General features: G+C 70.0%; 50 protein-coding genes and 2 pseudogenes. 15 read left to right on the top strand and 37 right to left on the bottom strand.

What is annotated here, in order from left to right:
• Positions 1-54: 54 nt before the first annotated feature.
• Entirely contained in the window at positions 55-1,059 is a 1,005-nt protein-coding gene (locus IEZ19_RS38005; RefSeq protein ID WP_229841293.1) for a helix-turn-helix domain-containing protein, read from the bottom strand.
• Positions 1,060-1,353: 294 nt separating this feature from the next.
• Here IEZ19_RS38005 and IEZ19_RS38000 point away from each other — a divergent pair.
• Positions 1,354-1,632: pseudogene (locus tag IEZ19_RS38000) on the top strand (MFS transporter); the annotation flags it as partial.
• A 320-nt stretch (positions 1,633-1,952) separates the two neighbouring features.
• Here IEZ19_RS38000 and IEZ19_RS37995 read toward each other — a convergent pair.
• The 6 genes from IEZ19_RS37995 to IEZ19_RS37970 all read right to left on the bottom strand — a co-directional run bounded on the left by IEZ19_RS37995 (position 1,953) and on the right by IEZ19_RS37970 (position 7,732).
• A complete protein-coding gene (locus IEZ19_RS37995; RefSeq protein WP_189315946.1) occupies positions 1,953-3,407 on the bottom strand; it encodes an alkaline phosphatase PhoX in 1,455 nt (484 codons plus the stop codon).
• A gap of 319 nt (positions 3,408-3,726) precedes the next feature.
• Complete coding sequence (locus IEZ19_RS37990; RefSeq protein WP_189315945.1) at positions 3,727-5,154, bottom strand: hypothetical protein; 1,428 nt, start codon at positions 5,152-5,154, stop codon at positions 3,727-3,729.
• Positions 5,155-5,432: 278 nt separating this feature from the next.
• Positions 5,433-6,173, bottom strand: a complete 741-nt coding sequence (locus tag IEZ19_RS37985) for an SRPBCC family protein (RefSeq protein ID WP_189315944.1) — start codon at positions 6,171-6,173, stop codon at positions 5,433-5,435.
• Positions 6,174-6,186: 13 nt separating this feature from the next.
• Positions 6,187-6,831: a helix-turn-helix domain-containing protein gene (locus IEZ19_RS37980; protein ID WP_189315943.1), complete on the bottom strand. Its 645-nt coding sequence runs from the start codon at positions 6,829-6,831 to the stop codon at positions 6,187-6,189.
• A 92-nt stretch (positions 6,832-6,923) separates the two neighbouring features.
• Complete coding sequence (locus tag IEZ19_RS37975; protein ID WP_189315942.1) at positions 6,924-7,589, bottom strand: hypothetical protein; 666 nt, start codon at positions 7,587-7,589, stop codon at positions 6,924-6,926.
• Entirely contained in the window at positions 7,586-7,732 is a 147-nt protein-coding gene (locus IEZ19_RS37970) for a hypothetical protein (RefSeq protein WP_189315951.1), read from the bottom strand. The genes IEZ19_RS37975 and IEZ19_RS37970 overlap by 4 nt, the downstream gene beginning before the upstream one ends.
• A 184-nt stretch (positions 7,733-7,916) precedes the next feature.
• Between IEZ19_RS37970 and dapA the strand changes: the two genes are divergently transcribed.
• Entirely contained in the window at positions 7,917-8,819 is a 903-nt protein-coding gene (gene dapA / locus IEZ19_RS37965; protein WP_189315941.1) for a 4-hydroxy-tetrahydrodipicolinate synthase, read from the top strand.
• Here the strand turns inward: dapA and IEZ19_RS37960 are convergent, their stop codons facing one another.
• Together IEZ19_RS37960 and IEZ19_RS37955 are read right to left on the bottom strand one after the other, a co-directional pair.
• Entirely contained in the window at positions 8,820-10,052 is a 1,233-nt protein-coding gene (locus IEZ19_RS37960) for a WD40 repeat domain-containing protein (protein ID WP_189315940.1), read from the bottom strand.
• Positions 10,049-10,606 carry a SigE family RNA polymerase sigma factor gene (locus IEZ19_RS37955; RefSeq protein ID WP_189315939.1) on the bottom strand — a complete coding sequence of 186 codons (558 nt, stop codon included), beginning with the start codon at positions 10,604-10,606 and terminating at the stop codon, positions 10,049-10,051. The genes IEZ19_RS37960 and IEZ19_RS37955 overlap by 4 nt, the downstream gene beginning before the upstream one ends.
• A gap of 166 nt (positions 10,607-10,772) precedes the next feature.
• Between IEZ19_RS37955 and IEZ19_RS37950 the strand changes: the two genes are divergently transcribed.
• Both IEZ19_RS37950 and IEZ19_RS37945 read left to right on the top strand, forming a co-directional pair.
• Positions 10,773-11,270: an HAD domain-containing protein gene (locus tag IEZ19_RS37950; protein ID WP_189315938.1), complete on the top strand. Its 498-nt coding sequence runs from the start codon at positions 10,773-10,775 to the stop codon at positions 11,268-11,270.
• Complete coding sequence (locus IEZ19_RS37945; RefSeq protein ID WP_189315937.1) at positions 11,267-11,725, top strand: hypothetical protein; 459 nt, start codon at positions 11,267-11,269, stop codon at positions 11,723-11,725. The genes IEZ19_RS37950 and IEZ19_RS37945 overlap by 4 nt, the downstream gene beginning before the upstream one ends.
• 51 nt (positions 11,726-11,776) lie before the next feature.
• On the opposite strand, the gene IEZ19_RS37940 is transcribed toward IEZ19_RS37945, so the two are convergent.
• The 12 genes from IEZ19_RS37940 to IEZ19_RS37885 form a co-directional block, all read right to left on the bottom strand.
• Positions 11,777-12,583, bottom strand: a complete 807-nt coding sequence (locus tag IEZ19_RS37940) for a DUF1963 domain-containing protein (RefSeq protein ID WP_189315936.1) — start codon at positions 12,581-12,583, stop codon at positions 11,777-11,779.
• A gap of 484 nt (positions 12,584-13,067) precedes the next feature.
• On the bottom strand, positions 13,068-14,057 hold the full coding sequence (gene dapD / locus IEZ19_RS37935; RefSeq protein ID WP_189315935.1) for a 2,3,4,5-tetrahydropyridine-2,6-dicarboxylate N-succinyltransferase: 990 nt from the start codon (positions 14,055-14,057) through the stop codon (positions 13,068-13,070).
• Positions 14,058-14,146: 89 nt separating this feature from the next.
• The gene (locus tag IEZ19_RS37930) at positions 14,147-14,683 is read right to left on the bottom strand and encodes a TetR/AcrR family transcriptional regulator (protein WP_189315934.1); all 537 of its coding nucleotides are present in this window, start codon (positions 14,681-14,683) and stop codon (positions 14,147-14,149) included.
• Positions 14,683-15,003 (bottom strand): DMT family transporter, encoded by a 321-nt coding sequence (locus tag IEZ19_RS37925; RefSeq protein WP_189315933.1) that lies wholly within the window; start codon positions 15,001-15,003, stop codon positions 14,683-14,685. The genes IEZ19_RS37930 and IEZ19_RS37925 overlap by 1 nt, the downstream gene beginning before the upstream one ends.
• Before the next feature lie 293 nt (positions 15,004-15,296).
• Positions 15,297-15,632, bottom strand: a complete 336-nt coding sequence (locus IEZ19_RS37920; RefSeq protein ID WP_189315932.1) for a metal-sulfur cluster assembly factor — start codon at positions 15,630-15,632, stop codon at positions 15,297-15,299.
• Positions 15,629-16,096: a Fe-S cluster assembly sulfur transfer protein SufU gene (gene sufU, locus IEZ19_RS37915; RefSeq protein ID WP_189315931.1), complete on the bottom strand. Its 468-nt coding sequence runs from the start codon at positions 16,094-16,096 to the stop codon at positions 15,629-15,631. Before sufU ends, IEZ19_RS37920 begins: the two co-directional genes overlap by 4 nt.
• 16 nt (positions 16,097-16,112) lie before the next feature.
• Positions 16,113-17,369 (bottom strand): cysteine desulfurase, encoded by a 1,257-nt coding sequence (locus tag IEZ19_RS37910; protein WP_189315930.1) that lies wholly within the window; start codon positions 17,367-17,369, stop codon positions 16,113-16,115.
• Complete coding sequence (gene sufC / locus IEZ19_RS37905) at positions 17,366-18,130, bottom strand: Fe-S cluster assembly ATPase SufC (RefSeq protein ID WP_189315929.1); 765 nt, start codon at positions 18,128-18,130, stop codon at positions 17,366-17,368. Before sufC ends, IEZ19_RS37910 begins: the two co-directional genes overlap by 4 nt.
• A 7-nt stretch (positions 18,131-18,137) precedes the next feature.
• Positions 18,138-18,458 carry a non-heme iron oxygenase ferredoxin subunit gene (locus IEZ19_RS37900; protein WP_189315928.1) on the bottom strand — a complete coding sequence of 107 codons (321 nt, stop codon included), beginning with the start codon at positions 18,456-18,458 and terminating at the stop codon, positions 18,138-18,140.
• Positions 18,455-19,639, bottom strand: coding sequence for a Fe-S cluster assembly protein SufD (gene sufD / locus IEZ19_RS37895; protein WP_189315927.1), 1,185 nt, complete (start codon positions 19,637-19,639; stop codon positions 18,455-18,457). The genes IEZ19_RS37900 and sufD overlap by 4 nt, the downstream gene beginning before the upstream one ends.
• A gap of 58 nt (positions 19,640-19,697) precedes the next feature.
• Positions 19,698-21,119, bottom strand: coding sequence for a Fe-S cluster assembly protein SufB (gene sufB / locus IEZ19_RS37890; protein WP_189315926.1), 1,422 nt, complete (start codon positions 21,117-21,119; stop codon positions 19,698-19,700).
• On the bottom strand, positions 21,116-21,859 hold the full coding sequence (locus IEZ19_RS37885) for a helix-turn-helix transcriptional regulator (RefSeq protein ID WP_189315925.1): 744 nt from the start codon (positions 21,857-21,859) through the stop codon (positions 21,116-21,118). The genes sufB and IEZ19_RS37885 overlap by 4 nt, the downstream gene beginning before the upstream one ends.
• 251 nt (positions 21,860-22,110) lie before the next feature.
• On the opposite strand from IEZ19_RS37885, the gene IEZ19_RS37880 reads away from it, so the two are divergent.
• The 3 genes from IEZ19_RS37880 to IEZ19_RS37870 all read left to right on the top strand — a co-directional run bounded on the left by IEZ19_RS37880 (position 22,111) and on the right by IEZ19_RS37870 (position 24,905).
• Entirely contained in the window at positions 22,111-23,034 is a 924-nt protein-coding gene (locus IEZ19_RS37880; protein ID WP_189315924.1) for an ABC transporter ATP-binding protein, read from the top strand.
• Positions 23,035-23,105: 71 nt separating this feature from the next.
• Positions 23,106-23,822 (top strand): ABC transporter permease, encoded by a 717-nt coding sequence (locus IEZ19_RS37875; protein ID WP_189315950.1) that lies wholly within the window; start codon positions 23,106-23,108, stop codon positions 23,820-23,822.
• A gap of 72 nt (positions 23,823-23,894) precedes the next feature.
• Entirely contained in the window at positions 23,895-24,905 is a 1,011-nt protein-coding gene (locus IEZ19_RS37870; protein WP_189315923.1) for a COX15/CtaA family protein, read from the top strand.
• Positions 24,906-24,948: 43 nt separating this feature from the next.
• On the opposite strand, the gene IEZ19_RS37865 is transcribed toward IEZ19_RS37870, so the two are convergent.
• The 3 genes from IEZ19_RS37865 to IEZ19_RS37855 form a co-directional block, all read right to left on the bottom strand.
• On the bottom strand, positions 24,949-26,055 hold the full coding sequence (locus IEZ19_RS37865) for an amidohydrolase family protein (RefSeq protein ID WP_189315922.1): 1,107 nt from the start codon (positions 26,053-26,055) through the stop codon (positions 24,949-24,951).
• 190 nt (positions 26,056-26,245) lie between these two features.
• A complete protein-coding gene (locus IEZ19_RS37860; protein WP_189315921.1) occupies positions 26,246-26,566 on the bottom strand; it encodes a hypothetical protein in 321 nt (106 codons plus the stop codon).
• Between the two features lie 69 nt (positions 26,567-26,635).
• Positions 26,636-27,589 (bottom strand): heme o synthase, encoded by a 954-nt coding sequence (locus tag IEZ19_RS37855; RefSeq protein WP_189315949.1) that lies wholly within the window; start codon positions 27,587-27,589, stop codon positions 26,636-26,638.
• Between the two features lie 348 nt (positions 27,590-27,937).
• On the opposite strand from IEZ19_RS37855, the gene tkt reads away from it, so the two are divergent.
• From tkt to pgl, 5 genes are read left to right on the top strand one after another with little or no spacing between them, the layout of a single operon-like run.
• Positions 27,938-30,025, top strand: coding sequence for a transketolase (gene tkt, locus IEZ19_RS37850; protein WP_189315920.1), 2,088 nt, complete (start codon positions 27,938-27,940; stop codon positions 30,023-30,025).
• A gap of 33 nt (positions 30,026-30,058) precedes the next feature.
• Positions 30,059-31,177 (top strand): transaldolase, encoded by a 1,119-nt coding sequence (tal, locus tag IEZ19_RS37845; RefSeq protein WP_189315919.1) that lies wholly within the window; start codon positions 30,059-30,061, stop codon positions 31,175-31,177.
• Between the two features lie 4 nt (positions 31,178-31,181).
• Positions 31,182-32,705 (top strand): glucose-6-phosphate dehydrogenase, encoded by a 1,524-nt coding sequence (gene zwf / locus IEZ19_RS37840; RefSeq protein WP_189315918.1) that lies wholly within the window; start codon positions 31,182-31,184, stop codon positions 32,703-32,705.
• A complete protein-coding gene (gene opcA / locus IEZ19_RS37835) occupies positions 32,702-33,727 on the top strand; it encodes a glucose-6-phosphate dehydrogenase assembly protein OpcA (RefSeq protein WP_189315917.1) in 1,026 nt (341 codons plus the stop codon). Before zwf ends, opcA begins: the two co-directional genes overlap by 4 nt.
• A complete protein-coding gene (pgl, locus tag IEZ19_RS37830; protein WP_189315916.1) occupies positions 33,724-34,506 on the top strand; it encodes a 6-phosphogluconolactonase in 783 nt (260 codons plus the stop codon). Before opcA ends, pgl begins: the two co-directional genes overlap by 4 nt.
• A 97-nt stretch (positions 34,507-34,603) precedes the next feature.
• Here pgl and pgi read toward each other — a convergent pair whose 3' ends face one another.
• The 12 genes and pseudogenes from pgi to uvrC form a co-directional block, all read right to left on the bottom strand.
• A complete protein-coding gene (pgi, locus tag IEZ19_RS37825; protein WP_189315915.1) occupies positions 34,604-36,259 on the bottom strand; it encodes a glucose-6-phosphate isomerase in 1,656 nt (551 codons plus the stop codon).
• 73 nt (positions 36,260-36,332) lie between these two features.
• The gene (locus IEZ19_RS37820) at positions 36,333-37,601 is read right to left on the bottom strand and encodes an MFS transporter (protein WP_189315914.1); all 1,269 of its coding nucleotides are present in this window, start codon (positions 37,599-37,601) and stop codon (positions 36,333-36,335) included.
• A 120-nt stretch (positions 37,602-37,721) separates the two neighbouring features.
• Positions 37,722-38,057, bottom strand: a complete 336-nt coding sequence (locus IEZ19_RS37815) for an RNA polymerase-binding protein RbpA (protein WP_078066843.1) — start codon at positions 38,055-38,057, stop codon at positions 37,722-37,724.
• Positions 38,058-38,287: 230 nt separating this feature from the next.
• Positions 38,288-38,518, bottom strand: a complete 231-nt coding sequence (gene secG / locus IEZ19_RS37810) for a preprotein translocase subunit SecG (protein ID WP_189315948.1) — start codon at positions 38,516-38,518, stop codon at positions 38,288-38,290.
• A 113-nt stretch (positions 38,519-38,631) separates the two neighbouring features.
• The gene (tpiA, locus tag IEZ19_RS37805) at positions 38,632-39,387 is read right to left on the bottom strand and encodes a triose-phosphate isomerase (RefSeq protein ID WP_189315947.1); all 756 of its coding nucleotides are present in this window, start codon (positions 39,385-39,387) and stop codon (positions 38,632-38,634) included.
• A 39-nt stretch (positions 39,388-39,426) separates the two neighbouring features.
• The gene (locus IEZ19_RS37800) at positions 39,427-40,638 is read right to left on the bottom strand and encodes a phosphoglycerate kinase (protein WP_189315913.1); all 1,212 of its coding nucleotides are present in this window, start codon (positions 40,636-40,638) and stop codon (positions 39,427-39,429) included.
• Positions 40,639-40,779: 141 nt separating this feature from the next.
• Positions 40,780-41,787, bottom strand: a complete 1,008-nt coding sequence (gene gap, locus IEZ19_RS37795) for a type I glyceraldehyde-3-phosphate dehydrogenase (protein ID WP_189315912.1) — start codon at positions 41,785-41,787, stop codon at positions 40,780-40,782.
• 429 nt (positions 41,788-42,216) lie between these two features.
• Positions 42,217-42,824, bottom strand: a pseudogene (locus IEZ19_RS37790) (M14 family zinc carboxypeptidase); the annotation flags it as partial.
• A gap of 468 nt (positions 42,825-43,292) precedes the next feature.
• Positions 43,293-44,282 carry a DNA-binding protein WhiA gene (gene whiA / locus IEZ19_RS37785; RefSeq protein ID WP_030642347.1) on the bottom strand — a complete coding sequence of 330 codons (990 nt, stop codon included), beginning with the start codon at positions 44,280-44,282 and terminating at the stop codon, positions 43,293-43,295.
• A complete protein-coding gene (locus IEZ19_RS37780) occupies positions 44,273-45,364 on the bottom strand; it encodes a gluconeogenesis factor YvcK family protein (RefSeq protein ID WP_189315911.1) in 1,092 nt (363 codons plus the stop codon). The genes whiA and IEZ19_RS37780 overlap by 10 nt, the downstream gene beginning before the upstream one ends.
• Positions 45,361-46,356, bottom strand: coding sequence for an RNase adapter RapZ (rapZ, locus tag IEZ19_RS37775; protein WP_189315910.1), 996 nt, complete (start codon positions 46,354-46,356; stop codon positions 45,361-45,363). Before rapZ ends, IEZ19_RS37780 begins: the two co-directional genes overlap by 4 nt.
• Positions 46,353-48,392 (bottom strand): excinuclease ABC subunit UvrC, encoded by a 2,040-nt coding sequence (gene uvrC, locus IEZ19_RS37770; protein ID WP_189315909.1) that lies wholly within the window; start codon positions 48,390-48,392, stop codon positions 46,353-46,355. The genes rapZ and uvrC overlap by 4 nt, the downstream gene beginning before the upstream one ends.
• A gap of 451 nt (positions 48,393-48,843) precedes the next feature.
• Between uvrC and IEZ19_RS37765 the strand changes: the two genes are divergently transcribed.
• The gene (locus IEZ19_RS37765; protein ID WP_189315908.1) at positions 48,844-49,794 is read left to right on the top strand and encodes a hypothetical protein; all 951 of its coding nucleotides are present in this window, start codon (positions 48,844-48,846) and stop codon (positions 49,792-49,794) included.
• A gap of 23 nt (positions 49,795-49,817) precedes the next feature.
• Here the strand turns inward: IEZ19_RS37765 and IEZ19_RS37760 are convergent, their stop codons facing one another.
• A complete protein-coding gene (locus IEZ19_RS37760) occupies positions 49,818-50,249 on the bottom strand; it encodes a Rieske (2Fe-2S) protein (RefSeq protein ID WP_189315907.1) in 432 nt (143 codons plus the stop codon).
• A 314-nt stretch (positions 50,250-50,563) separates the two neighbouring features.
• Between IEZ19_RS37760 and IEZ19_RS37755 the strand changes: the two genes are divergently transcribed.
• Both IEZ19_RS37755 and IEZ19_RS37750 read left to right on the top strand, forming a co-directional pair.
• A complete protein-coding gene (locus IEZ19_RS37755; RefSeq protein WP_189315906.1) occupies positions 50,564-51,766 on the top strand; it encodes a LacI family DNA-binding transcriptional regulator in 1,203 nt (400 codons plus the stop codon).
• The gene (locus IEZ19_RS37750) at positions 51,763-52,689 is read left to right on the top strand and encodes a carbohydrate kinase family protein (protein ID WP_189315905.1); all 927 of its coding nucleotides are present in this window, start codon (positions 51,763-51,765) and stop codon (positions 52,687-52,689) included. Before IEZ19_RS37755 ends, IEZ19_RS37750 begins: the two co-directional genes overlap by 4 nt.
• The last annotated feature ends 160 nt before the right edge of the window (positions 52,690-52,849 follow it).

Genomic DNA, 52,849 nt, shown 5'->3' with positions numbered 1-52,849 from the left:
CGAACCACAGCAACACAGTTCATAGCCGCACATTCGTTTCATTTGACTTGACAGCTACCGTCCGAGCTTCTTGAGTGCCTTACCGCCCACAGGGCCATCATCGGCCCGACTGAGTACACCCCGCGCGTCACCGATAAGCGCCAGGTCCTCAACCACCTTCGTCTCGGCAGTCACCGGCCCGAACGTAGCCCAGTGCTCCCGGAAGTCCATGTGTTCCCGTCCCAGCGCACTCGCGGCTGTCGTCGCCATACGGCGGGCCTCCCTGGCCACGTCCGGACGGTTGTTGCGGAGCGACGCAGACGCCACACGCTGAAGTAGCTCGCCCCAGACAGCCAGTTCGCCAGGCGTGGCCTTGGACATACGCGGCTCGACACTGTCAGCCGTTCGCGTGGCCAGTTGCTCGGCCTCATCGAAGCGGTCCTGCCGCAGAAGCAGCCAGCCCATGCCGACGACACCGTTCGTGGCCAGCTGGACCTGTCCGGTCTCCCGTGCGTCCTGGATGCCGCGCGAGAGGGCGTGATACGCCATGTCGTAGCGCCTCACCTGGGTCAAGTACTTGCCCGCGAGCAGGAAGGCCATGGCGCGCACGATGATGGCGCGTTGACGGTCCTCTCCCTCGTCGCTGGTGGCTACCGCAGTCTCGGCGGCGCGCATGATGCCCGGCAGCTTCTTCGCCACGCTGTCGTAGCGGTCCGTGCGGTAGAGGGCGTGTTGGTCCTCGATGTCCCGCTGGATCGTGGCCACGTCGACAGGTAGGTCCGGCTCCATGATGGTCTCGGACAGGCCGACCGGCGGCATGAGCGCGCGGCGGAGCTCCATGAGCCTGGGGCCTTCGCTGGAGTCCACCTCGATGGGTGACGGCACCTCGGTTGCGAAGAGACTCGATGTCGTGGTGTCCAGCGCACGGGCGAAGGAGTTCAGCATCTCGACGGAGGCGTTCCCGCCCTGCTCGACGATGCGGACTGTGCCAACTGAGGCGCCCGCAGCTTCGGCAAGCTGCTCTTGCGTCCAGCCCTTCAGACGGCGGTAGTTCTTGACGTTCTCTCCGAGCGACGACATCGAATCACCTCCAGTTCAGCGTACGCCGCTTGGCCTACTGGAAGTTGTTCCTCCAGTAAGGGGCACCCGAACATGAATGAGCCCCACCCTTTGGGGTGGGAGCTTGCGGGAAAGCGGCGCAACGCGCGATTCACCAGGTCGGCGATACGGGGCGGTATTGCCGTCTGATCGGGCCCAGACCGCAAAAGCCCCCTCCCGGATCAAGGAGGGGGCTTCTCCCTGTATGTAAGCGTGCCGGAAACCGCAGGTCAGCCCGCGAGCTGAACTCGGAACCTCAGAACACACGAGCCGACGGCGACGATCCTGGCGGCCGTCGCACCCCGCGACGCGGGCGCCGCATCCGGCCTGCTGCAGACCCTGCAATGGCTCGGCGGCACCCTGGGACTCTCCGTCCTGGTCACGGTGTTCGGCACCGTGACCAGGCACACGAGCGGCACCCCGGCCGAGATCCTCACCCACGGCGCGTCGCGCGCGTTCGGCGTCGGCGCGCTGATCGCGCTGGCCGCGCTCCTGGTGTCGGCGTTCGTGATCAGGGGCCGCAGGCCGAAGGCCGGCCAACCCGCCGCACCGTGACGGAGTGTGGGCCGCACCCCTGTGGAGGTGCGGCCCACCGCCGGTTCTCGCGGCCCAGGGCCAGTCCACGTCCCGGGCCGGCTCCAGCAGCTGTTCAGTGAGCAGTACGGCCCTTCACACCGGGGGCGCCGCACCGTTGATCCACGGCAGAGGCACGGCGCGGGTTCACCACGCCGTGCTTCCGCCTCCTGCCGTCGGGGCGCCCCTCCCGCACGGAGCCCCGCACTGTTCGCACAACCTGTACATGTGTGAACGCTATGTACAGCGTCGGTGATCGTCCGGACAATCGGACAGCTTCCCCGTTCGAAGGAACCGGCGTTCTAGCGCCGCTGCCGCTTCCACGGACCCGTGATGGCGAGCATGATGCCCGGGGTCTGGATGTTGGCGTACAGGGTCCTGCCGTCGGGCGAGAAGGTGACGCCGGTGAACTCGCTGTACTCCGGCTCCTCCGCGGTGCCGATGTTCAGCTCGTTGCGGGCGATCGGGTAGGTGCGGCCGCTGTCGGTCGCGCCGAACAGGTGCTGGATGCCCTCGCCGTCCTCGGCGATGACGAGACCGCCGTACGGCGAGACGGTGATGTTGTCCGGGCCGTCGAAGGCGCCGTCGACCGACGGGTCCGGGTTGACGCCGATCAGGACCTTCAGCGTCAGGGTGCGGCGCTTGGGGTCGTAGAACCAGACGGCACCGTCGTGCGCCTGGCCGGGGCTCTCCGTGCGGGCGTACGAGGAGACGATGTAGACGCCGCCGTCGCCCCACCACATGCCCTCGAGCTTGCGGGCGCGGGTGATCTGGCCGTCGGTGAACTGCTTGCGCGTCGACGTCGTCTTCGCGTCACGGTCCGGAACGTCCGCCCAGTCCACGCCGTACACCGTGCCGATCTTCGTGGCGCGCGAGAGGTCGTCGACGAACTGGCCACCGGAGTCGAAGCACTTGAAGGCCTGGAGGGTCCCCGCGTCCTCGGCGAGGGTGCGCAGCTTGCCGTGGCCGTGGTGGAAGCCGTGCGGAGGGGTCCAGCGGTACAGCAGACCGTTGGGGTTGGACGCGTCCTCGGTCAGGTACAGGTGGCCGCGCTTGGGGTCGACGACGACGGCCTCGTGGGCGTACCGGCCCAGCGCCTTGATCGGCTTGGGGTCCCGGTTGGCCCGGCGGTCCTCGGGGTCGACCTCGAAGACGTAGCCGTGGTCCTTGGTGAAGCCGAACTTGCCGGCCTTGTCCTCGGTCTCTTCACAGGTGAGCCAGGTGCCCCAAGGGGTGTTGCCGCCCGCGCAGTTGGTGGCGGTGCCGGCGATGCCGACCCACTCGGCGACGTGGTCGCGGCGGACCTCGACGACCGTGCAGCCGCCGGCGGCACCCGGGTCGTAGACGAGACCCTCGGTGAGCGGCACCGGGTACTCCCAGTCGGCGCGGGCACCGGCCAGCTCGTGGTTGTTGACGAGGAGGGTGGCGCCGCGCGGGCCTTCGAAGGTGGAGGTGCCGTCGTGGTTGGACGGCGTGAACTCACCGGACTCCAGCTTGGTCTTGCCGCTGTAGGTGATGATCTCGTACTTGAAGCCGGCGGGCAGCGCGAGGATGCCGTCCGGGTCGGGGAGCAGCGGGCCGTAGCCGACGCCGCTGTGGCCGTGGCCGCGCTCGGCCGCGTCCTCGCCGGTGCTCTCGGTGTCCGTGGACGCAAGGGCGTTGGGTGCGGTGGCGAGGGCGCCGACGCTGCCCGCCAGTGCGACACCGGCACCGGTGATCGCGGATTTCCTGGCGAAGTCCCTGCGGGTGAGCGACATGGTGTCTCCTGTGACGGTGGGAGTGCCGTGGAGGGTGGCGGATGTCGGTTCGGGCGAAACATTCCCGCCCGTCCCTGAACGAGAGTTGAACGGCGGGCGACTTCACCGGACCCTCTTCCATGAATCCGTATGCGCTTCCCCAGGCGCCGCAAAAGTCACTCAGGGTCGGGTAGTGCTCAGACGGTTCCCAGCCGCTCGCCCATTTGCTCCCTTGTTCCACCGCGACGGCGCTCAGCCGCAAAGGCGCAGACCAGCGGTGCCGGACCGGCTCAACCCGCGACCGCCTCACCCCAAGCCGCACCCAACCTACGCGCCGCCCTCAACTACCGTTCTGCGACCGCGCCTTGAATGCGGCCTTCCGCGCCTCCTTGGCCACCCTCTTGTCCGGATGCAACCGCCCCATCACCTCCAGCACGTCCGCCGCGGCCGGATGCTCCACCCGCCAGGCCGCCGCGAAGAACCCGCTGTGCTGGGCCGCCAGCCCCTCCACGAGAGCCTGCAGTTCCTCCGAGTTGCCTTCTGCCGCCAGCTGCGCGGCAACCGTGTCGACGGTCAGCCAGAACACCAGGTCCTGCGACGGCGCCGGCACGTCGGACGCCCCCCGCTCGCTCAGCCACACCCGGGCCAGCCCACCCAGCTCCGGATCGTCCAGCACCTCACGCAGCGCGGGTTCCGCCGACGCCCCGACCAGGGACAGCGCCTGCTGGCAGCGCAGCCGCCGCAGCGGTCCCCCGCCGTCGCCGCCGCGCGCCGCGGCGAGCAACTCCCGTGCGGCGGCGAGGGTTTCGCGACGCGCCAGCCACTGCTCGGTCTCGGCCTGGGCCGCCGCCGGCGGGAACGCGGACGTGCCGTCGAGGAGCGCGTCCGCGCCCTTGTCCGCGAGTTCGCCGACCGCGGGCGCCGTGAACCCGGCCTCCTGCAGCCGCACCCGCAGCCCGTAGGCGCCGAGCGGGGTGAGCCGGACCATGCCGTAGCGGGAGACGTCGGTGTCGTCGACCGACGCGGCGGACTCCTCCTCGGGGTCGGTCATCAGCGCCTCGTCGAGGGGCCGGTACTCCACGAGCCCGACCGGTTCGAGCATCCGGAACTGCTCGTCGAGGCGCATCATCGCGTCGGAGACCTGCTCCAGGACGTCATTGGTGGGCTCGCCCATGTCGCCGGGCACGATCACCGAGGCGGCGAGGGCGGGCAGCGGCACGGGGCCGTCGGCGGGGGTGTCTTCGCTGACGGTGAGCAGATAGAGGTTGCCGAGGACACCGTCGAGGAAGTCCGCCTCGGCCTCCGGGTCCCAGTCGAGTGACGAGAGATCGACCTGCCCGCCCTCCTCCATGGCGTCCACGATTCCGTCCAGATCGGGCACGCTCGCGTCGGCGAGTACGGTGTCCAGGACGCTCAGCCACACCGCGAGCGCGTCGTGCGGCGAGCCGCCGGTCAGCCGGGCCAGCTCCTCGCCGACCGCCACGGTCCCGGCCTCCTCGTCGGCGATCTCGACCAGCCCGGTGTCCACGGCGACGCGCCAGGCCCCGCTCGCGTCCGCGGCGGCGTCGTCGCCGGTCAGCCCCAGTGCGTCGGCCGCGGCGGGCAGCTGTTCCTCGACCAGTCCGCCGCCGGCGTCGACCCTGGTGCCGGGCCCGGCCCAGCGGGCGAGGCGGGCAGCGCGGGAGAGCAGCGGTGTGGACAGCGCGGCGCGGGCCAGCTCCGCTTCGGAGTGCAGCCGCACCGGCGGCAGGGGGGAGCTGTCTGACATCGGCTGGTTCTCCTCGGACCTTGAAAGGACTCAGCCGCTCAGCCTAGACGGGTTTCCACCCATGCCGCCCGGTCCATCTCACCGTCGGTCGCCGTACATGGCCAAAACCTTGACAACTCCCTTGACGAGGATGGAGATTGACACGCGTAGAAATCGAGGGTACAAGTGTTCACTCGGTTTTCTACGCGCGTCACCCCGTCAGCACGCGCCGACGCTCCCGGACCAGCGACCACGACCCGCAGGTGCTGCGGTTCCGCCCGTAACACCCTCCGCCGGGGTCAGGGGCGGCTGAACACCCCGTTCAGCCAGCCCTGCCAGGCCGTCTCGTTGGCCTTGGCGTCGGCGTCGGGCGCGAAGTCGTGCACGGAGATGCCGACCGGCGCGCCCCAGTGGTTGCGGCCGAAGAAGCGGATGAGGGCGTGGTCGGTGCGCAGCCCGATGAAGTACGGGTTGCGGTAGTCGAGCACCGCGTCGACGGCCCGGCCGTCGGGACCGTTCGCCGACACCCGCGCGCCGACGGCGGTGTCGTCCGCGAGGCCGAGCGCGCGGCCCACGGCGGTGAAGGCGTCGGCGGCCTTCGACGCCTCGGGCCCGTCGAAGGTGGCGAAGGCGACCGGCCGGGGCGCGAAGTGAACCAGGTACTCGCCGAGGGTGTGCAGGTAGAAGTCGTTGTGCTTGGCGGCTCCGTCGTACTGGTTGTCCCAGTCGTCGACGAAGATGCCGCTGTGCACGTAGCGCACCCAGGCGCGGCGGCCCTCGTCGCGCGGCTCGATGGTGTAGTCGAGCTGGTTGAGGGTCTGCTGCGAGATGCCCTCGACGTTCGTGACACGGTTGGTGTAGCGGTGCGGCGGGTCCCAGGCGACGACCTTGGAACCGAAGGGTCCGCTGCCGCCCACCCGGGGCTCCGGGGGCTCCATCGGCCACAGATAGCCGCCGGTGCCGGTGGTGATCGCCTCCCACACCTCCCCGGGCGTGGCGTCGACCTCGAACTCGCGGGCGATCTCGAATTCCTTGGACATTACGGGCTCCTGCTCACTCGTTCTCGAGTTCGGGGGTGGGGGACTGGTCAGCGACCGCGGCATCTTCGACCGCGGGGTCCTTGACCGTGGGATGGACGGCGACGACGATCCGGTGGTCCCGGCCGTTCTCCGCGTCGTGGGCGTCGTACTTGCGGATCAGGGCGCTCACGCCCGCCGTCAGTTCCTGGACGAAGGCGGCCCGGTCGGCGGCGGAGGCGAAGCGGACCTCGCCGTCCAGCGCGTATGTCGCGAGCCGTTTGCGGGCCTTCGTCGCGCCGGTGATCAGCGTGCCGACGTCCCGGACGAGCCGGGCGCCGAGCGCGAGCAGATAGCGGGCGGACAGCTGGTCCCGGAAGCGGTCCGGGTCCGGCTGCACGGCGGCGAGCGCGAGCGGCGAGATGACGTACGACGCGGCGGTCGCGCGCATCAGCCGTTCGGTGACGTTGCCCTTGCGCCGCTCACCGGCCAGTTCGACCAGGCCGTGCCGCTCCAGCGCCTTCAGGTGGTAGTTCACCTTCTGCCGGGGCAGCCCCACCTTGCCGGCCAGCATCGCGGCCGACGCGGGTGCGGCGGCCAGCTCGGCGAGCAGCCGGGCCCGTATGGGGTCCAGCGACACGGCGGCGGCCTCGGGGTCCTCGATCACGGTCACGTCCAGCATGCGTCCACACTCTCACCGAAAACTTTTTTTGTCCAGGAGACTGAAGTTTTCGGTGAGAGGACATGCCGAACCACACCGCGGCCGTTGGCTCGCTACCCCTTGCCCCCGCCCTCCCCCAGCCGGGCCAGCTGGGCCTGGAACCAGTCGAGGCGGGCCTGCAACAGGGCGGCCTCCGCGACGAGTTCGGGCACCCCGAGCCCCTCCGGCGCTGCGAGCGCGCGCCCGCCGCCGGCCACCACCCGCAGCCCGTCCCCGGCCAGCCGGGCGAACCCGGCGAGCGAGACGGACGTACGACCGCGCACACACCCCGCGCAGGCGGGCGCAAGAGCACGCCAGCCGGGGCGCCCCCAGCCCGCGTCGGCGAGAGCACCCGCAACCGCCCCGCAGGCGCACGGCCCGACGACGGCGGTACGCACGCGCTGCCGGGCATACCGGAAGCCGCGCTCGAACCTGATATAGGCACCGAGGACGGAGACCTCGAGCAGGACCGCCGCCCGGTGTTCAGCCGTACACAGGAACGCCTCGGCGGCCGTACGGTCGTGCACGCAGTGGAAGCCGCAGTCGCACAGCCGCGCCGGCGGACGGTGCCCTCGCCCGTAGACACAGGACGCGTCGTCGAGGACGCCGTACGGCAGTGCGCCGCCCAGCGACACACCGGTGAACCCGGCCCGGGTGCCGTCCTGGGACAGCACCGGGTGGGCGATCTTGTATCCGGTCGGCGGCTCCGCCGGTCGTTCCGCCGGGAGCCGCAGCCTCATCGGGCGACCGGGACCTCTTCGGCGGCGGGAACCTCGAACTCCCGGGTCTCCTCGGGGACTTCGAGCATTTCCTCGTGGTCCACGGGCCGCTCCTCCGCGACCCCGGTGGCCAGTGCCTTGCCGAGCTTCATGGTGCCTCCCATGCCCTGCAGTCGATGACCGTCCCGGCCCATAGTGACCCATGAGGGGCCGAGTTGGACATAGGGCCTGGACGCATGCGCGCACCTCGGCCACGGCTCCGCACCCCTCGTCTCTGAAGTATTGCTTATTCATATCTCGTAGAAGATTTAAGTGGAGCTTCACTGTCGCCGTGGCGAGACTACCGTCATGACGAACCCAGCCGGCACCGCCCCGCCCTTCGGCCGCGCTCTCTGCGCGATGGTCACGCCTTTCACCGCCGAGGGCGCCCTCGACCTCGAAGGAGGCCGCGCGCTGGCCGCCCGGCTGGTGGCGGAGGGCTGTGACGGCCTGGTACTGAACGGGACGACCGGTGAGTCCCCGACCACCACGGACACCGAGAAGGCGGAGCTGGTCCGAGCCGTCCGGGAAGCCGTCGGCGACCGGGTCCCGCTCGTCGCGGGCGTCGGCACCTTCGACACGCGGCACACCACCGAACTCGCTCTCGCGGCCGAAAAGGCAGGCGCGGACGGGGTGTTGGTGGTGACGCCGTACTACAGCAAGCCGCCGCAGGACGCCCTGGAGGCGCACTTCCGGGCGGTCGCGGACGCGAGCGGGCTGCCGGTGATGCTGTACGACATCCCGGGCCGCACCGGCACCCGCATCGCCCCGGAGACGATGATCCGGCTCGCGGAGCATCCGCGGATCGTGGCGGTGAAGGACTGCTCCTATGACTTCCTCGGCACACAGAAGGTGCTGGCGCGTACGGAGTTGGCGTACTACGCGGGCTGTGACGAACACGTCCTCGCCCTGCGCGCGGTCGGCGCGGCGGGCTGCGTGAGCACCGTCGCGAACGTCGTCCCGCGCCAAGTCGCCGACATCCTGGCCGCGTTCGAGGCGGGCGACACGGCCCGCGCGGCCCGCCTCCAGCAGCGGGCCACTCCTCTCATCGAGGCGATGACGGACGCGGGCCTGCCGGGCACGGTCACCGCGAAGACCCTGCTGGGCCGGCTCGGCCTGCCCGGCGGCCCGGTACGGCCACCGCTGCTGCCCGCCGGCCGGGAGGCGACCGACGGGCTGCTGGCGGCGTACGAAGAGTGCGTGGCCGACTGATCAGCGCTGGGCGAGGACGGGCTCCCAGACGTTCTCCCGATCGGGGGAGACGTCCTGTTCACGCGTGCCGCTGAGCTGGACGACCTTGTCGCTGCCGATGGTGACCAGCACGAGCCGGGGCCGGTACTCGGCCGAGTCGGGCGTCCGCTCCCAGGCGACGAGCCGTCGGTCGTCCACCCAGGCGAGCAGACGGGCCCCGCGCACCCTGGTGACCTCCTGGCCACTGACCGGGTCGACGATCTTGGACCACGACTTGTCCTTGGCTTCGGCAGTCAGCCCGACCGCGCCGAGCCGGCCGTCCGGCGAGAGCCGCGCGTCGACATCCGACCGCAGATACCGCTCGTTGGCGGGCGCGGCGATCTCGTGGCCCTCGAGATCATGGAACCGCTGCATCCCGTCCCGGCTGCCGACGATGGGCGCGAACACCAGCGCGGCGTCGTGCGTGAAGGAGAAGTCCGCGCGGCCGAAGGTGTCCCCGTCCGTCGCCACCTTGCTCCACGGACTTTCATGGCCGGTGGCCACGTCGACGACGGAGAAGCCGGTGCGGCTCGTCTCGTTGGGCCGCGCCAGCCACTCCTCGTGCTTCTTGCCCTTTGCGTCGTAGACCGTCTCCCTGTGGCGTAGATCGGGCTGTTCGGCGTAGGTCGTCGCAAGGAGTCTGCTCCCGTCGCGCGAGAAGGCGAGTCCTCCGGCCCCGTGGGCGGCCGGGATCCATCGGTCGATCTTCCCCGTGGCCAGATCGAGCAGCCCGATGCGGCGCGCGGGCAGGGTCCGCTCCAGGACGGCGGCGGTCCGCATCCCCGGAGCGACGGCGACGAAGCCCCATCGCGCGTCCTTCTTGTAGGTCGCGGTCGTTGGGTCCAGGAGCCAGTAGGTGCGGGCGTAGACGGCCCGGTCGGCGGTCAGTTTCACGATGTCCTGGGTGTAGTACGCGGCCAGCGCCACGTTCCCGGCGGCGATCAGGTCGCGGGGCGGCGACTGGTCCGGGTGGGCCGTGGTGCCGGTGCCGTCGAGCACTCCGGAGGGGCGTGTGTCGTGCCGGCCCGGATCCAGCAGGGGGACGGCCACCGCTACGGCGACCACGGCGGCCACGGCGGCGGCGATGGACGCGAGCCTGCGGGTACGGCGGCGCCGGCGGGCGGACAGCACGCGGTCGGCGAACCCCGGTCCCGCCGGCGGCTGTTCCGCGGCCTGTTCCCGCAGGGTGTCGCGCACGAGTTCCTCGACGTTCACGGACGCACCTCCACGGGCGAGAAGTCACGGGACGGCGGCTGCTCGGCGCCGTCGGGACCGAGCGCGGCCAGTTCCGGCGCGAGCGTGCGCAGCCGGGCCAGGGAACGGTGGGTGGTGGACCGTACGGTGCCGACGGAGCAGCCGAGGAGCCGGGCGACGTCGGCCTCCGGCAGGTCCTCGAAGTAGCGCAGCACCAGGACAGTGCGCTGGCGGGCGGTGAGCCGGGACAGGGCGGCGCGCAGGACGAGGCGCAGTTCGGCGGCGGACGAGGCGTCGGGGGCCGCGGCGTGTTCGGGCGGTTCGGCGACGCTGAGTTCGCGCCGCCGCCCTTTCAGGCGCCAGCGGCTGATCTGCTGCCGGTACAGGATCTGTCGTACATAGGCCTCGGGCTCGTCGATCCGCTGCCAGCGCCCGGCCGCCTTGATGAGGGCGTTCTGGAGCAGGTCCTCGGCGGCGTGCCGGTCACCGCCGGCGAGCAGTACGGCGGTCTTCAGCAGCGCGGACGACCGGTTCGCCACGAACTCACGGAAGTTCTCCTGCGCTTCGACATCCATCGTCACCTTCTACTCGCCCGGGCGGACCCGGTGCCCGCTCCCTCCACCCCTGGTGACGCGCGTGGAGAGGCACCACTATGCCTGTCCGGGCGAGAAAGTCCGCGCGAGAAAGTCCGGGCCGGAAATTCGATCCGGCCGGGGCCAGGGGGTGCCGTACGTTGTCCCCGTGAGCCGCCCCCTGTTGTTCCTGGACGTCGACGGCCCCCTCAACCCGTACGCCGCGCAGCCCGAGCGGCGTCCCGAGGGCTATACGACGATCAGGGTGCCCCTGCACCCCGGTCGCGCCCTGCGTGTCTGGCTGAACCCGGACCACGGCCCGGCGCTGCTGGACCTCGATTACGACCTGTGCTGGGCGACCACCTGGATGGCCGAGGCCAACCGCTGGATCGCCCCGGTCCTCGGCCTCCCCGCCCTGCCGTACGTCGACTTCGGCACGTCCCTGCTCGCCCTGCGCCCCGACGGGGTCCACTGGAAGACGGAGGCGATCGTGAGGTACGCGGCGGGCCGCCCGTTCGCCTGGATCGACGACGAACAGAGCCCGTCAGACGCCCTCTACGTCACCACCCACCACCCCGCCCCGTCCCTGCTCCACCACGTCGACCCACGCATCGGCCTGCGCGACCCGGACTTCGCCGCGCTGGCGGACTTCGCGGCGTCCCTATGACAAAGGCCCTCCCACGAACAGCGGAAGGACACTTCGACACCTGGGTCAGTGGTGGCTGTTCTGGCGAGCAGAAGCTGTCCGAAGCAAGCGCATCGACGTACCTGATCTCGACTCTCACGACGCTCGCCGCAGATGCCAGGGATCAGATCGCGTGGCTCGACAGGTACCGACTCGAAACGGACGACCTGGCCCTGGACTACGAAAACGCAGGGGGCACGATCCTGGTCCTTGCCGAAACTGGTCGTATCGATGCCGTAGTGGAGTCGCGCCTCTCACGCATTGACGCGACCATCGACGCGATGAACGGGCCGGCACACGCCGCCAGGTGGACCTATGAGGCGCTGACGACGGACGCGGGGTGGCTCACAGTCCGCCGACTGGGACGCGAGGCACAGAATTGGCCGGTACGGTGGCAGCAGCCGATGCCCGCCCTCAGGGCTTACAGCGGCCCCTGACGGCACTCGACAGCGCTGACCCGCGCAGTGACACTCCACCGGCCTCAGTTGTCAGTGGCAGTCGAAGCGCCAGTCCCACGGGAGGCCGGGACACTGGCGGCAATGGAAGAAGTAGACGCCGCCGCAGTCGCCCAACTGTATGTCGCCGGTGATGGTCAGAAGGTGCTCCATGCGGTGTCCTCTCTCGCAGTCCGGCCAGTCGGCAGGCTGCGTCCAGGCGGGCCAGCCGCCGACCTTCGTCCCGATGATGTTGGAGTCGGATGGCCACATGGAGCCGCCCGTCGGCAACCGGAGACGAGGTTCCCAGGTCTCCCACATGTCCTTGGGCAGATCGAGCCACCTCGGACAGTCCTCCGCGGTAGTCGGGGACAACGTGGACGGTTCCGGCATGTGGTCCTCGTCGTACTCCCCCTCGCTCACCCGGGGGATCTCGGACAGCAGCCCTCCGGCCACGACCTCCGCCTCGTTGCGCCAGTACAGCCGCGGCAGCACCGGCCCGGGATCCTGCTCATGGGTCAGCGCGCACCAAACCAGCTGCAGCAGATCCTTGCCCTCCGGGAACTCCAACCCCGGCACATCCCGGGCGAACAGCTGGAGGATCGGCACCATCGGCACCGCGCCCGGGACAATCGGGGTGGTGTTGCGCCAGTCGGACCCGTACGTCCAGTGGTCTTCCTGCGCGCAGTACGGCCACGGCTCGTCCGCGGGCCACAGCGGCTCGCCTCCGAGCGAGCTCTCCCGCACGCCAGGGTCGCCGGGCTCCGGATTGAGGAGGGTGGTTTCCCGGCCCAGGCCCGCGTACTCCGGTATCAGGGTGCGCAGATCCTTCGCGGGCAGCTCGGGGGTGTCTCTGGGCATCGTGACTCCTCAAGCGCACAAAGATCGACGGGACGCTGCGGGCACGTTAGTACGTGCCACCGACAGCCTCGTACAGCCAACGGCCGCCCCATCACACCCCCAGGTCTTGCCGCTGCACGGGACCGCAGCACAGCCGCGGCGCTCTGGACCGTCTGTGGGCCGTGGAAGGGCGCTCAACATCACCTTGGTCGGATGCGCTCGCGAAACGCCGGGCGCAGAGGAGCCCTGTGACATCCGTGGCTGACATCAAAGGCGGCGGATCAGAGCACGCAGAGGCGACATGATTTCCAGCGGTCGACGGCACCGACCACGGCCGCACTGATCAGCCGATCGAACTCCTGAAGCGGTGCTCACGCATGAGCGCCCTCCCGGGCCGTCGTGGGGCCGTGGAAGGGCGCTCGATGGTGACCAACCCCGACAGTTGTCGACAGCTCAGCAACTGGTCAGGATCGAGCAGGCGGCCGCAGGTCACGGCCACCCCTGGTCAGTTGTGGCTGTGCAGAATGTCGTTCAGGCCGCCCCAGACCGCGTTGTTCGGGCGGGCCTCGACCTTGCCCGAGAGTGAGTTGCGGCGGAAGAGGATGTTGGACGCGCCGCTGAGGTCACGGGCCTTGACGATCTGGCCGTCGGGCATCGTGACGCGGGTGCCGGCCGTGACGTACAGGCCCGCCTCGACCACGCACTCGTCGCCGAGTGCGATGCCGACGCCCGCCTCGGCACCGATCAGGCAGCGTTCGCCGATGGAGATGATCACGTTGCCGCCACCGGACAGCGTGCCCATGGTGGACGCGCCGCCGCCGATGTCGGAGCCGTCGCCGACCACGACTCCGGCCGAGATACGGCCCTCGACCATCGACGTGCCGAGCGTGCCCGCGTTGAAGTTCACGAAGCCCTCGTGCATGACCGTCGTGCCCTCGGCGAGATGCGCGCCCAGCCGGACCCGGTCCGCGTCGGCGACGCGCACGCCCTTCGGGACCACGTAGTCCGTCATGCGCGGGAACTTGTCGATCGAGGTGACCTGGAGGTGCAGGCCCTCGGCACGGGCGTTGAGGCGCACCTTCTCGATCTCGTCGACGGCGACCGGTCCGAGCGAGGTCCAGGCGACGTTGGCCAGGAAGCCGAACATGCCCTCCAGGCTCTGGCCGTGCGGCTTGACCAGGCGGTGGGAGAGCAGGTGCAGGCGCAGATAGACGTCGTGCGCGTCGATCGGCTTCGCGTCGAGCGAGGTGATGACCGTGCGGACCGCCACCACCTCGACGTTGCGGCGGGCGTCGGGGCCGATCGCCTGCGCGGCGCCCTCGCCGAGCAGTTCCGCGGCCTGTTCGGCCGACAACGACTCGGTGCCGGACGGGCCGGGCTCCGCGGCCAGCTCGGGGGCGGGGAACCAGGTGTCGAGAACGGTGCCGTCGGCGGCGACGGTGGCGAGCCCGGCGGCAACGGCGCCGGTGGTGCGAGGAGCAGTCGTGTCGGTCATAGGGGAAACCTAACGTGAGGGGCCTCGCACGAGCGAACCGATGAGCCGTACGTCTCAGGTACCGGGCGTGGGTTCGCCGAACGACCGGTTCACGGGATCACCCGGGCCAGGAGTTGCCGTGCGTATTCCTCGTCGTACGACGCCCCCGTCAGCAGTACCTGCAGGCAGATGCCGTCCAGCAGGGCGATCAGGGCCCGTGCCGTCACCGGGTCCGTGCGGGTCGCCAGTCGTTCCGCCGTCTCCTCGGCCCACTCCGCCGCGACGGGCCGCAGCGCGGGGCGGCGCAGGGCGGCCAGATACAACTCGTACTCCAGCTCCACGCCCGTACGGTCACCCGCCAGCCACTCACCCGTCGCCCGGGCCAGGTCCGTCGCGAGATCGCCCCCGCCCTCCTCCGGCAGCCACTCGGCGAGCGTCTTCGCGAAGCCCTCGTTGGTCTGGCGAAGGGCCGCGACCAGCAGTTCGTCGAGCGTCGCGAAGTGGTACGTCGTCGAGCCGAGCGGTACGTCCGCCTCCGCGGCCACCGAGCGGTGGCTCAGGCCGGCGATGCCGTTCGCCCCGACCACCCGGATCGCCGCGTCGATGATCCGCTGCCGTCGCTCCGGGTCGTAGCGCCGGGCGGCCATCAGTGCGCGCCGCCCAGATTCAGCACCACCACACCCCCGATGATCAGCACGAGGCCGGCCACCTTGGTGAGGTTCAGGCCCTCACCGAACAGGAGCAGGCCGAGCACGGCGATGGTCGCGGTGCCCACCCCGGACCAGATCGCGTACGCCGTTCCGATCGACACCGTCTTCAGGGTCCGCGCGAGCAGGAGGAACGAGACGACGTACCCGAGGGCGGTCACCAGCGAGGGGCCCAGCCTGCTGAAGCCGTCGCTGTACTTCATCGCCGTCGTGGCGGCCACCTCGGCCGCTATGGCTCCGGCGAGCAACAGGTATCCCATGTGTACGAGCGTACATAACGACGTTGTACGGAGCATGACGCACGATCCACGAATGACGCGCGTAGACGACGTACTGCGAACACATCACGTCCATCCCGCCGTAGCTCTCGGGCACAGAGGGTTCGTCGATCACCAGCGTCGACTACGACATAGCGCACATCGACAGCGAGTTCTCCGGCCAGACGAGGGGACCACGACCCGCAGGTCGCCCGCATCACGCCCTGAGCCGGCCCGCACAGCATGAGGCGGCGGCACCCGCACGGTGCCGCCGCCTCATGCACGTATATGCGAACTCAGACGTTGAAGCCCAGCGCGCGCAGCTGCTCGCGGCCGTCGTCCGTGATCTTGTCGGGGCCCCACGGCGGCATCCAGACCCAGTTGATGCGCAGCTCGTTGACGAGGCCGTCCGTGGCGGACTTGGCCTGGTCCTCGATGACGTCCGTCAACGGGCAGGCCGCCGAGGTCAGGGTCATGTCGACGGTGGCGATGTTCGCCGCGTCGTCGATGTGGATGCCGTAGATCAGGCCGAGGTTGACGACGTCGATGCCCAGCTCGGGGTCGACGACGTCCATCAGGGCCTCGCGGAGCTCCTCCTCCGAGACCGGCTTCATCTCCACGGTGTCGCTCATGCCGTCTTCCTTTCGGCGTCGGCTCCGCCCAGCGCCTGGGCCGTCGCGTCCTTCCACGCCATCCAGCTGAGGAGGGCGCACTTGACCCGGGCCGGGTACTTGGAGACGCCGGCGAACGCGACCGCGTCCTCCAGCACCTCCTCCATCGCGTCGTCGGGCTCGACCCGGCCCTTGGACTGCATCAGCTCCAGGAAGGTCTCCTGGATCCTCTGCGCGTCCGCCAGCTCCTTGCCCACGAGCAGTTCGTTGAGGACGGACGCGCTGGCCTGGCTGATGGAGCAGCCCTGGCCCTCGTACGAGACGTCCTGGACGGTCGTTCCGTCATACTTCACGCGAAGGGTGATCTCGTCGCCGCACGTCGGGTTCACGTGGTGCACCTCGGCGTCGCCATCCCGAAGACCACGCCCGTGCGGGTTCTTGTAGTGGTCCAGGATGACTTCCTGGTACATGGAGTCCAGCTTCACCTTTTCAGCACGCCCTTCAGCCGAAGAAGTTCCGTACGTGCTCCAGGCCGTCGACCAGAGCGTCGATCTCGTCCGGCGTGGAGTACAGATAGAACGACGCTCGCGTGGTCGCAGGAATTCCGTACCGCAGGCAGACCGGCCGCGCGCAGTGGTGGCCGACCCGGACCGCGATGCCCTGCTCGTCCAGGACCTGGCCCACGTCGTGCGGGTGGATGTCGCCCAGCGTGAAGGAGATCGCGGCCCCTCGGTCCTCGGCCGTCGTCGGACCGATGATCTTCAGGCCCTGGACCTCGGACAGGCGCCGTACCGCGTACTCGGTCAGCGCGTGTTCGTGGGCGAGGATCTTGTCCATGCCGATCGAGTTCAGGTAGTCGATCGCCGCGCCGAGACCGACCGCCTGGGCGATCGGCGGGGTGCCCGCCTCGAACTTGTGCGGGGCGGGAGCGTACGTCGACGAGTGCATCGACACCGTCTCGATCATCTCGCCGCCGCCCAGGAACGGAGGCAGGTCCTCGAGCAGCTCCTGGCGTCCCCACAGGACGCCGATGCCCGTCGGGCCGCACATCTTGTGGCCGGTGAAGGCGACGAAGTCGGCCTGGAGGGCCTGCACGTCCAGCGGCATGTGCGGCGCGGCCTGCGAGGCGTCGATGCACACGAGCGCGCCGACCTCCTGCGCGCGGCGCACTATCGCCTCGACGGGGTTGACCGTGCCCAGGATGTTGGAGACCAGGACGAAGGAGACGATCTTCGTCTTCTCCGTGATGATCTCGTCGATGTCGGACAGGTCCAGGCGGCCGTCATCGGTCAGGCCGAACCACTTCAGCTTCGCGCCCGTGCGCTGCGACAGCAGCTGCCACGGCACGATGTTGGAGTGGTGCTCCATCTCCGTGATGACGATCTCGGTCTCGTGGTCCACGCGGTAGGGCTCGTCGGCCCAGCCCAGCATGTTCGCCACGAGGTTGAGCGATTCGGAGGCGTTCTTGGTGAAGATCACCTCGTCGCGGCTGGGCGCGTTGATGAACGACGCGACCTTGTCCCGCGCGCCCTCGTACAGCGCCGTGGCCTCCTCGGCGAGCACATGCACACCGCGGTGGACGTTGGCGTTGTAGCGCTCGTAGTACTCCCCGAGGGCGTCCAGCACCTGGCGCGGCTTCTGTGAGGTAGCGGCGTTGTCCAGGTACACGAGCTTCTTGCCGTCGTGGACCAGACGGTCCAGGACGGGGAAGTCCTTGCGGATCGCCTCGGTGTCGAGGAGGCCCGGCAGCTGTGTCACGCGGATGCGCCGCCCTTCGTGTATGCCTCGTAGCCCTCGTCCTCCAGCTTGTCGGCGAGCTCGGCGCCGCCGGACTCGACGATCCGGCCGCCGGAGAAGACGTGGACGTAGTCGGGCTTGATGTAGCGCAGGATGCGCGTGTAGTGGGTGATCAGCATGGTGCCGACCTCGCCGGTCTCGCGGACGCGGTTGACGCCCTCGGAGACGATGCGCAGGGCGTCGACGTCCAGGCCCGAGTCGGTCTCGTCCAGGATCGCGATCTTCGGCTTGAGCAGCTCGAGCTGAAGGATCTCGTGGCGCTTCTTCTCACCGCCGGAGAAGCCCTCGTTGACGTTGCGCTCGGCGAAGGACTGGTCCATGTGCAGGCGCTCCATGGTCTCCTTGACCTCCTTCACCCAGGTGCGCAGCTTCGGCGCCTCACCACGGATGGCCGTGGCGGAGGAGCGGAGGAAGTTGGAGACCGAGACGCCGGGGACCTCGACCGGGTACTGCATCGCCAGGAACAGGCCGGCGCGGGCGCGCTCGTCGACGGACATCGCCAGGACGTCCTCGCCGTCGAGCAGCACGGTGCCCTCGGTGATCGTGTACTTCGGGTGACCCGCCAGCGAATAGGCGAGGGTCGACTTGCCGGAGCCGTTGGGGCCCATGATGGCGTGCGTCTCGCCCTGCTTCACGGTGAGGTCGACGCCCTTGAGGATCTCCTTCGTGGCGTTGTCGGCCTCGACGGTGACGTGCAGGTCTCGGATTTCAAGCGTTGCCATGGGTGCCTCAGGACTCCTGGGTGAGGGAGACGAGCACGTCGTCCCCTTCGATCTTTACGGGGTATACGGGGACGGGGCGCGTCGCGGGAAGGCCGGACGGCTTGCCGGTGCGGAGGTCGAAGCTGGAGCCGTGCAGCCAGCACTCGATCTGGCAGTCCTCCACCTCGCCCTCGGAGAGGGAGACGTTCGCGTGGGAGCAGATGTCGTAGATGGCGAACACCTCACCCTCGGTCTTCACGACCGAGACCGGCGTGCCGTCGAGTTCCACCCGCTTCGGGGTGTCGTCCTCCAGCTCGCTCAGCCCGCAGACGCGTACGAAGGCGCTCATGCGACGGACGCCTCCAGCTCCTCCTCGATCTTGGCGAGCAGGCGCTCCTCGATGTCCGCGACACCGATCTGCTGGACCAGTCCGGCGAAGAAGCCTCGGACCACCAGGCGGCGGGCCTCGTACTCCGGGATGCCGCGGGCCATCAGATAGAAGAGCTGCTCGTCGTCGAAGCGGCCGGTGGCGGAGGCGTGGCCGGCGCCGACGATCTCGCCGGTCTCGATCTCGAGGTTCGGCACCGAGTCGACGCGCGCGCCGTCCGTGAGGACGAGGTTGCGGTTCATCTCGTACGTGTCCGTGCCCTCGGCCTTGGCCTCGATGAGCACGTCGCCGATCCACACCGCGTGCGCGTCGTCGCCCTGGAGCGCGCCCTTGTAGGCGACGTTGGACTTGCAGTGCGGCGTGTTGTGGTCGACCAGGAGGCGGTGCTCCTGGTGCTGACCGGCGTCGGTGAAGTACAGGCCGTACAGCTCGGCCTCGCCGCCGCTGCCCGCGTAGCTGACGCGCGGGTGCAGCCGTACGACGTCGCCGCCGAAGGTGACGACGACCGACTTGAAGGTCGCGTCCCGGCCGACGAGGGCGTTGTGCTGGGCCACGTGCACGGCCTTGTCGTCCCAGTCCTGGACGGAGACGACGGTCAGCTTGGCGCCGTCGCCGAGGATGTACTCGACGTTGGCGGCGAGCACGGCGTCACCGGTGTGGTCGATGACGACGACGGCCTCGGCGAAGGCACCCAGCTCGATGACCTGGTGACCATACGCGATCCCCCCCTCGCCGTGCACGGCGATGCGGATCGGCTCGGTGAGCACCATCTCCTTGGGGACGGTGACCACGCCGGCCTGCTCGAACGCGGAGTACGCCTGGGCGGCGACGCGGTCCACCGGGACGCCGGCCCTGCCGAGCCGCGCGTCGTCGCGGCCGACGGTCTCGACGGTGACGCCCTCGGGGGCCCCGACGGCGACCTTCACGCCCGCGCCGTTCGCGACGGCGGTGCCGTCGTGCAGCCCGCGCAGGCGCTCCAGCGGCGTGAACCGCCACTCCTCCTCACGGCCGTGCGGGACCGGGAAGTCCGCCACGTCGAAGGACGGGGGCGCACTCATGCGCGTGGCGACGGTCGACTCGGCGGCCACCGCGATCTGGCCGGCGGTGGTGGAGCCCACCGGGATGTTCTGAGCCTCAGCCATGGCTGTCGTAATGCTCGCTTTCTTGCGTAAGTGGCTTGATGGGACAGCGGCTCGGTGATTAACCGACCGCGCCTTCCATCTGCAGCTCGATCAGCCGGTTGAGTTCAAGGGCGTACTCCATGGGCAGCTCCTTGGCGATCGGCTCGACGAAGCCGCGCACGATCATCGCCATCGCCTCGAACTCGGAGAGCCCGCGGCTCATCAGGTAGAAGAGCTGGTCCTCGGAGACCTTGGAGACGGTCGCCTCGTGGCCCATGGACACGTCGTCCTCGCGGACGTCCACGTAGGGGTACGTGTCGGAGCGGGAGATCGTGTCGACCAGCAGCGCGTCGCAGAGCACGTTGGACTTGGAGCCCGCGGCGCCCTCGCCGATCTCGACCAGGCCGCGGTACGAGGTGCGGCCGCCGCCGCGCGCCACCGACTTGGAGACGATGTTGGACGAGGTGTTCGGCGCCATGTGGACCATCTTGGAACCGGCGTCCTGGTGCTGCCCCTCGCCCGCGAAGGCGATGGAGAGGGTCTCGCCCTTGGCGTGCTCGCCCATCAGGTAGACGGCCGGGTACTTCATCGTCACCTTGGAGCCGATGTTGCCGTCGATCCACTCCATGGTCGCGCCCTCGTAGGCCACGGCGCGCTTGGTGACCAGGTTGTAGACGTTGTTCGACCAGTTCTGGATGGTCGTGTAGCGGCAGCGGGCGTTCTTCTTGACGATGATCTCGACCACGGCGCTGTGCAGCGAGTCCGACTTGTAGATCGGGGCCGTGCAGCCCTCGACGTAGTGCACGTAAGCACCCTCGTCGACGATGATCAGGGTCCGCTCGAACTGGCCCATGTTCTCCGTGTTGATGCGGAAGTAGGCCTGGAGCGGGATCTCCACGTGGACGCCCGGCGGGACGTAGATGAAGGAGCCGCCCGACCACACGGCGGTGTTCAGGGAGGCGAACTTGTTGTCACCGGCGGGGATGACGGTCCCGAAGTACTCCTTGAAGAGCTCCGGGTGCTCCTTCAGGGCGGTGTCGGTGTCGAGGAAGATGACGCCCTGCTCCTCCAGGTCCTCGCGGATCTGGTGGTAGACGACCTCCGACTCGTACTGGGCGGCGACACCGGCGACCAGGCGCTGCTTCTCCGCCTCCGGGATGCCGAGCTTGTCGTACGTGTTCTTGATGTCCTCGGGCAGGTCCTCCCAGGACTCCGCCTGCTTCTCCGTGGAGCGCACGAAGTACTTGATGTTGTCGAAGTCGATGCCCGACAGGTCCGAGCCCCAGTTCGGCATGGGCTTCTTCTCGAAGAGCTTCAGACCCTTGAGGCGCAGCTTGGTCATCCACTCCGGCTCCGACTTCTTGCCGGAGATGTCGCGGACGACGTCCTCGTTCAGACCACGCTTCGCTGCGGCACCGGCCTCGTCGGAGTCGGCCCAGCCGTATTCGTACTTGCCCAGGCCCTCGAGTTCGGGGTGGGCAGTCTCCATGGGGAGAGTCATGCGGGGTTCCTCCCGGCCGTGCTTGCAGATGCGTCAGTGGTTGTCTTGGGGATGAACGTCGTGCAGACGCCGTCGCCGTGCGCGATGGTCGCCAGTCGCTGGACGTGCGTTCCGAGCAGCTCGGCGAAGATCTCCGTCTCCGCCTCGCACAGCTGCGGGAACTGCTCCGCGACGTGCGCGACCGGGCAGTGGTGCTGGCACAGCTGTTCGCCGACCGGTGCGCTGCGCGCCGTGGCAGCGTACCCGTCGACGCTCAGGGCCTTGGCCAGGGCTTCGGCGCGCTTGTCGGGGGTGACACTCTCGACAGCCTTGCGGTACGCGCCCGCCTGCGCGGTGATCCGGGCGCGGGCGAAGGCGGCGACCGCCTCCGGGCCGCCCTCCTTCTCGGCGATCCAGCGGAGCGCGTCCGCGGCGAGCTTGTCGTACGACTGGTCGAAGGCGTCGCGGCCGCAGTCGGTGAGCACGAAGACCTTGGCCGGGCGGCCGCGGGTCCGCGCTCCGTACACCCGCTGCTCGCGCGGCTCCACCACGTCCTCGGCGACGAGGGCGTCCAGATGCCGTCGTACAGCAGCCTGCGTCAGGCCCAGCCGGCCGGCGAGTTCGGCGACGGTCGACGGGCCGTGGTCCAGGATGGACCGCGCGACCCGGTTGCGCGTCGGATGGTCCGAGCGCAGCCCTGCCGCGAGCTCCTCCTGGGGGGTCCCCGTGGAGGTCTCCCGAGCCTCGTCGACGTTTTTCACAACGCCATTGTTGCGTAATTCCTCAGACCCTGACAAGCCGCGCCCCGAACCGTCCGCGGTGCCCTGCATCACTTAGGCATACCTAATCCGACCTGCGGAAATGATCATCTGGACGGCTTCGTCGTGGCTGGTCGCGCCCGCGTGGCCCAGCCGCACGTCGATACAGCCCGCGCCCCTGAGCCGACCGGGTGACGAAGAGTTCGCGCACCCCCGCGTCCGAGAGCCCGGAGTTCTCCCTAGACTCTGGAGCCATGCGAAGTGAGCCCGTGGTCCAGGTCCAGGCCCTGGTGAAGCGGTACGGCACGAAGACAGCCGTGAACAGCCTGGACCTGGTGGCCCAGGCGGGGGTGACCGCCGTACTCGGCCCCAACGGGGCGGGCAAGACGACCACGGTCGAGACCTGCGAGGGGTACCGGAAGCCGGATTCCGGCACGGTGCGCGTCCTGGGCCTCGACCCGGTGAGACAGTCGGCCGAGCTGCGGCCCCGGGTCGGCGTGATGCTCCAGTCCGGCGGCGTGTACTCGACCGCCCGGGCCGACGAGATGCTGCGCCACGTGGCGCAGCTGCACGCGCACCCGCTCGACGTGGACGCGCTCATCGAACGGCTCGGCCTCGGCAGCTGCGGCCGTACGACGTACCGCCGGCTGTCCGGCGGACAGCAGCAGCGGCTCGCGCTGGCCATGGCCGTGGTGGGGCGCCCTGAGCTGGTGTTCCTGGACGAGCCGACGGCCGGCCTCGACCCGCAGGCCCGCCGGGCCACCTGGGACCTGGTCCGCGACCTGCGCGCCGACGGCGTCTCGGTCATCCTCACGACCCACTACATGGACGAGGCCGAGCAGCTCGCCGACGACGTCGCGATCATCGACGCCGGCCGGGTGATCGCCCAGGGCTCCCCCGAGGAGCTGTGCCGCGGCGGCGCCGAGAACACCCTGCGCTTCACCGGCCGCCCCGGCCTCGACGCCAGCTCCCTCCTCAAGGCGCTCCCGGCCGACTGCACGGCCGCCGAGCTGACCCCGGGTTCCTACCGGGTGGTCGGCAAGGTGGATCCGCAACTGCTGGCGACGGTCACCTCGTGGTGCGCGCAGCACGGCGTGATGCCGGACCGGATCTCGGTCGAACGGCACACCCTCGAAGACGTCTTTCTGGAGCTGACGGGCAAGGAGCTGCGTTCGTGACCGCGACCACCAGCACGACCACCACCACGGGCCGCTACGCTCCGAAGCCGGGCGCGGCTCCTCTCTCGAGGATGATCGCCGCCCAGGCCGTGCTCGAGACGAAGATGCTGCTGCGCAACGGTGAGCAGCTGCTGCTGACCGTCGTGATCCCCACACTCCTGCTGGTGCTGTTCAGCTCCGTCGACATCGTGGACACCGGCGCCGGCAAGGCGGTCGACTTCCTCGCCCCCGGCATCCTCGCGCTCGCCGTGATGTCGACGGCGTTCACCGGGCAGGCCATCGCGACGGGATTCGAGCGCCGCTACGGCGTACTGAAGCGGCTCGCCTCCTCCCCGCTGCCGCGCTGGGGCCTGATGACCGCGAAGACGGCGTCCGTCCTGGTCACGGAGATCCTCCAGGTGATCCTGCTCACGGTGATCGCCTTCGCGCTCGGCTGGTCGCCGCACGGCAACCCCGCCGCCGTCCTGCTCCTGCTGGTCCTGGGCACGGCCGCCTTCTCGGGGCTCGGCCTGCTGATGGCGGGCACGCTCAAGGCCGAGGCGACCCTGGCCGCCGCCAACCTGGTCTTCCTGCTGCTGCTCGTCGGCGGCGGCGTCATCGTCCCGCTGGACAAGTTCCCTTCCGGCGCCCAGGACGTGCTGGGGCTGCTGCCCGTCTCGGCGCTGTCCGACGGCCTGCGGGACGTGCTCCAGCACGGGGCCGGGACGCCCTGGGGCGACCTGGGGATCCTGGCGGTGTGGGCGGTCGCGGGTCTCGCGGCGGCCGGGACGTTCTTCCGCTGGGAGTGACCCGCCCGGACGAACCCTGGTGAACCGGTTTCGACCGACCCTCGTGAAAGCGTGCACAAGCGGCGCCCTACGATGGTGCACGTGCCAAAGCTGACCCGCGCCGACGCCGAAGCGGCCCTGCGCAACCCGCTCGCCTTCATCGCCGCACGCTGGACCCCGCATCCCCGGACGGTCCAGCGTGCGGCACTCGCCGCACTCGTGATGTCGGTGGTCATCGTGGTCACCGGCGGTGCCGTCCGGCTGACCGGCTCGGGCCTCGGCTGCCCGACCTGGCCGACCTGCACCGACGACTCGCTGACGACCACCCGCGCGATGGGCGCCCACGGCGTCATCGAATTCGGCAACCGCATGCTGACCTACGTGCTGTGCGCGGCCGTCGGCTGGGCGATCGTCGCCGCTCGCTCGCAGAAGCCGTGGCGGCGCGCCCTCACCCGGCTGGGCTGGGCTCAGTTCTGGGTCGTCATGGGCAACGCGGTGCTCGGCGGCATCGTGGTCCTGGTCGGCCTGAACCCGTACACGGTGGCCGCCCACTTCCTGCTCTCCTCGGCCCTCATCGCCGTCGCCGCAGTGATGTGGCAGCGCACCCGCGAGGGCGACGGGGCGCCGCGGCCACTGGTCGGCAAGGCGGTGCAGCAGCTGGTGTGGTTCCTGGTCGCCGCGTCCGTGCTGCTCATCGCGGTCGGCACGGTGGTGACCGGAGCCGGCCCGCACGCCGGTGACTCGAGCGAGGTCGAGCGCATCCCGATCGACTGGGAGACGGTCACCAAGCTGCACGCCGTGCTCGCCTGGATCGTGGTGACACTGACGTTCGCCCTGTGGTTCGTCCTCAAGGCGGTCGACGCGCCCGAGGGCCCACTGCGCCGCACCCGCGAACTCTTCCTGGTGCTGCTCGCGCAGGGCGTCATCGGCTACGTCCAGTACTTCACGCACCTTCCCGAGGCCCTGGTCGCCCTGCACATGCTCGGCTCGGCGCTGATCTGGATCTGGGTGCTGCGAGTGCTGCTGTCGCTGCGGGAGCGGCCCGAGGCGATGGCCGACCTGCCCGGCCCGACGGCCGAGACGGTCGTGAGCACGCGCGCGTAGGCGTCACCGCGGGAACTTCGGCACGGCACGCGCGCGTGGGCCGTCAGTCCAGCCCGTACACCCGCCGTGCGTTGCCCGCCGCGATCAGCCGGGCCACGCGCTGCGCGTCCGTCAGCGACCACGCGCCCTCGGCGACCCAGGTGCCCAGCACCCGGCCGAGGGCCTCACGGAACAGACGTGCGCCGACGACGTGCAGCTCGGGCAGGCCGTGGGCCCCGCTGGAGAAGAGGATCTTGCCGAAGGGCGCCAGCTCCAGGATCTCGGCGAGCACGGTGGCCGCACGGGCGCCGGTGCGCACGAGCGCGGCGCCCGAGTCCGCGTACACGTGCGGGAAGACCTCGGCCAGATGGGCGGCGTGGCGGTGGTACGGGTAGCCGTGCAGCAGAACCAGGTCCGTGCCCATGCCGGCGGTGGCCCGCACGAAGTCCGTGAGCAGCACCGGGTCCGTGCGGTCGATGCGCGAGCCCGGTTCGCCGAGCCCCGCGTGCAGTTGGAGGGGCAGGCCCGAGGCGACCGCGATCCACAGCAGATGCCGTAACAGCACGGGATCGCTCAGCTCGCCGCCGACCCGCCGCCCGGCCAGCCAGCGGCCCGCCGCACCCCGCACCTCCCCGGGCCCGGGCGGCTCGGGTGACAGGGCCAGTCCGTGCCGTACACCCGCTACGGAGGTGAAGGCGACGGCGTTCGCCGCGGCCCCGTGAACCGACTCGGCGAGGTTGGCGAGGAAGCACTCGACGGTGCCGGAGGTGTCGGCGACCTGCTCGGCGAGGAGTTCCAGGCGCACAATCTCGCGCGCATCGGCGGCGCCGTCGGCGGCCATCTCGACGGGGCCGGTGAGATCGCCGGGCAGCCCCGTGTCGACCAGATAGGTCGTGATGCCACTGCCCCGCAGCAGTCTGCGGCCCGCCTCCAGTACACCGACTTCACGGCGCCGGGCGAGATAGCGCGCGGGTGAGCAGTGCGGTTCGAGGCCGAGCAGCGGGGGGCACCAGCGACGTACGGCGAAGCCCGTCTGGGTGTCGAAGAGTGTGGTGCCGGGCGCGGGCGGTCCCTCGGTCCGGGCCAGCTGGGCCTCGAAGGTACCGAGGCCCAGCTCCGTTCTCAGTACGCCGTGGCAGTACTGGTCCACGAGGGACGGGGTTTCGATCACCGGGACACTCCCCGTATTGGCGTTGGCGCTGGGCTGCCTTCGCCGGGACTAACGGGTGAGCGGGGTGTCAGGTCGCGGTTCGTGGAGGGACGGGAGGTTGTTCGGCGGCTGACCGTCGTCCTGGGTTGCTCGCGCCCACGCGGCGGAGCCGCACATCGATACAGCCCCGCGCCCCTGTCGGGGCGCTGCATCAACCGCCGATTTGGATGCCCGCCATCCTCTTCCACTCGTACGGCCCTGTCGTCACCTTCGCCGCGAACTCGCCGTCGAACGACTCGTGCGTGGTGATGCCGGACTTCTCGACCGCCTGTTCGGCGATGGCGTACGTGGGGGCCACCAGGTCGCCCCAGCCGCCGTCCTCGCCCACGAGCACGATGCGGGCGCCGCGTTCGCCGATGTAGGCCACCTGGCCCTCGGCACCGCCGTGGGCCTTGGCGAAGGCGTCGATCTGCTTGGCGAGCCGGGCCACCTTGCGCTCGGCCTTCGCGTCAACCTGCTGTGTGTCTGCCATGGTCAGGATGCTATTCACGAGTAGATCGACTGGCGAGGGCTGGGCCCTGTGACGTACGTCAGCTGTACGTCAGCGCAGGAAGGGATCGATCGCGACGGCCACGAAGAGGATCGAGACGTACGTGATCGACCAGTGGAACAGGCGCATCTCCTTCAGCTTGGCGCCCGTCACCTCCGCCTTCGCGCGGCTTTGCAGCCCGTGAGCCTCCCACAGCCAGAACCCGCCGGCCAAGAGCGCGACCAGGGTGTAGAACCAGCCCGTGTAGCCGAGGGGCGTCAGCAGCAGGGAGACGGCGACCATCACCCAGCTGTAGATCACGATCTGCCGGGCGACCACCTTGTTGGAGGCGATGACCGGGAGCATCGGCACGCCCACGCGCGCGTAGTCCTCCTTGACCTTCATGGACAGCGGCCAGTAGTGCGGCGGCGTCCAGAAGAACATGACGAGGAACAGGACGATCGGCGCCCACGACATGGAGTTCGTGACCGACGACCAGCCGATCAGCACCGGCAGGCAGCCCGCGATGCCGCCCCACACGATGTTCTGCGACGTACGCCGCTTGAGGATCATCGTGTAGACGACGACGTAGAAGAGGAGCGCTCCGAGTGACAGCCAGGCGGACAGCCAGTTGACGGTGAAACCGAACAGCAGCGTCGAGACGACCGCCAGCGTGATGCCGAAGGCCAGGCACTCCCGGGGGCTGACCATGCCGGTGACCAGGGGGCGCTGCGAAGTGCGGTCCATCAGCGCGTCGATGTCGCGGTCGATGTACATGTTCAGCGCGTTCGCGCCGCCCGCCGAGAGGTAGCCGCCGACGCAGGTGAGCAGGACCAGCTTCAGGTCGGGCACGCCCTGCTGCGCCAGGAACATCACCGGAACGGTGGTGATGAGCAGCAACTCGATGATCCGCGGCTTGGTCAGAGCCACGAACGCCTTGGTCCGGGCCCCGAACGGCCTGCGGCTCGGGCTCTGGCTCGCACCGAGCACACCCGCTGGACGGGATTCGACGGCCGTCACGCACACCCCTGACAGAGACATCCCAGCAAGCCCCTACGTGTGAAGTGCGGGTAAAGGCTCGCGCGTACCACGCCACTTTAGACGTTGCCCATACCTCGGCCTTCGCGGGGGTGGGGTCGTGTTGGAAGGGCAGGTCCGACGTGCGCACAAGGGCTCGATTGAGCGGTCAGATGAGCGCCTCCGTATTCACTTGCCGAAACGTCCTACAAGCCAGTCGGGAGGCGGATTTCCAAGAGTCCCGGCAGTCTGGAATGACCGGAGAAAACGCACGTACTCACGGGGGTAGGCTCGACAACGGCCGGTGGGCGTCCAGTGCACCGGCATTCGACATGTGGAGAGGAGCCCTGACTCAGGGTGAGCACCAAGCCGACCACCACAGACCTCGAGTGGACCGAGTTGGACCAGCGGGCCGTGGACACCGCCCGCGTCCTGGCCGCCGATGCCGTACAGAAGGTCGGCAACGGCCATCCCGGTACGGCGATGAGCCTGGCGCCGGCCGCCTACACCCTCTTCCAGAAGGTGATGCGGCACGATCCGGCCGACCCCGACTGGGTCGCGCGCGACCGCTTCGTGCTGTCCGCGGGGCATTCGTCCCTGACCCTCTACATCCAGCTCTACTTCGCCGGTTTCGGCCTGGAGCTGCCGGACCTGGAGGCCCTGCGCACCTGGGGCTCCAAGACCCCGGGCCACCCGGAGTACGGGTACACGACGGGTGTCGAGACGACGACCGGTCCGCTGGGCCAGGGTGTCGCCAACGCGGTGGGCATGGCCATGGCCTCCCGCTACGAGCGCGGGCTGTTCGATCCGGACGCCGCCCAGGGCGAGTCCCCCTTCGACCACTTCATCTACTGCATCGCCGGTGACGGCTGCCTCGAGGAGGGCATCTCCTCGGAGGCGTCCTCGCTGGCCGGTCACCAGGAGCTGGGCAACCTGATCCTGCTGTGGGACGACAACCACATCTCGATCGAGGGCGACACGGAGACGGCCATCTCCGAGGACACCGTCAAGCGGTACGAGGCGTACGGCTGGCATGTGCAGCGCGTCGCGCCGAAGCCGAACGGCGACCTGGACCCGCACGCTCTCTACAACGCGATCGAGGCCGCGAAGCAGGTGACGGACCGGCCGTCCTTCATCGCGATGCGCTCGATCATCGGCTGGCCCGCCCCGAACCTGCAGAACAGCCATGCCGCGCACGGCTCGGCGCTGGGCGCCGACGAGGTCGAGGCCACGAAGCGCGTCCTCGGCTTCGACCCGGAGAAGTCCTTCGAGGTCGCCGACGAGGTCATCGCCCACACCCGGCTGGCGCTGGAGCGCGGCAGCCAGGCCAAGGCCGAGTGGGAGAAGCAGTTCGAGGAGTGGCGCGCGAACAACGCGGAGCGCGCTGCCGAGTTCGACCGCATCAGCAAGGGCGAGCTGCCCGCGGGCTGGGCCGAGGGGCTGCCGGTCTTCGAGGCGGGCAAGGGCCTTGCCACGCGTGCCGCCTCCGGCAAGACGCTCCAGGCCCTCGGCGCGGTCATCCCCGAGCTGTGGGGCGGTTCGGCCGACCTGGCCGGCTCCAACAACACGACGTTCGACGCGACCAGCTCGTTCCTGCCGGCGGACAACCCGCTGCCGGAGGCGAACCCGTACGGCCGCACGATCCACTTCGGCATCCGCGAGTTCTCCATGGCCGCGGAGATGAACGGCATCACCCTGCACGGTGGCACCCGTGTCTACGGCGGTACGTTCCTGGTGTTCTCCGACTACATGCGCAACGCCGTACGGCTGTCGGCCCTGATGCACCTCCCGGTGACGTACGTGTGGACGCACGACTCCATCGGTCTCGGTGAGGACGGCCCGACGCACCAGCCGGTCGAGCACCTGGCGTCGCTGCGCGCGATCCCGGGTCTGAACGTGGTCCGTCCGGCCGACGCCAACGAGACCGTCATCGCCTGGCGCGAGATCCTGAAGCGCTACACCAAGGAGTTCGGCAAGGGCGCCCCGCACGGCCTCGCGCTGACCCGCCAGGGTGTGCCGACGTACGAGCCCAACGAGAATGCCGCGCGCGGCGGTTACGTCATGTTCGAGGCCGAGGGTGGCGAGCCGCAGGTCATCCTGATCGCGACCGGTTCCGAGGTGCACGTCGCCGTGGAGGCGCGCGAACAGCTCCAGGCCGAGGGCGTGCCGACGCGGGTCGTGTCCATGCCGTCCGTGGAGTGGTTCGAGGAGCAGGACCAGGGGTACCGGGACAGCGTCCTGCCGCCGCAGGTGAAGGCGCGGGTCGCGGTGGAAGCCGGTATCGCCCTCACCTGGTACCGGTACGTCGGGGACGCGGGCCGCATCGTTTCCCTGGAGCACTTCGGTGCTTCCGCCGACGGCAAGGTCCTTTTCCGTGAGTTCGGCTTCACTACCGAGAACGTGGCCGCCAAGGCCCGGGAATCCATCGCCGCCGCCCAGCGCTGACGCTCATATACGACACGTAGGAGATGTAATTCCATGACAGACGCACTGAAGCGCCTCTCCGAGGAAGGCGTCGCGATCTGGCTGGACGACCTGTCGCGCAAGCGGATCACGTCCGGCAACCTCGCCGAGCTGATCGACCAGCAGCACGTCGTGGGCGTCACCACCAACCCGACGATCTTCCAGAAGGCGATCAGCAGCGGCGACGGGTACGAGCAGCAGCTCGCCGACCTCGCAGCCCGCAAGGTCACCGTGGAAGAGGCGGTCCGCATGATCACCACGGCGGACGTCCGTGACGCCGCCGACATCCTGCGCCCCGTGTTCGACGCGACCGACGGCCAGGACGGCCGGGTGTCGATCGAGGTCGACCCGCGGCTCGCGCACAACACCAGGGCGACCGTCGCCGAGGCCAAGCAGCTGGCCTGGCTGGTCGACCGCCCCAACACGCTCATCAAGATCCCGGCCACCAGGGCGGGCCTGCCGGCGATCACCGAGGTCATCGGCCTCGGCATCAGCGTCAATGTGACGCTGATCTTCTCGCTGGAGCGCTACCGCGAGGTCATGGACGCCTACCTGGCCGGTCTGGAGAAGGCCAAGGAGCGCGGCCTGGACCTGTCGCTGATCCGTTCGGTGGCGTCGTTCTTCGTGTCCCGTGTGGACACCGAGATCGACAAGCGGATCGACGCGCTGGGCACCCCCGAGGCCAAGGCGGCCCGCGGCAAGGCTGCCGTCGCCAACGCCCGGCTCGCCTACCAGGCGTACGAGGAGGTCTTCTCCTCGGACCGCTGGAACGCGCTGGAGAAGGCGAGCGCCCGCAAGCAGCGTCCGCTGTGGGCCTCGACGGGTGTCAAGGACCCGTCGTACAAGCCCACTCTGTACGTCGACGACCTGGTGGCGCCGAACACGGTGAACACCATGCCGGAGGCCACCCTTCAGGCCACCGAGGAGCACGGCGAGATCACCGGCAACTCCATCGCCGGTACCTACGAGCAGGCCCGCGCCGACCTCGACGCGGTCGAGAAGCTCGGGATCTCGTACGACGACGTGGTCCAGGTGCTGGAGGACGAGGGCGTCGAGAAGTTCGAGGCGTCCTGGAACGACCTGCTGAAGTCGACCGAGGCGGTCCTGAAGCGCCTCACGCCCTCGGAGGGCTGACATCTTGTCGAGCAGCAATCCGCTGCGTGACCCCGCAGACCGACGGCTCCCGCGTATCGCGGGGCCGTCGGGCCTGGTCATTTTCGGCGTCACGGGCGATTTGTCACGTAAAAAGCTGATGCCCGCCGTGTACGACCTCGCCAACCGTGGTCTGCTTCCGCCGGGTTTCTCGCTGGTGGGCTTCGCCCGCCGCGAGTGGCAGAACGAGGACTTCGCGCAGGAGGTCCACGACGCCGTCAAGGAACACGCCCGTACGCCGTTCCGTGAGGAGGTCTGGCAGCAGCTCATCCAGGGGATGCGCTTCGTCCAGGGCACCTTCGACGACGACGACGCGTTCGAGCGGCTGCGCTCGACCATCGACGAGCTGGACAAGGCACAGGGCACGGGCGGCAACTTCGCCTTCTATCTGTCCGTGCCGCCGCGTTCCTTCCCGGTGGTCATCCAGCAACTCAAGAAGCACGGCCTGGCCGACCAGGAGGGCGGCTCCTGGCGGCGCGCGGTCATCGAGAAGCCCTTCGGCCACGACCTGAAGTCGGCCGAGGAGCTCAACAAGGTCGTCCACGAGGTGTTCGAGCCGGACCAGGTGTTCCGCATCGACCACTACCTCGGCAAGGAGACCGTCCAGAACATCCTGGCCCTGCGATTCGCCAACACGATGTTCGAGCCGATCTGGAACCGGTCCTTCGTAGACCACGTGCAGATCACCATGGCCGAGGACATCGGCATCGGCGGCCGCGCCGGGTACTACGACGGCATCGGCGCCGCCCGTGATGTCATCCAGAATCACCTGCTCCAGCTGATGGCGCTGACCGCGATGGAGGAGCCCGCCTCCTTCGACGCGGACGCGCTGGCCGCCGAGAAGACCAAGGTGCTCGGCGCTGTACGGCTGCCGAAGGACCTGGGCCGCAGCTCGGTCCGCGGGCAGTACGCGGCGGGCTGGCAGGGCGGCGAGAAGGTCATCGGCTATCTGCAGGAAGAAGGCATCGACCCCAGGTCGAAGACGGACACCTACGCCGCGATCAAGGTGGGGATCGACAACCGCCGGTGGGCGGGTGTCCCCTTCTATCTGCGCACCGGCAAGCGGCTCGGCCGCCGGGTGACCGAGATCGCGGTCGTCTTCCAGCGGGCGCCGCACTCCCCCTTCGACCACACCGCGACGGAGGAGCTGGGCCAGAACGCGGTCGTCATCCGCGTCCAGCCCGACGAGGGCATCACGGTCCGCTTCGGCTCCAAGGTGCCCGGCACCTCGATGGAGATCCGGGACGTGTCCATGGACTTCGCGTACGGCGAGTCGTTCACGGAGTCGAGCCCCGAGGCCTACGAGCGGCTGATCCTGGACGTGCTGCTGGGTGACGCCAACCTCTTCCCGCGCACGGAGGAGGTCGAGCTGTCCTGGAAGATCCTCGACCCGATCGAGCAGTACTGGGACAAGCACGGCAAGCCCGCGCAGTACCCGTCGGGCACGTGGGGCCCCGCGGAGGCCGACGAGATGCTCGCACGAGACGGACGGAGCTGGCGCCGGCCATGAACATAGACCTCACGGACACCACGGCCAGCAAGGTCAACAAGGCACTGGTGCAGGGCCGCCGAGCGATCGGCACGCCCGCCGTGGGCATGGTGCTCACCCTGGTCATCGTCACCGACGAGGAGAACGCGTACGACGCGCTGAAGGCCGCCAACGACGCGTCGCGCGAGCACCCCTCGCGCACGCTCGTGGTCATCAAGCGTGTCTCCCGCACCCCCCGCGACCGCACGTCCTCGCGTCTGGACGCCGAGGTGCGGGTGGGCGTGGACGCGGGCACCGGTGAGACGGTGGTGCTGCGGCTGTACGGCGAGGTCGTCGACCACGCCGACTCGGTCGTCCTGCCGCTGCTGCTGCCGGACGCGCCGGTCGTCGTGTGGTGGCCGGTGAACGCGCCGCTCGACCCGGCCAAGGACCCGCTGGGCGCCCTCGCCCAGCGCCGGGTCACCGACACCTACGCCGCCGAACAGCCGGTGCGTGAGCTGGCCGTGCGCGCCGACGCCTACACGCCTGGCGACACGGACCTGTCCTGGACCCGCATCACGCCCTGGCGCTCGATGCTGGCCGCCGCCCTCGACCAGGTCACCTGCGAGGTCAAGGGCGTCGAGGTGGAGGGCGAGGAGTTCAACCCGAGCTGCGAGCTGCTGGCGATGTGGCTCGCGGACCGGCTGGACGTCCCCGTCAAGCGCTCGCTGTCGTCGGGCCCCGGCCTGACGGCGGTGCGCATGGACACCGACTGCGGCCCGATCGCGCTGGACCGCGCGGACGGTTCGCTGGCCACGCTGTCCATCCAGGGCCAGCCGGACCGTGCGGTGGCGCTCAAGCGCCGCGAGACGGCCGAGCTGATCGCGGAGGAGCTGCGGCGCCTCGACCCGGACGACACGTACGCGTCTGCGCTGCGCTACGGCGTGGACCGGCTGACCGGGTCGGCCAAGGCGACGCAGGAGGCGCCGGGGGCCGAGCCCGCGGAGCCGCAGCAGAAGACGGCTCCGAAGCCGGCCCCGCCGAAGAAGGCGGCAGCGAAGTGAGCACTCCGCAGCTGGTCGTGCACCACGACAAGGAGCTGATGGCGCAGGCCGCGGCGGCCCGGCTGATCACCAAGGTCGTGGACGCCCAGTCCTCGCGCGGCTATGCGTCGGTGGTGCTGACCGGTGGCCGCAACGGCAACGGTCTGCTGGCCGCGCTCGCGGCGGCCCCGGCCCGGGACGCCATCGACTGGGGCCGGATCGACATCTGGTGGGGCGACGAACGGTTCCTGCCCGAGGGCGACCCGGACCGCAACGTCACCCAGGCGCGCGAGGCGCTGCTGGACGCCGTGCCCCTGGACCCGAAGCGCGTGCACGCCATGCCCGCGTCGGACGGTCCGTACGGCACCGACGTCGACGCGGCGGCGGAGGCGTACGCGGCGGAACTGGCCGAGGCGTCGGATCCCGAGAACCACGGCGCCGTGCCGACCTTCGACGTCCTGATGCTCGGCGTCGGCCCCGACACGCATGTGGCCTCGCTCTTCCCGGAGCTGCCCGGCGTCCGGGAGACGGAGCGCACGGTGGTGGGCGTGCACGGCGCGCCCAAGCCGCCGCCGACCCGGGTCTCCCTCACCCTCCCGGCGATCCGGGCGGCCCGTGAGGTGTGGCTCCTGGCAGCGGGTGAGGACAAGGCGCAGGCCGCGGCCATCGCCCTCTCGGGCGCGGGCGAGATCCAGGCCCCGGCCGCGGGCGCCCACGGCAGGCAGCGCACCCTGTGGCTGCTGGACGCGGCGGCGGCCTCACAACTGCCGCGGTCGCTGTATCCGCCGGCGTCTGCGTGACGAGGTCTGCCCGACGGTGAGGGCGGCGGGGTTTCGGCCCCGCCGCCCCTCCGGGGCTCCGCTGATTCCCCTGAATCAGCGGAGCCCCGGAGAACGGTCACTGGCGTCCGCGCAGCTCCCGGTATTTCGCGACCAGGGCCTTGGTGGACTCGTCCAGGCCCTCGACCTTCGCGCCCTCGGTGAGGGCGGGCTCGACGCGCTTGGCGAGGACCTTGCCCAGTTCGACGCCCCACTGGTCGAAGGAGTCGATGTTCCAGACCGCGCCCTGGACGAACACCTTGTGCTCGTAGAGCGCGACGAGCTGGCCGAGCACGGACGGGGACAGGTGGCGGGCGAGGATCGTGGTCGTCGGGCGGTTGCCCTCGAACGTCTTGTGGGGGACCAGTTCCTCCGGCACGCCTTCCGCGCGTACCTCGTCCGCGGTCTTGCCGAAGGCCAGCGCCTGCGTCTGGGCGAAGAAGTTGGCCATCAACAGGTCGTGCTGGGCGATCAGGCCCGGCTGGAGGTCGGCGACCGGCCGGGCGAAGCCGATGAAGTCCGCCGGAATCAACTTCGTGCCCTGGTGGATGAGTTGGTAGTAGGCGTGCTGCCCGTTGGTACCGGGGGTGCCCCAGACGACGGGGCCGGTCTGCCACTCGACCTCCTGCCCGTCCCGAGCCACGTGCTTGCCGTTGGACTCCATGTCCAACTGCTGCAGATAGGCGGTGAACCTGGACAGATAGTGGCTGTAGGGCAGCACCGCATGGGACTGGGCGTCGTGGAAGTTGTCGTACCAGATGCCCAACAGGCCCATGAGAAGCGGCACGTTGGACTCGGCGGGCGCGGTCCTGAAGTGCTCGTCGACCAGGTGGAAGCCGCCGAGCATCTCCCGGAAGCGGTCCGGGCCGATGGCGATCATCAGGGACAGGCCGATCGCCGAGTCGTAGGAGTAGCGGCCGCCGACCCAGTCCCAGAACTCGAACATGTTGACCGGGTCGATGCCGAACTCGGCGACCTTCTCGGCGTTGGTCGACAGCGCCACGAAGTGCTTGGCGACGGCGTCCTGACCGGCCTTCAGCTCGGTGAGCAGCCAGTCACGCGCGGATGTCGCGTTGGTGATCGTCTCGATGGTGGTGAAGGTCTTCGAGGCGATGATGAACAGCGTCTCGGCCGCGTCCAGGTCGCGCGTGGCCTCGTGCAGGTCGGCGCCGTCCACGTTGGACACGAAGCGGACCGTGAGGTCGCGGTCGGTGAAGCTGCGCAGCACCTCGTACGCCATCGCCGGGCCGAGGTCCGAGCCGCCGATGCCGACGTTGATCACGTTCTTGATGCGCTTGCCGGTGTGTCCGGTCCAGGCGCCGGAGCGGACCCGCTCGGCGAAGTCGCTCATCTTGTCGAGCACGGCGTGCACGGCGGGGACGACGTTCTCCCCGTCGACCTCGATCACCGCGTCGCGCGGGGCGCGCAGCGCGGTGTGCAGCACAGCCCGGTCCTCGGTCGTGTTGATCTTCTCGCCGCGGAACATGGCGTCGCGCAGCCCGAACACGTCGGTGGCGGCGGCCAGCTCGCGCAGCAGCCGCAGCGTGTCGTCGGTGACCAGGTGCTTCGAGTAGTCGACGTGCAGGTCACCGACCTGGAGCGTGTACCCGGCGCCGCGTCCTGGATCGGCGGCGAACAGGTCCCGCAGATGGGCGCCGACGAGCTCCTCGCGGTGCTTGGCCAGTGCGGTCCACTCCGGCGTCTGGTTGAGCCTGGTACGGCCGTCTGCGTTCATATCCGAGTTCAGCCTTCTTTCCTGCCTGTCCTTGCTGCGCACCTTGCCCCGCTGCCGTTCCCAACCTAATTGATCAGCGCGTGGCATGACCTGTCGTCGAGCCGTCCCGCGGCGCAACAACAGGTATGTCCCGCTTGCGCTCCGGTATCAGCGCGGTGACGGACAGGACGAAGAACGCGGCGGCCAGCAGCGCGGGCGTGTTGAGGCCCCAGGCAGTGGCGACGGCGCCACCGAGCAGTGCTCCCAGCGGTGCCCCGGCGACCGCGAGGGTGCGGAAGGCGGCCGCGACCCGACCGAGCATCCCGGCGGGGCTGCGTTGCTGCATCAGGGTCGTCGTGTTGACGTTCCACACCATGCCCATGAACCCGAAGACGGCCATGGCGGCGACCAGGGCGGCCAGGCTGCGCACCGAGCCCATGACGACGAGCGCGCCGATCTGCACGGTCCCGGCCAGCAGCACCACCCGCATCCGTCCCGCACGGGCCACGAGCCGGCCGCCGACCGCCCCTCCGGCGAGATTGCCGACGGTGTAGGCGGTGGCCGCGGCGGCGTATCCCGCGGTACCGGCATGCAGCCAGCCGGTGACCAGGAGTACCAGGGTGGCGATGAGCGCTCCCATGCCGATGTTGCACAGGGCGGTGGCGGCGCACAGGCGGCGCAGGGCCAGGTCGTGCCACAGGGTGCGCAGTCCGTCGGCGATCTCGTGTCGCAGGGTGCTGCCCGCGGGTCTGGGGGCGCGCTCGGGCGGGCTGGTCCGCAGGGTGGCGACCAGGGCGGCCGCCAGCAGGAAGGTGGCGGCGTCCGCGACGTAGGGGACGGCGGCGCCGGCCGCCATCAGCAGCGGGACGGCGGGGGCGCCGAGGAGGCCGCCCGCGACCCGCTGTCCCGTCATCAGGCGGGCGTTCGCGCTGCCGAGCACGTCACTGTCCACCAGGGCGGGCAGCAGGGCCGTGGAGGCATTGTCGAAGAGCGTCTGGAGGGTGGTGAGGGTGAAGGCCAGCGCGATCAGCAGAGCGATCGAGGCATGGCCCAGGGCCACGGCGACCGCGAAGCCCGCGACCAGCAGCCCCCGCGCCACGTCCACGGTCCACATCGCGCGCCGCTGGTCGACGCGGTCGGCGACGGCCCCGCCGAGCAGTCCGAAGGCGATCCAGGGCAGATAGCCGCACGCGGTGACGGCGGCGACGAGCAGCGGCTCACCGGTCAGCGAGACGGCCAGCAGGGGCAGCGCGGCCGTACGCAGCGCGTCGCCGAAGCTGGAGAGCACGGCGGCGCTCCACAGCCTCCCGAATCCCCCGCGCCACGCTGGTGCACGCACTTCTGTCCGCTCGACCGCCGTCACGGCTCCCCCTCCGATTCGATCTGTCACGAACCATAGAGGGCGCCACTGACAATCGGCCCGCGGCAGGCGGGCGATACAGCTGCGGCCAGGCGCCCTCGGGCACCCGGCCGGCCGCAACTCCTAGATCTCGCCGCGCAGTTTGGCGAGCGCCTCGGCGAGGATCGCCTCGCCGTCCGCGTCGCTGCGTCGCTCCCGTACATACGCGAGGTGCGTCTTGTACGGCTCGGTGCGCGGCGGGTCCGGCGGGTTGTCCCGGTCCTGTCCGGCGGGAAAGCCGCAGCGCGGGCAGTCCCAAGTGTCGGGGACCTGCGCGTCGCTGGCGAAGCTCGGCTGCGTCTCATGCCCGTTGGAGCACCAGAAGGAGACGCGCAGACGCGGCGCGGACTCGCCCCGCTCGGCCTCGCCCATCGGCCCCGCCCCGACCCGGCTTCCTCGGATCGCGTTGCCACTTGCCACGGTCGTAACTCCCTGCGTGATGGTGCCGCGAAGCGAGTCGGCGTTTCGCTTCGCTGCGAGCGCCTCAGTCTACGTAAGGCCCAACGCGCGTCCAGTGATTGGAGTTACAACGCCCCCGCTCCCAAGACGCAAGCCCCATGATAGGCCGCGCCGAGGAGCGCGTACCGAACATGGGGCCCTACGTACGGAATGGGCGTGCCTGTGGCACGCCCATCGGTTGTCCGCCGGCGTCAGCTGTTCGTCTTCATGAGCATGGCGAGGACGATGATGCAGGCGAACCAGAGCAGACCGATCACCAGGGTGATGCGGTCGAGGTTGCGCTCGGCGACCGAGGAGCCGCCGACGGAGGACTGCATGCCGCCACCGAACATGTCGGAGAGGCCGCCACCCTTCCCCTTGTGCATCAGCACCAGCAGCATCAGCAGCAGGCTGAAGACGATCAGGGCGATCGAGAACCCCAAAACCACGGCTGGACCAACTTCCTCGGATTCGGATAACGACGGGGGCACGGCACTGTGGCCATGCCCCCGCAAGCGTACGACGGATCGCCGCTACCGCATACTCCCAGCTCGTGTCACTGGTCGCGGAAGCGCACGATCTTGACGAACTCGTCCGCGTCCAGTGAGGCACCGCCGACCAGGGCGCCGTCGATGTCGGCCTTGGCCATGATCTCGGCCACGTTGCCGGCCTTCACGGAGCCGCCGTACTGGATGCGGACCTTGTCGGCCACGTCCTGCGAGTACAGCTCGGCGATTTTGGCCCGGACAGCGCCGCAGACCTCCTGGGCCTCGTCGGAACCGCAGACCTTGCCGGTGCCGATGGCCCAGACGGGCTCGTAGGCGATCACGATGGTCTCGACCTGCTCGGCCGGGACGTCCTTCAGACCGCCCTCGAGCTGGGCGAGGGTGTGGGAGACGTGGTTGCCCGCCTCGCGGACGTCCACCTCCTCGCCGACGCACAGGATCGGGGTCAGGCCGTGCTTGAAGGCGGCCTTGACCTTGGTGTTGATCAGCTCGTCGGTCTCGTGGTGGTACTGGCGGCGCTCGGAGTGGCCGATCACCACGAACGTGCACTTCAGCTTGGCCAGCATCAGGCCCGAGATCTCGCCGGTGTAGGCACCGGAGTCATGCGCCGAGACGTCCTGGGCGCCGTACTTGATCCTGAGCTTGTCGCCGTCGACCAGGGTCTGCACGGAGCGCAGGTCGGTGAAGGGCGGCAGGACGGCGACCTCGACGGCCTCGTAGTCCTTGTCTGCCAGGGCGAAGGCGAGCTTCTGGACGTGCGCGATGGCCTCGAGGTGGTTGAGGTTCATCTTCCAGTTGCCCGCCATGATCGGCGTGCGTCCAGAAGGATTGGATGCTGCCAAGGGTCAGTCCTCCAGTGCGGCGAGGCCGGGGAGCGTCTTGCCCTCGAGGTATTCGAGGGAGGCGCCGCCACCGGTCGAGATGTGGCCGAATGCCTTCTCGTCGAAGCCCAGCAGCCGGACGGCCGCGGCGGAGTCGCCGCCGCCGACGACCGTGAAGGCCGGGGATCCGATGAGGGCCTGGGCGACCGCCTTGGTGCCCTCGGCGTAATCGGGGTGCTCGAAGACGCCCATCGGGCCGTTCCAGAAGACGGTGGCCGCGTCGGCGAGCTTCGAGGCGTACAGCTTGCGGGTCTCCGGACCGATGTCCAGGCCCTCCTGGTCGGCCGGGATGGCGTCCGCGGCGACGGTGGTGGGGTTCGCCGGGGCCTTCGTCTTCAGGTCCGGGAACTCGGGCGCGACGAGGACGTCGACGGGGAGGACCAGCTCGACGCCGCTCTTCTCCGCGCGCTCGATGTACTCGGTGACGGCCGGGATCTGGTCCTCCTGGAGGAGGGAGATGCCGACCTCGTAGCCCTTGGCCTTGAGGAAGGTGTACGCCATGCCGCCGCCGATGAGGAGGCGGTCGGCCTTGGCGAGCAGCTCGTCGATGACGGCGAGCTTGTCGGAGACCTTGGCGCCGCCGAGCGCGACGACGTAGGGGCGCTTGACGTCCTCGGTGAGCTTCTTCAGGACACCGACCTCGGTGGCGATGAGATAGCCGGCGTAGTGCGGCAGGCGGGCCGGCAGGTCGTAGACCGAGGCGTGCTTGCGGTGCACGGCGCCGAAGCCGTCACCGACGTACACGTCGGCGAGGGCTGCCAGCTGGTCGGCGAACTCGCCGCGCTCGGTGTCGTCCTTGGAGGTCTCGCCCGGGTTGAAGCGCAGGTTCTCGATGACCGCGACCTGGCCCGGCTGGAGGCCGTTGACCGCGTCGTGCGCGGCCGGGCCGACGGTGTCCTGGGCGAACGCGACCGGGGCGCCGAGGAGTTCGGCGAGCCGCTCGGCGGCGGGCAGCAGCGAGAAGGCCAGGTCCGGGGCACCCTTGGGACGGCCCAGGTGCGAGGCGACGACCACCTTGGCGCCCGCCTCGGCGAGGGCCTTGACGGTGGGCAGGACGGCGCGGATACGGCCGTCGTCGGTGATGAGGCCGTCGGCCAGCGGGACGTTGAGGTCGGCGCGGACGAAAACCCGCTTCCCGTCCACGCCTTCGGCGAGCAGTTCGTCGATGGTCTTCATGAGGGGACTCCTGAGAAGGGCTCTTGATCGTACGAGGGCTGATCGACCGTACAGAGAGGGTCGATCTGCACGTGCGTCAGGGCTCGGGCAACGTGACCGCTGCCCGAGCCCTGCTGGCGCATCAGGTGCCTGCTCTGCCGATCAGAGCTGGTTGCCGACGAAGACCGTCAGGTCGACGAGGCGGTTGGAGTAACCCCACTCGTTGTCGTACCAGCCGATGACCTTCACGTTGTTGCCGTCCTGGACCATCGTCAGGGAGGAGTCGAACGTGCAGGACGCCGGGGCGTTGACGATGTCGGAGGAGACAATCTGGTCCTCGGTGTACTCGAGGAGACCCTTCAGCTCGCCCTCGGAGGCCTTCTGGAAGGCGGCGTTGACCTCTTCCTTGGTGACCTCACGGGAGAGCTCGACGACCAGGTCGGTGACCGAACCGGTCGGGACCGGGACGCGCATGGCGAGGCCGTCCAGCTTGCCCTTGAGCTGCGGCAGCACCAGGGCGGTGGCCTTGGCGGCACCGGTGGTGGTCGGAATGATGTTCTCGGCGGCGGCACGCGCGCGGCGCAGGTCCTTGTGCGGGAAGTCCAGGATGCGCTGGTCGTTCGTGTACGCGTGCACCGTGGTCATCAGACCCTTGACGATGCCGAAGTTCTCGTCGAGGACCTTCGCCATCGGCGCCACACAGTTGGTCGTGCAGGAGGCGTTGGAGATGACGTGGTGGTTCGCCGGGTCGTACTTGTCGTGGTTGACGCCCATCACGACGGTGATGTCCTCGTTCTTGGCCGGAGCCGAGATGAGGACCTTCTTGGCGCCGCCGGCGATGTGCTTCTCGGCGTCTTCCTTCTTGGTGAAGATGCCGGTCGACTCGATGACGATGTCGACGCCCAGCTCACCCCAGGGGATGTCGGCCGGGTTGCGCTCGGAGAGAACCTTGATGGTGTGGCCGTCGACCGTGATGGTGTCGGCGGTGTGGGAGACCTCCTGCTTGAGACGACCCAGGATGGTGTCGTACTTCAGCAGGTGAGCGGTGGTCGCGGTGTCACCCAGGTCGTTGACAGCCACAACCTCGATGTCTGCACCCTGCTCCAGCAGCGCGCGGAAGTAGTTACGACCGATGCGGCCGAAGCCGTTGATGCCTACGCGGATCGTCACGAACCGATCTCCTCGTTGGTACGCCGGCCATGCGGTGCCGGCGAGCTGTATTTGGGATGTCCCCGACCACCCCTGACCCTACCTCTCTGAGGCTCCCGGGGTGACATCGAGATGCCGCATACACGGGCAGGCGGTCCGTACCAGCCAGTAGGGGTACGGACCACCATGGGCCGGGTGCCGAACTGTTCTGTTGTATTACGGAATGTCGCCCCGCCGGCCGCCTTTGTCACTCGTTCGTGAGCGCGTCGGCTCACTTGTCGAGTGCCGCCTGCGCCTTCCCGATGAGCGCCGTCCGATCGGCCGCCGCGGCGACCTGCTCCAGGCCGAAGCCCAGCAGCACGGTGTCGTCCGTGGTGACCGTTCCGTACTTCTTGATCAGGACTCCCGTGCGCGTCCAGTCCTTCAGGACCGCGCGGGACTGCCCGCGGGCGTGAACCCGATGCGCTTCTCGAACGCGTCCAGCGCCTTCGTCTCGGGCTCGGAGCCGGGGCTCGCGCCGCGGTAGGTCTCGCTGGTGGGGTTGGGGGACGAACCCTCGTCGTCGTAGCCCCACTTGTAGGCGAAGTTGCGGTTGAGGTCGACGCCGTCGCCGGTGGAGATGGCGCCGTCGCCGTTGACGTCCCGCAGGTTCTTGCGCCACAGGCGGGTGTCGGAGTCCTGGAAGGTGTAGTCGTAGCCGTCGGGGCTGGCCGACAGCACGAACCACAGCTCGGTCGAGTCGACGACCTTCTTGACGCGCTTGTCGGTCGTGTAGTGGTCCAGGTGGTAGTGGAGGAGCCGCCGTGTCATCTCGGGCGTGATCCACTCGCGCGCGTGCTGGTTGGACATGTACAGCACTGAGGGTTTCGTGCCGTCCTTCGACTTCTTCGCGTTCTTGGTGAGTTTGAGCGCGAGGATGTCCTGACCCTCGAGGGTCTTGCCGATGGACTCGACCTTGGTGAGGCCGGGTGGGCCTGTGCCGTGCCGAGGATCTCCTCGGCCAGGCCGCCGCTTCCGCTGTATGGCCGGAGGACGCCACCGAAGGCGTCCTCCGCCCGGTTTCCCGGGCCCGGCCAACAGCGAGATCAGACACGCCCTGTGTCTCATGAACCGTTCCTTGGCAGTGCGCGGAAGCCCCCGCACTGGCACGCCCCGAACGGTCTTGGGCGCACTGGTCGTCCGCTTTCGCACCCCGGTCGGCGACACGGATCGCGTCCGTAGTCCGAGCCGGGCGGGCGAAACCCCTGCCGATCTGGCCACGCTGGGAGCAGCCAGAGGTGGCGGAGAGGCCCTGACCCATCTCGCCGGTGGAACAGGGGCCCCGCGCACTGGCGCCGCGCCCGACGTCTCAGATCGCTCCGCGAGCTTAGCCCGGCCCGGTCAAGGCGCCGCATGCCCTGGGCCCAGGGCATCACACGATCGAGCTAACTCGGCCTCGAACAAGCCCAGTACACTTCGATGGGTGCGCGAAGGCCGACATCGACGGCCCAAGCCGACGTGGGCACCGGCGAGTTGAGCGATCGTCACTACCCCGCGAGGTTGTCGGCCAATTCCTCGCTGAGGTTGGCCTCCGTGCCCGGGATGCCCAGGTCCGAGGCACGCTTGTCGGCCATGGCCAGCAGCCGGCGGATACGGCCGGCGACGGCGTCCTTGGTCAGGGGCGGGTCGGCGAGCGCACCCAGCTCCTCCAGCGAGGCCTGCTTGTGCTCCATGCGCAGTCGGCCGGCGGCAGCGAGATGCTCGGGCACCTCGTCGCCGAGGATCTCCAGGGCGCGCTGGACGCGGGCTCCGGCGGCGACGGCGGCACGCGCCGAGCGACGCAGGTTGGCGTCGTCGAAGTTGGCGAGCCGGTTCGCGGTGGCCCGCACCTCGCGGCGCATCCGGCGCTCCTCCCAGGCCAGCACGGACTCGTGCGCGCCGAGGCGGGTGAGCAGGGCGCCGATCGCGTCACCGTCACGGACGACGACCCGGTCCACGCCTCGCACCTCGCGGGCCTTCGCGGCGATCGACAGCCGGCGGGCGGCGCCGACCAGCGCGAGCGCGGCCTCCGGGCCGGGGCAGGTCACCTCGAGGGAGGAGGAGCGGCCGGGTTCGGTCAGCGAGCCGTGGGCCAGGAAGGCCCCGCGCCAGGCCGCCTCCGCGTCACAGGTGGCGCCGGAGACCACCTGCGGGGGCAGACCGCGGATCGGGCGCCCCCGGCCGTCGACCAGGCCGGTCTGCCGGGCGAGCTGGTCGCCGCCCGCGACCACCCGCACCACGTACCGTGAACCGCGGCGCAGTCCGCCGGGCGCCATCACGATCAGCTCGGAGCTGTGGCCGAAGATCTCCAGGATGTCCCGCTTGAGGCGGCGGGCCGCCATCGCGGTGTCCAGCTCCGCCTCGATCACGATGCGCCCGCTCACCAGGTGAAGGCCGCCGGCGAACCGCAGGATGGCCGAGACCTCCGCCTTCCTGCAGCAGGTCCGGGTGACGGGGAGCCGGGAGATCTCGTCCTTCACCGCTGCCGTCATCGCCATGGGCCGATCCTTCCATGCATCCGAAAAATACGGTCGTACGCGGCGGCCAGCAGCTCCGGGTCGTGCCGGGGCGAACCGTCGGTCCGGGCCACCGGCGCGAGCTCGACCGCGGCTCCGAGCCGCTTGGCGGCCTCGGTGAGCGAGTCGCGGTCGGGCACGGCGGCCTCGTCGGCCAGCACCACGTCCAGGGCGAGTTTAGGGGCGTGTCGCCCCAAAACCTCCAAATGACGCTGCGGGGAGAAGCCCTCGGTTTCGCCCGGTTGCGGGGCGAGGTTCAGCGAGAGCACCCGGCGCGCCTTGGTCTGGGTGAGGGCGTCCAGGAGCTCGGGGACGAGCAGATGCGGGATGACCGAGGAGAACCAGGAGCCTGGGCCCAGCACCACCCAGTCCGCGTCCAGGACCGCCGCGACGGCCTCGGGGACGGCGGGCGGGTCGTGCGGCACGAGGTGCACGGACTGCACCTCACCGGGCGTGAGGGCGACGGTCGCCTGCCCCCGCACGGTGCCGACCTGGTCCGGCCGGGCCGGGTCGTGGCCCTTGACCAGGGCCTGGAGCTCCAGCGCGACGGCGGACATGGGCAGCACACGACCGTGCGCGCCCAGCAGCTTGCCGACCAGGTCCAGGGCCTGGACATGATCGCCGAGCTGCTCCCACAGGGCGACGATCAGCAGATTGCCGACCGCGTGGCCGTTGATCTCGCCCTGGGACTGGAAGCGGTGCTGGATGACCCGGGCCCAGGTCTGACCCCAGTCGTCGTCCCCGCACAGCGCGGCCAGCGCCTTGCGCAGATCGCCGGGCGGCAGCACGCCCAGCTCGTCGCGCAGGCGTCCGCTGGAGCCGCCGTCGTCGGCCACCGTGACGACGGCGGTGAGGTCGCCGGTGATCCGCCGCAGTGCGGCGAGCGAGGCGGACAGGCCCATGCCGCCCCCGAGGGCGACGACCTTGGGCTGGGCGCCGCGCCGGCGCGCGCGGCCGCCCCGGGCCTCGGCCGGCCGTGTGGTGCGCCCCTCGGCGGAACGGCTGGCGCGGGCTTCGGGCACCACCCGGCGCAGCCTGCTCAGCCGCGGTGTACGTTCCGTCATTCCCGTCCCATGTCCCGGTGCACGACCACCGTCTCCACTCCCTCGGCCGCGAGCCGCGCGGCGAGCTTCTCCGACATGGCCACCGAGCGGTGCTTGCCACCCGTACAGCCGATGGCGATGGTCACGTAGCGCTTGCCCTCGCGGCGGTAACCGGCCGCGATGAGCCGCAGCAGCTCGGCGTACCGGTCGAGGAACTCCTTGGCGCCGGGCTGGTTGAAGACGTACGCCGCGACCTCCTCGTTGAGGCCTGTGAACGGGCGCAGCTCCGGGACCCAGTGCGGGTTGGGCAGGAAGCGCATGTCCGCGACCAGGTCGGCGTCGACCGGGAGGCCGTACTTGAAGCCGAATGACATCACGGTGGCCCGCAGCTCGGGCTCCTCCTCGCCGGCGAACTGGGCGTCCATCTTGGCACGCAGTTCGTGCACGTTGAGGCTGGAGGTGTCGATCACCAGGTCGGCGTCGCCGCGCAGCTCGCGCAGCAGCTCCCGCTCGGCGGCGATGCCGTCGACGATACGGCCGTCGCCCTGGAGAGGGTGCGGGCGGCGCACCGACTCGAAGCGGCGCACCAGGGCCTCGTCGGAGGACTCCAGGAAGACGATGCGCCGTGTGACGTTCTTCGCCTCGAGGTCGGCGAGGGACTCGCGCAGGTTGTCGAAGAACCGCCGGCCGCGCACGTCGACGACGACCGCGATCCGCGCCACGTTGCCCTGCGATCTGGCGCCCAGCTCCACCATGGTGGGGATCAGGGCGGGCGGGAGGTTGTCCACGACGAACCAGCCGAGGTCCTCCAGACACTTGGCGGCCGTCGACCTGCCTGCTCCGGACATGCCGGAGATGATCACCAGCTCGGGGATGGCCGCGTCGGGGACCCCGGCTGTGGTGGCGTCCGTACTCACCTGTGCTCCGTTTTCCTGCTTCTGCTGCTGATCCTCGCCGTTTTCCTTGTGCGCGCGATCTCGCTGCGCTGTGGGCCTTGCCTCGTGCTCGGTCATCTCTCCTGCCCCCGTCGTTCGTCCGGGACGCCCGCGGACACGGGCTCCCCCGAGGAACCCCCCGTCGTGTCGGGTTCCTCGTCATCCATGATCTCTCCGGTCGCCGTGTTCACGGCGGGTACGGCCGGGGCCGCCGCGGCGAGGGCCGCGGCGATGGTCTCGGCCGTCTTGCGGCCTATCCCGGGCACCTCCTGGATCTGCTCGATTGTCGCGGACCTCAGCTTCTTCACCGAGCCGAAATGCTTGATCAACGCCTGTTTGCGCGTCTCGCCGAGGCCCGGCACGTCGTCCAGCGGGCTGGAACGGAATCGCTTGGCCCGCCTGGTCCGCTGGTAGGTGATCGCGAAGCGGTGGGCCTCGTCGCGGACGCGCTGCAGCAGATAGAGGCCCTCGCTGCTGCGGGGCAGGACCACCGGGTCGTCGTCGTCCGGCAGCCAGACCTCCTCCAGGCGCTTGGCGAGGCCGCAGACGGCGATGTCGTCGATACCGAGCTCGTCCAGCGCCCGCTTGGCGGCCGCGACCTGCGGCTTGCCGCCGTCCACCACGACCAGCTGGGGCGGGTAGGCGAACTTCCGGGGGCGGCCGTCCTCGTCCTTCAGGCCGTTCCCGTCCTCGTCGACCCACTCGCCGGTCTTCTCCTTCTCGGCGAGATAACGCCTGAAGCGGCGGGTGATCACCTCGTGCATGGAGCGGACGTCGTCCTGGCCCTCGAAGCCCTTGATCTGGAAGCGGCGGTACTCGCCCTTGCGCTGCAGGCCGTCCTCGAAGACGACCATCGAGGCCACGACATCGTCGCCCTGGAGGTGCGAGATGTCGTAGCACTCGATCCTGAGCGGGGCGCTGTCCAGGTCGAGGGCGTCGGCGATCTCCTCCAGGGCACGGGAGCGCGTGGTCAGGTCGGAGGCTCGCTTGGTCTTGTGCAGGGCGAGCGCCTGCTGGGCGTTGCGCTGCACGGTCTCCATGAGGGCCTTCTTGTCGCCGCGCTGCGGGATGCGCAGCGACACGTTCGAACCACGGCGGTCCGTCAGCCACTCCTGGACCGGTGCCACCGGGTCGGGCAGGGCCGGGACCAGGACCTCCTTGGGGACGGCGTCGCCGGACTCCTCGCCGTAGAGCTGCTGGAGTGCGTGCTCGACGAGGGCGTCGGTGGTGACGTCCTCGACCTTGTCGGTCACCCAGCCGCGCTGACCGCGGACGCGCCCGCCGCGCACGTGGAAGATCTGGACGGCGGCCTCCAGCTCGTCCTCGGCGACGGCGATGAGGTCGGCGTCGGTCGCGTCGGCGAGCACGACCGCGTTCTTCTCCATGGCCTTCTTCAGGGCCCCGATGTCGTCGCGCAGGCGGGCCGCCCGCTCGTACTCCATCTCCTCGGCCGCGTCCGCCATCTGCTTCTCCAGGCGGCGCAGATACGTCCCTGTGCGACCGGCCATGAAGTCGCAGAACTCCTCCGCCAGTTCACGGTGGTCCTCGGCGGAGATGCGCTCGACGCAGGGCGCGGAGCATTTGCCGATGTACCCGAGGAGGCAGGGGCGGCCGGTGCGGGCGGCGTTCTTGAACACGCCGGCCGAGCAGGTGCGCACCGGGAAGACGCGCAGCAGCAGGTCGACCGTGTCGCGGATGGCCCAGGCGTGTCCGTACGGCCCGAAGTACCTCACGCCCTTCTTCTTGTGACCGCGCATCACCTGCACGCGCGGGAATTCCTCGTTCATCGTCACCGCGAGGTAGGGGTAGCTCTTGTCGTCGCGGTACTTGACGTTGAACCGGGGGTCGAACTCCTTGATCCAGGAGTACTCCAGCTGCAGCGCCTCGACCTCCGTGGACACCACGGTCCACTCCACGGACGCGGCCGTGGTGACCATGGTCCGGGTGCGTGGGTGGAGGCTCGCCAGGTCCTGGAAGTAGTTCGCCAGGCGCTGGCGCAGGCTCTTCGCCTTTCCGACGTAGATCACCCGGCGGTGCTCGTCGCGGAACTTGTAGACCCCGGGAGTGTCCGGGATCTCTCCCGGCTTGGGGCGGTAGCTGGAGGGGTCGGCCATGTATCACACCCTACTGTCGCGGGGTGACACTCCGACGGGCCTGTGGACAACGCCGAGCCCTGCCACCGGCCGGTGGCCGAGCGAAGCCGGTGGGCGGCGCACCTGTGCGCAGCATCACCACCAGAACCGGGCGTGCCGCGATCCTGCCACCGCGCGGCGTGGCCCTGGAAAGCGCTCACCGGGTGCCGGTCGCGGCCCGGGCCGCGGTGGGACGCTTCGGCCGGGCGGCTGTCTCGGGAGGGCACGGCTCGGCCAGGTGCGAGCCGGGGTTGTCTCCGAGGTGTTGTCGGCGGTTGGTCAACACGCTTCAATGCGGGGGAACTCGGGGCCGTGAACGACGGCGTCCGGATCGGCGTACTGCTGTGCGGACGCCCCGGCGCCCACGGGGTGGCCCGGAAACCCGCGCGAACGGTCTGACCAACCGTTGACATTCACAGAAAGGCCCCTGTGCATGCGGCATGCCATACAGCACGCGGACATCGCCACCGAGGAACTGGACACCGCCCTGCGCGGCGGCCCCTTCCACGTGGCGCTGCGCGCCGCGATCGCCGCCCGCGGACTGCCGCTCCAGCGCGTTCAGCACCATCTGTCGCGGTACGGGGTCAAGGTGGGCGTCACGAGCCTGAGTTACTGGCAGCAGGGCGCCCGGCGCCCCCAGCGTCCCGAGTCGCTGCGGGCCGTACGTGCGCTGGAGGAGATCCTGCAACTGCCGGACGAGTCGTTGATCCGGCTCCTCGCCGAGACCGACGAGAGCTCGGCCGGCCGGCGTCCGGCAGTGCGCTCGTACCGCTCGCTGGTCGAGGCCACCGGCGTCCTCGACCGGCTCCATACCGAGCTGGGCTGGTCCCTCGACGGCGGGCTGCAGGCCCTCGGTCACCACGAGCGCATACGGATCGGGGCGCACCGCCGGCTGACCGGTCTCGAGTCGCACCACATCGTGCGGGCCCACCGCGACGGTGCGGACCGCTTCGTCGCCGTCCACCACGGCGACCCGGGCTGCGCGCCGGAGCGCATGACGGTCCATGCCCTGGAGAACTGCCGCACGGGACGCGTCCGGGTCGACCAGGACACCGGCGTGCTCGTGGCCGAGCTGCTCTTCGGCACCCGGCTGCACTCCGGCGACACCTACCTCTTCCGGTACGCGGTCGAGGACGGCACGGCCGGGGCCTCGCGCGAGTACGTCCGCGGTTTCGACTTCCCGGGCGGCCAGTACGCGCTCCAGGTGCGCTTCGACGCGAGCGCCGTCCCGGTGCGCTGTCACCGCTTCGCCCAGCACTCGGCCGCTGCGCCGCGCCGCGGCCGCCATGAGCTGCCCCTGATCGGACCGCACCGCTCCGTGCACCTGGTCGAGCCCCGGGTGCGACCGGGCCTCGTGGGGATCGCCTGGGACTGGGGGGAGTGACGGGCGCCCCGCGCTCCCGCCCCTCAGGCGGCGCCGGGTCCCGCGACGATCTTGCCGTCCGTGGCCTTGACCGGCAGTTCGTTCAACGGCACCGTCGCCGGCGACTGAACCACCTTTCCGGTCAGGGCGTCGAACTCGCTCCCGTGACACGGGCAGATCAGTGTCGTCCCCTGGAGCTTGTTGATCGCGCACCCCGCGTGCGTGCAGACGGTGCTGTACGCCTTGAGCGTGCCCTGTGCGTCCCGGCTGACGACCACGTTGTGGTCCCGGTAGAGCTTGGCGCTCCCCTTCGCGACCTCGCTCTCGGCCCCGAGCTCGACCGGCGCTGTCGGCGTGGCGTCCGCCGTGGTACCGCCCCCCGGGGCCGAGCACGCGGCGATGCCGAGCCCGGCGATCGGAGTGACAGCGGCACCGCGCAGGACGGTGCGGCGGCTCGCGGAGGGTCGGGCGGGCATGGCGGTCTCCACTGGTCGGGGGCGGTGCAGGCCGACGATACCCGGGGGGATCGTCCCGGATTCGGGTGGGTCGGGAGTGGAGCGCGGATGGGAACCGGGATCGTCTCGCGGCGGTACCGGGACCGGACACTCGCAGGGGGGCGAGACCGGGCCGGGATGGGTTCGAGCGGGACGTAAACGCTTGCGTAAGCGTTTACGTACGGCCATGGATGGGATACCGTCCCGGCCAGAAGCCGACCGGACGGCCGCCGATCGCCGTCCCCGGGCGGGTGCCCCCGCAAGGGGAGCCCGTGCGAGTGTCCGGAGGGAGCACCATGCCCACGATGGCCGACGTCGCGCGGAGCGCCGGAGTCTCCGTGGCGACCGTCTCCCATGTGCTGAACGGCACGCGGCCCGTGCTGCCCCACACCCGCCAGGCCGTCCTGGACGCGATCGACGAGCTGGGCTACACGCCCAACACCCTCGCCCGCTCCCTGGTGACCTCCCGGACCCGGTCCATCGGGCTCGCGGTGTCGGCGATCAGCAACCCGTACTTCACCGAGATCCTCCAGGGCGTCGAGGCCGCAGCCCTGGAACACGGCTACAGCCTGCTCATCGCCGACCCGCACGACGACCCCGAGCACGAACGCAAGGTCGTCCAACTGCTCCACGAGCGACGCGTGGACGGCCTGATCGTCGCCCCGTCCGCAGAACCGCGCGAACTCGTCGCCTACCTCGGCCGCCACGCCGTACCCACCGTGTTCCTGGACCGCTTGATCGACGAGCGAGCCGACCCTGCAGGCCAGGCCGACGGCCTTCCTCGCTTCGACCAGGTCTGCGCCGAGAGCACCGAGCCCATGTCCCGGCTCGTCACCCATCTCGCCGGCCTCGGTCACCGCCGCATCGGGCTGGTCGCGGGCCTCCCCGGGCTCAGCACCACCAGCGAACGGATCATGGGCTACCGGCACGGGCTCGCCGCCGCCGGGCTGCCCCACGACGACCGCCTCGTGATCCCCGGCAACTCCGAGTCCACCGGCGCCGAACGGGCCACCGCCGCTCTGCTGTCCCTCGTGGCCCCTCCCACGGCGCTCATCACCGCCAACAACGCGATGACCATCGGCGCCCTGCGCGCCCTGCGCGATCGCGGGGTGTCCGTGCCCGACGACCTCGCTCTGTGCTGCTTCGACGACTTCGCCTGGGCGGACCTCTTCTCGCCCCGGCTCACCACGATCGCCCAGCCCAGCCGGGAGATCGGCGCGCAGGCCGTCCGTGTGCTGCTGGACCGCCTGGCGGCGCCGGACCGACCCGCCCGGACGATGCGGCTGCCCTGCACGTTCGTCCACCGGACGTCGTGCGGGTGCGAGGAGGCTCCGGCCGGCTCGGGGCAGCGACGCGAGCCGGCATCCCCGCTCTCCGGGGCGTCCGCACGCCATGGACAGCCCCCGCCCTCCGTCGTGCGGTCCCGGCCGAACGAACGGTCCGGGAAGCGGCACCACACGGACCCGTCCGAGCACCCCAGGAAAGGAAGCGTCTCGTGATCGTCGTCGCCGGTGAGGCACTGATCGACCTGGTACCGCAGGGCACGGGTGCCCTCGCGAGCCTGCGGCCGGCGCTCGGCGGTGGCCCGTACAACACGGCGGTGGCCCTCGGCCGCCTCGGCTCCCCCACGGCGTTCTGCTCTCGCGCCTCGTACGACGCCTTCGGCGAGGCCCTGCTGGACGGGCTGCGCGGGGCGGGCGTGGACGTCTCGGGTGTCCAGCGCGGTACGGAGCCGACCACCCTCGCGGTCGCCACCATCGACGGCCATGGCTCAGCGGCCTACTCCTTCTACGTCGAGGGCACCGCCGACCGCCTCTTCTCGGCCCCTGGCGCTCTTCCGGACTCGGCACGCGCGGTGTCGTTCGGCACCTGTTCGCTCGTCCTGGAACCGGGGGCGAGCGCCTATGAGGAGTTGATGCGGAGCGCGGCCGGGGAGGGGCTGTTCACCGCGCTCGACCCGAACATCCGGGCGGGTCTGATCCCGGACGCCGACGCCTATCGAGAGCGCTTCAGGAACTGGCTGCCGTCGGTGACGCTGCTGAAGCTCTCGGCGGAGGACGCGGAGTGGCTGGACGGCACTCCGCGTGAGTGGCTGGCCGCGGGCCCGTCGGCCGTGGTGGTCACCCGGGGTGGTGAGGGGCTGACCGTCTTCACCCGGGACGGCGCCGAGTACTCCGTGCCGGGTGAGAAGGTCGACGTCGTGGACACGATCGGCGCCGGTGACACGGTGAACGCGGCTCTGCTGCACGGCCTCGCCGCACAGGGCGCCCTGTCCGCCGAGTCGCTCGCAGGTCTGGGTGCCGGCGGCTGGACGCGGCTGCTGCGGTTCGCGGCACGGGCGGCGGCGATCACTTGCGCACGGGCGGGGGCGGAGCCGCCGTATGCCGCTGAACTGGGCGACTTCCAGCAATGGTCGGCGTGAGGCGTTCGGGGCCGGGTTCCTCTGTGGGGTTGTCAAGGTTCGGCTGAGCATGCGGTTCGTGGGACCTCTCGATCCGCAGGGCCAGGGTGGCTGATGGTGGAATCGGGTAGGAGGGCCGGGTCGCCCGGCCCTCCTCCCACACCACCGGACATGCGGGTCA

It is taken from the genome of Streptomyces brasiliensis, assembly GCF_014647875.1.
Taxonomy (GTDB): domain Bacteria; phylum Actinomycetota; class Actinomycetes; order Streptomycetales; family Streptomycetaceae; genus Streptomyces; species Streptomyces brasiliensis.
This window is presented reverse-complemented; position numbering and strand designations above follow the sequence as displayed.

Bases quoted from the DNA above. Each gene is read 5' to 3' on its own strand.
- IEZ19_RS38005 (WP_229841293.1), bottom strand. From the start codon at position 1,059: ATGTCGTCGCTCGGAGAGAACGTCAAGAACTACCGCCGTCTGAAGGGC.
- IEZ19_RS37995 (WP_189315946.1), bottom strand. From the start codon at position 3,407: ATGTCGCTCACCCGCAGGGACTTCGCCAGGAAATCCGCGATCACCGGT.
- IEZ19_RS37990 (WP_189315945.1), bottom strand. From the start codon at position 5,154: ATGTCAGACAGCTCCCCCCTGCCGCCGGTGCGGCTGCACTCCGAAGCG.
- IEZ19_RS37985 (WP_189315944.1), bottom strand. From the start codon at position 6,173: ATGTCCAAGGAATTCGAGATCGCCCGCGAGTTCGAGGTCGACGCCACG.
- IEZ19_RS37980 (WP_189315943.1), bottom strand. From the start codon at position 6,831: ATGCTGGACGTGACCGTGATCGAGGACCCCGAGGCCGCCGCCGTGTCG.
- IEZ19_RS37975 (WP_189315942.1), bottom strand. From the start codon at position 7,589: ATGAGGCTGCGGCTCCCGGCGGAACGACCGGCGGAGCCGCCGACCGGA.
- IEZ19_RS37970 (WP_189315951.1), bottom strand. From the start codon at position 7,732: ATGGGAGGCACCATGAAGCTCGGCAAGGCACTGGCCACCGGGGTCGCG.
- dapA (WP_189315941.1), top strand. From the start codon at position 7,917: ATGACGAACCCAGCCGGCACCGCCCCGCCCTTCGGCCGCGCTCTCTGC.
- IEZ19_RS37955 (WP_189315939.1), bottom strand. From the start codon at position 10,606: ATGGATGTCGAAGCGCAGGAGAACTTCCGTGAGTTCGTGGCGAACCGG.
- IEZ19_RS37945 (WP_189315937.1), top strand. From the start codon at position 11,267: ATGACAAAGGCCCTCCCACGAACAGCGGAAGGACACTTCGACACCTGG.
- IEZ19_RS37940 (WP_189315936.1), bottom strand. From the start codon at position 12,583: ATGCCCAGAGACACCCCCGAGCTGCCCGCGAAGGATCTGCGCACCCTG.
- dapD (WP_189315935.1), bottom strand. From the start codon at position 14,057: ATGACCGACACGACTGCTCCTCGCACCACCGGCGCCGTTGCCGCCGGG.
- IEZ19_RS37930 (WP_189315934.1), bottom strand. From the start codon at position 14,683: ATGGCCGCCCGGCGCTACGACCCGGAGCGACGGCAGCGGATCATCGAC.
- IEZ19_RS37925 (WP_189315933.1), bottom strand. From the start codon at position 15,003: ATGGGATACCTGTTGCTCGCCGGAGCCATAGCGGCCGAGGTGGCCGCC.
- IEZ19_RS37920 (WP_189315932.1), bottom strand. From the start codon at position 15,632: ATGAGCGACACCGTGGAGATGAAGCCGGTCTCGGAGGAGGAGCTCCGC.
- sufC (WP_189315929.1), bottom strand. From the start codon at position 18,130: ATGGCAACGCTTGAAATCCGAGACCTGCACGTCACCGTCGAGGCCGAC.
- IEZ19_RS37900 (WP_189315928.1), bottom strand. From the start codon at position 18,458: ATGAGCGCCTTCGTACGCGTCTGCGGGCTGAGCGAGCTGGAGGACGAC.
- sufD (WP_189315927.1), bottom strand. From the start codon at position 19,639: ATGGCTGAGGCTCAGAACATCCCGGTGGGCTCCACCACCGCCGGCCAG.
- sufB (WP_189315926.1), bottom strand. From the start codon at position 21,119: ATGACTCTCCCCATGGAGACTGCCCACCCCGAACTCGAGGGCCTGGGC.
- IEZ19_RS37880 (WP_189315924.1), top strand. From the start codon at position 22,111: ATGCGAAGTGAGCCCGTGGTCCAGGTCCAGGCCCTGGTGAAGCGGTAC.
- IEZ19_RS37875 (WP_189315950.1), top strand. From the start codon at position 23,106: ATGATCGCCGCCCAGGCCGTGCTCGAGACGAAGATGCTGCTGCGCAAC.
- IEZ19_RS37870 (WP_189315923.1), top strand. From the start codon at position 23,895: ATGGTGCACGTGCCAAAGCTGACCCGCGCCGACGCCGAAGCGGCCCTG.
- IEZ19_RS37860 (WP_189315921.1), bottom strand. From the start codon at position 26,566: ATGGCAGACACACAGCAGGTTGACGCGAAGGCCGAGCGCAAGGTGGCC.
- tal (WP_189315919.1), top strand. From the start codon at position 30,059: ATGACAGACGCACTGAAGCGCCTCTCCGAGGAAGGCGTCGCGATCTGG.
- opcA (WP_189315917.1), top strand. From the start codon at position 32,702: ATGAACATAGACCTCACGGACACCACGGCCAGCAAGGTCAACAAGGCA.
- pgi (WP_189315915.1), bottom strand. From the start codon at position 36,259: ATGAACGCAGACGGCCGTACCAGGCTCAACCAGACGCCGGAGTGGACC.
- tpiA (WP_189315947.1), bottom strand. From the start codon at position 39,387: ATGGCGGGCAACTGGAAGATGAACCTCAACCACCTCGAGGCCATCGCG.
- IEZ19_RS37800 (WP_189315913.1), bottom strand. From the start codon at position 40,638: ATGAAGACCATCGACGAACTGCTCGCCGAAGGCGTGGACGGGAAGCGG.
- whiA (WP_030642347.1), bottom strand. From the start codon at position 44,282: ATGGCGATGACGGCAGCGGTGAAGGACGAGATCTCCCGGCTCCCCGTC.
- IEZ19_RS37780 (WP_189315911.1), bottom strand. From the start codon at position 45,364: ATGACGGAACGTACACCGCGGCTGAGCAGGCTGCGCCGGGTGGTGCCC.
- rapZ (WP_189315910.1), bottom strand. From the start codon at position 46,356: ATGACCGAGCACGAGGCAAGGCCCACAGCGCAGCGAGATCGCGCGCAC.
- uvrC (WP_189315909.1), bottom strand. From the start codon at position 48,392: ATGGCCGACCCCTCCAGCTACCGCCCCAAGCCGGGAGAGATCCCGGAC.
- IEZ19_RS37765 (WP_189315908.1), top strand. From the start codon at position 48,844: ATGCGGCATGCCATACAGCACGCGGACATCGCCACCGAGGAACTGGAC.
- IEZ19_RS37760 (WP_189315907.1), bottom strand. From the start codon at position 50,249: ATGCCCGCCCGACCCTCCGCGAGCCGCCGCACCGTCCTGCGCGGTGCC.
- IEZ19_RS37755 (WP_189315906.1), top strand. From the start codon at position 50,564: ATGCCCACGATGGCCGACGTCGCGCGGAGCGCCGGAGTCTCCGTGGCG.